The 57,671-nt window shown below is 48.7% G+C and carries 40 protein-coding genes, 4 tRNA genes and 1 other RNA gene; 5 read left to right on the top strand and 40 right to left on the bottom strand.

What is annotated here, in order from left to right; translation table 11 throughout:
- Window positions 1–12: 12 nt before the first annotated feature.
- The 10 genes from BR86_RS0110790 to BR86_RS0110745 form a co-directional block, all read right to left on the bottom strand.
- Entirely contained in the window at window positions 13–1,308 is a 1,296-nt protein-coding gene (locus BR86_RS0110790; protein WP_031473808.1) for a TRAP transporter large permease, read from the bottom strand.
- Complete coding sequence (locus BR86_RS0110785; protein ID WP_161767319.1) at window positions 1,301–1,843, bottom strand: TRAP transporter small permease; 543 nt, start codon at window positions 1,841–1,843, stop codon at window positions 1,301–1,303. Before BR86_RS0110785 ends, BR86_RS0110790 begins: the two co-directional genes overlap by 8 nt.
- 224 nt (window positions 1,844–2,067) lie before the next feature.
- Complete coding sequence (locus BR86_RS0110780; RefSeq protein WP_161767317.1) at window positions 2,068–3,249, bottom strand: MFS transporter; 1,182 nt, start codon at window positions 3,247–3,249, stop codon at window positions 2,068–2,070.
- A 13-nt stretch (window positions 3,250–3,262) separates the two neighbouring features.
- Window positions 3,263–4,390, bottom strand: coding sequence for an exo-alpha-sialidase (locus BR86_RS0110775; RefSeq protein ID WP_051684751.1), 1,128 nt, complete (start codon window positions 4,388–4,390; stop codon window positions 3,263–3,265).
- Between the two features lie 236 nt (window positions 4,391–4,626).
- Window positions 4,627–5,394: an AlkZ-related protein gene (locus BR86_RS0110770; protein WP_051684750.1), complete on the bottom strand. Its 768-nt coding sequence runs from the start codon at window positions 5,392–5,394 to the stop codon at window positions 4,627–4,629.
- A gap of 90 nt (window positions 5,395–5,484) precedes the next feature.
- Window positions 5,485–6,138 (bottom strand): DNA/RNA nuclease SfsA, encoded by a 654-nt coding sequence (gene sfsA / locus BR86_RS0110765; protein ID WP_031473798.1) that lies wholly within the window; start codon window positions 6,136–6,138, stop codon window positions 5,485–5,487.
- Between the two features lie 260 nt (window positions 6,139–6,398).
- Window positions 6,399–6,782: a VOC family protein gene (locus BR86_RS0110760; protein ID WP_031473796.1), complete on the bottom strand. Its 384-nt coding sequence runs from the start codon at window positions 6,780–6,782 to the stop codon at window positions 6,399–6,401.
- Window positions 6,783–7,088: 306 nt separating this feature from the next.
- Window positions 7,089–7,370 carry a hypothetical protein gene (locus tag BR86_RS0110755; RefSeq protein WP_051684749.1) on the bottom strand — a complete coding sequence of 94 codons (282 nt, stop codon included), beginning with the start codon at window positions 7,368–7,370 and terminating at the stop codon, window positions 7,089–7,091.
- 40 nt (window positions 7,371–7,410) lie between these two features.
- Window positions 7,411–8,343, bottom strand: a complete 933-nt coding sequence (locus BR86_RS0110750) for a hypothetical protein (RefSeq protein ID WP_031473792.1) — start codon at window positions 8,341–8,343, stop codon at window positions 7,411–7,413.
- 160 nt (window positions 8,344–8,503) lie between these two features.
- Window positions 8,504–8,965 carry a hypothetical protein gene (locus tag BR86_RS0110745; protein WP_031473790.1) on the bottom strand — a complete coding sequence of 154 codons (462 nt, stop codon included), beginning with the start codon at window positions 8,963–8,965 and terminating at the stop codon, window positions 8,504–8,506.
- Between the two features lie 62 nt (window positions 8,966–9,027).
- On the opposite strand from BR86_RS0110745, the gene BR86_RS0110740 reads away from it, so the two are divergent.
- Both BR86_RS0110740 and BR86_RS0110735 read left to right on the top strand, forming a co-directional pair.
- Window positions 9,028–10,107, top strand: coding sequence for a serine/threonine protein kinase (locus BR86_RS0110740; RefSeq protein ID WP_051684748.1), 1,080 nt, complete (start codon window positions 9,028–9,030; stop codon window positions 10,105–10,107).
- A gap of 655 nt (window positions 10,108–10,762) precedes the next feature.
- A complete protein-coding gene (locus BR86_RS0110735) occupies window positions 10,763–12,313 on the top strand; it encodes an AbgT family transporter (RefSeq protein WP_051684747.1) in 1,551 nt (516 codons plus the stop codon).
- Between the two features lie 225 nt (window positions 12,314–12,538).
- Here BR86_RS0110735 and BR86_RS0110730 read toward each other — a convergent pair whose 3' ends face one another.
- The 16 genes from BR86_RS0110730 to BR86_RS0110645 all read right to left on the bottom strand — a co-directional run bounded on the left by BR86_RS0110730 (window position 12,539) and on the right by BR86_RS0110645 (window position 27,567).
- Entirely contained in the window at window positions 12,539–13,051 is a 513-nt protein-coding gene (locus BR86_RS0110730) for a flavodoxin family protein (protein ID WP_031473784.1), read from the bottom strand.
- A gap of 75 nt (window positions 13,052–13,126) precedes the next feature.
- A complete protein-coding gene (locus BR86_RS0110725) occupies window positions 13,127–14,293 on the bottom strand; it encodes an iron-containing alcohol dehydrogenase (RefSeq protein WP_031473782.1) in 1,167 nt (388 codons plus the stop codon).
- 13 nt (window positions 14,294–14,306) lie between these two features.
- Window positions 14,307–14,681, bottom strand: a complete 375-nt coding sequence (locus BR86_RS0110720) for a MerR family transcriptional regulator (RefSeq protein ID WP_031473780.1) — start codon at window positions 14,679–14,681, stop codon at window positions 14,307–14,309.
- 264 nt (window positions 14,682–14,945) lie between these two features.
- Window positions 14,946–15,557 carry a class I SAM-dependent methyltransferase gene (locus tag BR86_RS0110715; protein WP_031473778.1) on the bottom strand — a complete coding sequence of 204 codons (612 nt, stop codon included), beginning with the start codon at window positions 15,555–15,557 and terminating at the stop codon, window positions 14,946–14,948.
- A 498-nt stretch (window positions 15,558–16,055) separates the two neighbouring features.
- A tRNA-Leu gene (locus BR86_RS0110705) sits at window positions 16,056–16,139 on the bottom strand.
- A 35-nt stretch (window positions 16,140–16,174) separates the two neighbouring features.
- Window positions 16,175–16,258: transfer RNA gene (locus BR86_RS0110700), tRNA-Leu, on the bottom strand.
- A 306-nt stretch (window positions 16,259–16,564) separates the two neighbouring features.
- Window positions 16,565–18,673: a transporter substrate-binding domain-containing diguanylate cyclase gene (locus BR86_RS0110690; RefSeq protein WP_031473776.1), complete on the bottom strand. Its 2,109-nt coding sequence runs from the start codon at window positions 18,671–18,673 to the stop codon at window positions 16,565–16,567.
- A gap of 194 nt (window positions 18,674–18,867) precedes the next feature.
- The gene (locus BR86_RS0110685; protein ID WP_242841603.1) at window positions 18,868–19,182 is read right to left on the bottom strand and encodes a radical SAM protein; all 315 of its coding nucleotides are present in this window, start codon (window positions 19,180–19,182) and stop codon (window positions 18,868–18,870) included.
- A gap of 40 nt (window positions 19,183–19,222) precedes the next feature.
- On the bottom strand, window positions 19,223–19,720 hold the full coding sequence (locus BR86_RS0110680) for a GNAT family N-acetyltransferase (RefSeq protein ID WP_031473772.1): 498 nt from the start codon (window positions 19,718–19,720) through the stop codon (window positions 19,223–19,225).
- 177 nt (window positions 19,721–19,897) lie between these two features.
- Entirely contained in the window at window positions 19,898–20,080 is a 183-nt protein-coding gene (locus tag BR86_RS0110675) for a DUF6440 family protein (protein ID WP_031473770.1), read from the bottom strand.
- An 88-nt stretch (window positions 20,081–20,168) separates the two neighbouring features.
- Window positions 20,169–20,348, bottom strand: a complete 180-nt coding sequence (locus tag BR86_RS16690; RefSeq protein WP_278245605.1) for a DUF4268 domain-containing protein — start codon at window positions 20,346–20,348, stop codon at window positions 20,169–20,171.
- Window positions 20,349–20,624: 276 nt separating this feature from the next.
- Window positions 20,625–22,448 (bottom strand): hypothetical protein, encoded by a 1,824-nt coding sequence (locus BR86_RS0110665; RefSeq protein ID WP_031473768.1) that lies wholly within the window; start codon window positions 22,446–22,448, stop codon window positions 20,625–20,627.
- On the bottom strand, window positions 22,423–25,911 hold the full coding sequence (locus tag BR86_RS0110660; protein ID WP_031473766.1) for a hypothetical protein: 3,489 nt from the start codon (window positions 25,909–25,911) through the stop codon (window positions 22,423–22,425). Before BR86_RS0110660 ends, BR86_RS0110665 begins: the two co-directional genes overlap by 26 nt.
- A gap of 35 nt (window positions 25,912–25,946) precedes the next feature.
- Window positions 25,947–26,498, bottom strand: coding sequence for a GNAT family N-acetyltransferase (locus BR86_RS0110655; RefSeq protein ID WP_031473764.1), 552 nt, complete (start codon window positions 26,496–26,498; stop codon window positions 25,947–25,949).
- Between the two features lie 286 nt (window positions 26,499–26,784).
- Window positions 26,785–27,168, bottom strand: coding sequence for a VOC family protein (locus BR86_RS0110650; protein WP_031473762.1), 384 nt, complete (start codon window positions 27,166–27,168; stop codon window positions 26,785–26,787).
- 21 nt (window positions 27,169–27,189) lie between these two features.
- Window positions 27,190–27,567 carry a hypothetical protein gene (locus BR86_RS0110645; protein WP_031473760.1) on the bottom strand — a complete coding sequence of 126 codons (378 nt, stop codon included), beginning with the start codon at window positions 27,565–27,567 and terminating at the stop codon, window positions 27,190–27,192.
- Between the two features lie 397 nt (window positions 27,568–27,964).
- Here BR86_RS0110645 and BR86_RS0110640 point away from each other — a divergent pair, with 397 nt between their 5' ends.
- Window positions 27,965–28,171 (top strand): hypothetical protein, encoded by a 207-nt coding sequence (locus BR86_RS0110640; RefSeq protein WP_031473758.1) that lies wholly within the window; start codon window positions 27,965–27,967, stop codon window positions 28,169–28,171.
- A 104-nt stretch (window positions 28,172–28,275) separates the two neighbouring features.
- Here the strand turns inward: BR86_RS0110640 and BR86_RS16075 are convergent, their stop codons facing one another.
- The 4 genes from BR86_RS16075 to BR86_RS0110615 all read right to left on the bottom strand — a co-directional run bounded on the left by BR86_RS16075 (window position 28,276) and on the right by BR86_RS0110615 (window position 29,710).
- A complete protein-coding gene (locus tag BR86_RS16075) occupies window positions 28,276–28,533 on the bottom strand; it encodes a hypothetical protein (protein WP_143099360.1) in 258 nt (85 codons plus the stop codon).
- A gap of 185 nt (window positions 28,534–28,718) precedes the next feature.
- Window positions 28,719–28,802 (bottom strand) — tRNA-Leu (locus BR86_RS0110625).
- Window positions 28,803–28,821: 19 nt separating this feature from the next.
- Window positions 28,822–28,905, bottom strand: a tRNA-Leu gene (locus BR86_RS0110620).
- A 136-nt stretch (window positions 28,906–29,041) separates the two neighbouring features.
- A complete protein-coding gene (locus BR86_RS0110615; RefSeq protein WP_038288530.1) occupies window positions 29,042–29,710 on the bottom strand; it encodes an MBL fold metallo-hydrolase in 669 nt (222 codons plus the stop codon).
- A gap of 301 nt (window positions 29,711–30,011) precedes the next feature.
- On the opposite strand from BR86_RS0110615, the gene BR86_RS0110610 reads away from it, so the two are divergent.
- Window positions 30,012–31,733, top strand: coding sequence for an MATE family efflux transporter (locus tag BR86_RS0110610; RefSeq protein ID WP_031473752.1), 1,722 nt, complete (start codon window positions 30,012–30,014; stop codon window positions 31,731–31,733).
- A 2-nt stretch (window positions 31,734–31,735) separates the two neighbouring features.
- Here the strand turns inward: BR86_RS0110610 and BR86_RS0110605 are convergent, their stop codons facing one another.
- From BR86_RS0110605 to BR86_RS15260, 9 genes are all read right to left on the bottom strand, one after another.
- Window positions 31,736–31,954, bottom strand: coding sequence for a DUF6485 family protein (locus tag BR86_RS0110605; protein WP_031473750.1), 219 nt, complete (start codon window positions 31,952–31,954; stop codon window positions 31,736–31,738).
- A gap of 327 nt (window positions 31,955–32,281) precedes the next feature.
- A complete protein-coding gene (locus BR86_RS0110600; protein WP_031473748.1) occupies window positions 32,282–33,208 on the bottom strand; it encodes a ketopantoate reductase family protein in 927 nt (308 codons plus the stop codon).
- Window positions 33,209–33,318: 110 nt separating this feature from the next.
- Window positions 33,319–33,993: a hypothetical protein gene (locus tag BR86_RS15265; RefSeq protein WP_051684745.1), complete on the bottom strand. Its 675-nt coding sequence runs from the start codon at window positions 33,991–33,993 to the stop codon at window positions 33,319–33,321.
- Window positions 33,994–34,286: 293 nt separating this feature from the next.
- Window positions 34,287–34,646, bottom strand: a complete 360-nt coding sequence (rplT, locus tag BR86_RS0110590) for a 50S ribosomal protein L20 (protein WP_031473744.1) — start codon at window positions 34,644–34,646, stop codon at window positions 34,287–34,289.
- A 28-nt stretch (window positions 34,647–34,674) separates the two neighbouring features.
- Complete coding sequence (rpmI, locus tag BR86_RS0110585; protein WP_031473743.1) at window positions 34,675–34,872, bottom strand: 50S ribosomal protein L35; 198 nt, start codon at window positions 34,870–34,872, stop codon at window positions 34,675–34,677.
- A 30-nt stretch (window positions 34,873–34,902) separates the two neighbouring features.
- Window positions 34,903–35,397, bottom strand: a complete 495-nt coding sequence (gene infC / locus BR86_RS0110580; protein WP_031473742.1) for a translation initiation factor IF-3 — start codon at window positions 35,395–35,397, stop codon at window positions 34,903–34,905.
- Window positions 35,398–35,867: 470 nt separating this feature from the next.
- Window positions 35,868–37,253 carry an MATE family efflux transporter gene (locus BR86_RS0110570; protein WP_031473740.1) on the bottom strand — a complete coding sequence of 462 codons (1,386 nt, stop codon included), beginning with the start codon at window positions 37,251–37,253 and terminating at the stop codon, window positions 35,868–35,870.
- Between the two features lie 207 nt (window positions 37,254–37,460).
- Window positions 37,461–39,107: an adenosine deaminase gene (gene add, locus BR86_RS16360; protein ID WP_242841602.1), complete on the bottom strand. Its 1,647-nt coding sequence runs from the start codon at window positions 39,105–39,107 to the stop codon at window positions 37,461–37,463.
- Between the two features lie 86 nt (window positions 39,108–39,193).
- Window positions 39,194–40,219 (bottom strand): NADPH-dependent FMN reductase family protein, encoded by a 1,026-nt coding sequence (locus BR86_RS15260; protein ID WP_051684744.1) that lies wholly within the window; start codon window positions 40,217–40,219, stop codon window positions 39,194–39,196.
- Between the two features lie 301 nt (window positions 40,220–40,520).
- Here BR86_RS15260 and ssrA point away from each other — a divergent pair.
- Window positions 40,521–40,865, top strand: a transfer-messenger RNA (tmRNA) gene (gene ssrA, locus BR86_RS15730).
- Window positions 40,866–41,057: 192 nt separating this feature from the next.
- On the opposite strand, the gene BR86_RS0110545 is transcribed toward ssrA, so the two are convergent.
- On the bottom strand, window positions 41,058–57,278 hold the full coding sequence (locus BR86_RS0110545; RefSeq protein WP_031473735.1) for a Cna B-type domain-containing protein: 16,221 nt from the start codon (window positions 57,276–57,278) through the stop codon (window positions 41,058–41,060).
- Window positions 57,279–57,671: the final 393 nt, after the last annotated feature.

Below are 57,671 nucleotides of genomic sequence, written 5' to 3'. Positions count from 1 at the left end.
TACTGCACCTTGTCACACCGCACCGAGAAGTCTCGGAATGAACATCGTAATCTCCGGAACAAATGCAACCAAAAGAAGGGTTACCACCATCGGTATCAGAAACTGAACTGTATATTTTAATGCTGTGTCGAACTTTCCGCCTGTAGCCTTACAGGTTACAAATAACGCCGGAGCCATCGGTGGCGTAATCAGTCCGATCGTAACGTTAAGGACCGCCATAACACCCATGGTAATGTAACTCATACCAATTGCATTTGCGATATTCATCAGAAGCGGCGCCACCATGATCAGAATCTGCATGGACCCAATGAAACAGCCAAGGAACAACAAGATCACATTAAGAAACAGAATAATGATTACCTTATTTCCAAGAGCCAAAATCGCATTGGACATAACCGTAACCAGTCCGGATGTGACAATAACCCAATCAAAAATCAACCCGGCTGCGCAAAGAGACATTGACATTCCAACACTGGAAACAGTATTCCGAAGAGCCCGGAAGAACATTTTACGATTGAATTTTTTCAGAACCACCGCACAAATGACACAATACATTGCAGCAACGGTTCCGCACTCTGCTGGAGTAAACGCGCCGGAAGATACGCCAAAAATCAAAATGGCGGGTCCACCAAGTGCCGGAAGCGCCTGAAACGTAGCCTCTGCTCTCTCTTTCAAGGTGAACTTTCTGGTTCTTGGACACTGAATCCCCTGTGTTTTTATGGAAATTGTGCTCCACACCATCATAGAGACACCCATCAAAATACCAGGCAAATATCCGGCATCAAACATGGCAAGTGTCGAGCATCCCGACAAAAAAGCCCATACAACAAAGTTAATGGACGGAGGAATGATTGGTCCGATTCCTGAAGATGCTGCCGTAACGGCAATGGAAAAATCCTTGTCATAACCGGCATCGCTCATGGTTTTTACCTCGATGGTTCCTAGTCCTCCTGCATCGGCGAGTGCAGATCCTGACATTCCCGCAAAAATCATGGACGCCAGAATATTTGCGTGTGCAAGGCCTCCTGATAAATGTCCAAGCCACTTCTCACACATATTAAACAGCTGATCGGTTAACCCAACCTCATTCATAAAACATCCCACGAACAGGAACGATGGAAGAGCCAACATATTAAAGTCTGAAAAAGATGCAGCCGTCTTCTGCGCAAACATGACAAACTGCTGATGATTGACAATCAGAAATTCCAGCGCTGACACACACATCGCATAGGTGATAGGCATCTGGAGAAGAATAAGAACAACAAATGTTCCGAAATAAAGGAACAACCACATATCAAGACTAATCAATTGCGTTTCCCTCCTCACTTGGTAGTGGTGCCACGATCAGGTCCGACTTAATGACCGGATACGCAATTAGTTTATATGCCGTGTAAACCGATAGAATCACAGCCATAACAAGAACCGGAAGGGCGTAGTAATATGCTTTGCTAAAAAAAAGCCCTCCTACCGGTGCCTGTTTCTTCTGCAATTCAAAAAGCTTCATGCTTCCCGGAATAAACGTAATATGAAGAATCATAACAATCACGTTTATGCCATTGAATATTACTGTCCTCACCGACTGCGGAAGATTCTTTACAATGAATTCCAGAATTGCGTGGCCGTTCTGCCAATACACCGTGGCCCAAGAAAGACAACAACTCCAAATCATGAGGGCAACAACCAACTCATCAATCCCGTAGATCGGGTTTGAAAAAACATACCGCATCATTACCTGAAAACACAGGAGCGTCATAAATGCAAATAGCAGAAAACCTGTGAGCAATTCCAAGCCATGATTAAACTTTTCCAGTATGTCGCCTGTTTTTATCAGTATTTTTTTCATACGTTCGCTCATGAGAAAAATATTCTCATGTCTTAATCCCTCCTTATCTTCATCATAACTTATATATCGTCATATATCATTATATACTGAATGATAATCTTCCTTTTCTATGAAATCAACACTTTCCTGCATCTTGACAGCGATTTGTATATTATGATGAATATTTATCTGAAAATTTGTGCAACAAGTGCACTTTCTTTGTCTTAATCACGCTGTTCTTAATATCATCCTTCTGTTTTTTTGATCATGAATAAATGAGAATAGACAAGAAAATATAAGATGATAAGAAGGATGGATCCCACAAAGCTCAACCATAGATTTCCTTTGACACCGAAGAGATCGTACAACTTTCCTCCCAATATATTTGCGCTAAGCGTCCCGATTACATTTGATACCATTAACCCCATGGAAACAGTAAAATTGTGTAATCGCTTATCCGCATATAATGAAAACAGTTCAACCGAAACATCAAAGTACATTGCAAAACTGAAGGACTGAAGAATCTGCCCGAAATAAAGACTCCCCTCGGAAGGAAAAACCATTATCATAACAGGTCGAAAAAGATTTAAAAGTAACGCCAAAGTACACTCAGTTCGAAGAGACGTCATCTGCCGTATTCTCTCTGCGCAAAACAACATCAAAAATTCTCCTATCGCCCCGCTTGCACATACATGACCAAATAGAATGTCTCCATTGTCATACTGTCGGCAAAACAATGCCAGAAAACTTCCGATCGGTCGATGACTCATCCAATACAAAATGAACAGAATGGTACAAAGTTTGAATCGCACATTACGAAACAGGATTTTGAAGGACTCCTGCATGGTCAACTGGGACTGGACTATTTTTTCTGATGTGTTTTTTTTGTTTCCGGGCACTATTTCCGGAAGGCATTTCAAAAAAGGGATTATAAGAATAAACAGTGCTGCCTGAATCAAAAAATAGAACTCATATCCATTATTCTCAAAATAGTATCCCGCAACCCACGATATGATGGCAAATCCAATAGAACCGATAGCACGAATTTTACTGTACACGATTCCGGAATTTATCTGCTCGGCAGCATCTGTAACCCATGCGTCCATCAACTGAATAAACGGATATGAAAATCCTGCTGATACCACGATCATGATCACGCAAAGGATTATCTTCGACCGGACTATATGAATAAAAGCGTACCATATCACCAAGAAACCGCTGGCGAAAATCAGATATCTCTTAACCGTCAGAAAGGAATCCGTCAGGAAACCGGAAACCGGCTGCATAATGATATTGGTAAGAAGCATGAAGCTTGTTACGATCCCACATACTGTTGCGCTAAGTCCACAAGTAGTCAAATAGGAAACAATGTAACTGGAGAACAATGCATAGGCTCCATAATAGATAAAATATACGCTGTAAAACACTGCAACTCTCCTATCATATAATCGAGGCTGGAATTGAAAGGAATACAAGGTGTTTATTCAAAATACAGTTTCCTTCTATCCATCCTTGTTCAAAAAAGCAGTACACCGTCTTTCCATCGGTACTCTGGCCCAAATCAGAATACCCGGCCTCTTTCGTAATAAACAATCCCTCATTCCATTCTCCTGGATTTCTTCCACCTCGGCGAATCCGGAGATTTTGCCGAGCATCTTTACTCCAGCTTAAATCTATTCCTCTTCTCCTTGCCTCTAAACACGCAATATCCTCAAATGCACAGTTAGAAAACAGAAGACTTCCATCCTTCATACGCAAAAGACTACCTGCACAAATTGGGTCGGGCAGCGCCTCGTTCAAATATGGTATCCCCCAGCGGTTTATCCTGCCCTGTACAAATGCTCTTTTTCTGTCCTTTTGACTTCCGTGTCGTAGTGTCGCCAACAGTCTCCCGTCTTCACATTCCACGATCGATCCCTCTGTTGGATTCTCAACTCCATTTTCAGATCCAACAATATTACTTCTCGACCAGCTCCTCCCTCCGTCCTGACTGCTTATCGTCGCAAATACTGCTGGTGAATGTGCTGTCTCAGAAGAACTCATCCAAAGTGGAACGATCAATTCTCCATTTTTCGTGCTGATTCCGTGTCCACAAGAAACCGCGAACTGTCTCACATTCCAACCATCCCTCCTCCAGTCAAGAATCACATCTGTGATCTCACATGGTTCTCCCCAGGAATATCCACTATCACCGGAAATCTGATAAAACAAACGCCGATAATCCACGTTCCAAAACAGGAAAACTCTTCCGATTTGATCGCAAAGCATAAGCGGATTATGCAACATATGGATTCCGCTATCCGCTTTAAGTATTTGTATGTCCGACCAGTTTTTTCCGTTATCTTTACTTCGAACCATTAGTAATGATCTTCTTTTCTCATCCCTCTGTCGGCCCTCAAAATACAGCAAAATATCACCGTTTGAAGCTGTAATAATACCTGGTACACGGTACATATCGTATCCACCTTCGTGACAAGTTGTGATTATCCGAACGGCATTTTTATTTAATACATCCTTTGGTTTCGTGATCATTTCCGTAATATTATTTTTCTCTCTTAACTCTCCCATAATGCACCTCCAAAGCTGTAAAAACTTCCAGCTCATCTGTGTATCATTATATAACGTCTTAATAAGTATTATATTTTTCTATTACTAAATTTCAAGATCCCAATTATACTATCCAGATAAAAGGGGCTGGGGCACTAACTAAAGTTAGTGCCCCAGCCCCTTCAGAATACGAACGATATGGTATATGGATTTCCACTTTCTATGACCTTTTTACAGGGGCATCCTTCCGGTGTACCTCAACAGTACTTCTTTTTCAGTACCGGTTTGACTGCCGCACTACAACCGCCAATCAGTTTTCGAGTCAATCGCTCATCGGCATCCGGATAAAGCTCTATAATATGCTGCAAGATTGCTTTTCCGGATTCTGCCGGTTCCTCACAGTATCTGGAGGTCACATGATCATACCCCCAAACAGACTCCGGCTTTGCATATATGGCGATGGGCCAGCCATAGAACCCGCCTTTCCGGTTCACTCTTTGGCGGAATTCTCGGACAATCAGGTAGGTTCTCATCTGAAGGTCTGTCAGTGTCCCTTCAAAGCCTTTTTCCCCGTCTTTTCCGAAGCCTGCCCGGGCTTTTATTTCATTAGAATAGATTTCATCCTCATTCTCGAAGAGATCCATGATTTTCTTTTGCTTTCGGGAAGCCTTCTCATCATCCCAGAGCGCATCAAAGTCATAGCCGTTCCGCCGGAAGTTTGCAAAATACGGCAGCCATTCCTTTGAGATAAATCCCGCCTTCTTCTCAAAGAACTTTCCGTAGGCGACCTCGCCGCTTTTTGCGATCTGTTCACGCCATTCCCACGGATCCACTTCCGGATCTCCGCTCCACCAGTATTCCGGAACCGTCTGCTCTTCCAGCGAAAAACCCGGAATATCATTTTTAAAAAGCGGCAGAAAGCCGATCTCGTTTATGTAGTTTATTGCATCCTGAACCATATGCAGGCATTGGGGATCGTCCCATTTTACGCCATGCATGATCCATTTGCCGTTCTCATTTTCCATATATTTCCTCGCTTAGAATCCGCGGACGCAGCATAATAATACCATTCTGGTGTACATGGTGTACAAAAAACCGCAGATCTATGTCATTCTTCATAACACAGCGGTAAGAGAATCCGGTTCCACGTGGCATTTGAAAAACCAGATCTCTACGCCTGCTTTTTTTGCTTCTTCCAGTGCCTCTCCAAACTCCGGATGGGTATTGACATTTGCTCTCACCTCGGAAACCCCATCCATCTGGATTACGAAAGCAAGGATCGAATGATATCCGTCTTCCCGGGCCTTTATCAGTTCACGGATATGTTTTACCCCGCGCTCTGTCGGCGCATCCGGAAAGAAGCCGATGCCATCTCTTTCCAGCGTGCATCCTTTCACTTCCATCAGATACTTTTCATCCCTACGCTCCATGTAGAAATCGATGCGGGAATCCCCATATGTATACTCCGGCACAACCCTATCATAATCCTGCGATAGCAGCCACTCTTTCACTAGCTTGTTCGGAGCCTGACTGTCTATGTTGAACAGAATCCCGGTGTCTTTTCGAACCGCTATCAGGTCATATTTTGTTTTTCGCCCGGGCGTTCCGGGAGCCGTCAGCCATACCTCACATCCGGGAATCAAAAGTTCCCTGCAGCGTCCCGTGTTCTTAACGTGCACCGTTTCCCTATGCTCGTTTATTTCCACCTCTGCAATAAATCGGTTGGGACGCTCTACAAATACTGCTTTCGTGACATTGTCGTAAATCAATACCGTCTCCTGTGGTGATCATTTGTTTTCTCAAGACATCTCATTTTTTTTGTTTCGCTTATCCATCGCTCAAATCACAATATTGCAGATGGTCACACCTCTCCGTTATCCGGAGACTGAAGAGCTATGTAAGAATCGTAGCATCGGACCACCTTCTGTCCCCAGCTGTGTGCTCACAACAACGGGAACACAGCTGCGACGCGCCGGTTGCAACTCCGGCCAGAATCTGAAATGTCCATTTTTCGGGTTGAACTTCCTCACTATACCGTAATCTCTATCTGATTTCCCTCAATCCCTACTATACAGCTCTCGTAGTACCCGTCACCCGTGGTACGCGGACCGCTTACAACTTCGTATCCGTCCGCCCTAAACCGCGCGGTTAATTCATCCACCCGTTCTTTACTGCCGACCGAAAAAGCAATATGAATGTAACCTGTGCGATTAAGCGATTTTTCCATCTCATCGATATCATTTTTATTCATAAGCTCAAGTCGTGCACCGTCATCAAACGAAATAAAGTAGGATCGAAAATTCGTATTTGGATTATGATATCCATCATTGGGCGTGCCGCCAAGATAATTTGTAAAAAAATCCTTTGCAGCCTCCAGATCTGCCACATACATCGCGATATGTTCAATTCTCATTGCGTCATTTCCTCCTCGGTCAATCCCCAAGCAGCAGATTGTGTCCTCCAGGCTCAGATTCCTTTTTCCATTATACCCCCTCTTTTACTTCACCGCGATACCTGCGCCGCAATTTCCAGACTATATACTATCCTCTTTCCATAGTGATGGACGTGATGTATGCTCACTCCCAAACGAGGATGCTCACACGAAAGTCAACGGGGACGAGATCATCAGACCCCGTCCCCGTTTTCCGTGGAGTTTTGCTGCCTGTCCCAAACTCTATTACGTACAGACTCGCATTCATCCTTCTCTTATTCATTTGCCCTATTCATTTGTTGTATTCTTTTCCGCTGACTCTTTCTGAATTCTCTTCTTGTTTCCGGAAAGATCCATCACCGCGAAAATGGCATTGATCAGACACCATCCGGACCAGATTGCAAGGTCCGAAAACTTTCCATGACACAGGAATCCCATCAGAGCTGCAACCCCAAAAATCACAATCAGCGAGATTGCTGCGCCTTTCCCTTTGGAATTTCTGGTCGCAATCGATACGATACCTCCGGACAGCATCAGAAATGCCACAACAAAACCGGCGGCACCGGACAAACTTTTCGTCTCTCATCTTACAGATCTGTTTTTATACAAATCACTGTGCCTGAAACGTAATTGGTTTTGACTCGGCAATGGTCTTGTAAGAATCCGCGTCGGTAATGCGGAACTTCAGCTCAACATCCTGAATCTCCGTGATATTGTTCTTTTCCAGATCGGACTTCATGAGTGTGATGTCATCGAGCGATTTTTTTCCGTTATATACCGTAGTCGAAAAATACGGTTTCATCATAAAGCCGTTGATGGAGAGATCATCTACATGAATGGTCACATTCTTGCCGGATGTGTTCTCACAGTATACCAGAATGGATTTCCCCCAGAAGCTGTTCTCATCCACGGTCTTACCGACGATCCGGATGCCATTTTCATTGTAGAGTTCTGTGCCCGCCGCATCGATCGTGGTATCCATCTGATCATATGCCGACGTTTTGATCGTCACACAATCCGGATTATATCGGTTGGAAATGTTATCCGACTCATAGATATGGAAATAGATTTCGATCTGCCCGACGGTATCGATTCCTGCAGCCTTCAGTTCCTTGCTGGAAAGATGCATGGTTTCATTCGCCTTCTTTCCCGGCGCGACTTCGCATGCAAACAGGTCCGAGATCATGCAGTCATTCACGATCAGTGCTGAGCACCCCACCATGATCTTTTTATCCGAATGATTCTCAATCAGAAGTTTTACACCATCACCCCAGATCTCGTCTGTTTCATATCCCAGGGCAGTGATTTTGACGCCTTCGTGATCCACCAGAACCTGTTCTTCAATCGTAACCTTCTCCGGCGTTTTTGTATTCTCGCCGGCATCCGAACCCTCCTCCGGGTTTGCAGCCGTACTGTCTACGGTTTCCGTTTTGCCGTCTGACGACACGACAGATTTCTTTTTCGACGATCCGCCGTTTGCCAGAATCACCCCCACCAAAACCAGACCTAATACCGGGATCAGCCACTTCTTACGCTTTTTCAATTACCATTTCCTCCTCTTTGACGTCTTAAATCCATGGGACAGCTGTATTTTTCCGCGCCCTCCGCATGTCTTCTAAAAAACGTTGGCCATTCCGTCTTTTTCTGTATTATAGTCTGTCTTCCGTTTCTCTGTTGCCCCCGCTGCGGTGGGAAACTGATGTTCAGTTTTGGGCTCCGCTGTTCCGAAGAGGCTCAAATCCGTTCTCTTTGAGCATAGTGTTGACATCAATGATGCTTCCGGGGCGTTCGTTAAACGCGATCATGAGAAGAGCGTCCCTCGGATCCTTGGCGTATAATTCCGGCATTTCATATTTTTTCAATGCTCGCTGTGTTTCGGGCAGTGACAGTTCCGCCGCATAGCAGATCCTCAAAATGACATCCCTTCGCTGGGTGTGCTTCTGCCCGGAGAGCAGCTTATATCCATAGCGCTCCGAAATATCCGCATTGAGAAAAACACGCTGGAGCGTCATTTTTTTAGCCGCAATCCTGTCCTTGATCATCACATAAAAGGAATTTGCATCCGACAGCATGCTGTCACTGTTATCCCTCACATAAGCCTGGTAATCGGAAAAATGCGTGTTCTTCAGAACCTTTTCCAGTTCACCGGTATCTTTTTCCTGCATATATGCCTCCTTGCGTGTTAAAATAGCGTTATGAATCAACGAATGAAAGGATGGGTAAAGCCGTGGATCTGAACCAGCGTCTGTCCGTCTCCTACTACAAAACCATCGCCGCAATCAATGAATCTCACAAGATCGATCTGGTCCGGCATCAGGAAACCGGAAAGATCTATGTAAAGAAAACTCTGAACGTCTATTCCATTGATGTATACAAATATTTAAAGGAACACCATATTACCGGCATTCCGGAGATCATCGAGTATTTTGAGGACGACGGCACCCTTATTCTCATTGAAGAGTATGTTTCCGGCACAACCCTTCGCGAAATGATCGAGTCTCACCGTCTTTCCCCTCATAGCATCGTCCGCTATCTCACCGATCTCTGCGGAATTCTGGAGAAGCTCCATTCCCATAAGCCGCCCATGGTCCATCGCGATATCAAACCGTCAAATATTATCATAACGAGTTATGACAATGTGTTCCTTTTGGACTTTAACGCCGCGAAATACCGTTCGGTGGAGCAAAACCGTTCTTCCGATACCGTTCTTTTGGGCACACAGGGGTATGCCGCTCCGGAACAGTACGGTTTTGGAGAATCCTCTCCGCAAACCGACATTTATTCCATCGGTATCGTTCTCCGTGAGATGGTAAATTCCCTTTCAGACCGTGATTCTTCTTTTGATGCGGTCATCTCCAAATGCACCCAAATGGATCCGAAAAAACGCTATCGTTCCGTCCGGGACCTCCAAAACGCGCTCCGGAAGCTGATGGACAAAGAAGCGGATCTCCGTCCGGAATCCAACACCGTAACGACCTTTCTCCCGCCCGGTTTCCGAACCATGACTCCGGGAAAAATGGCCATTGCGATCCCGACATATGCGGTCGTCTTCGCTCTTTGTCTCTCATTTGATGTGAGGAATACGTTCGGTGCCGCGCTGTGGCTCATCCGTATCGGATTTCTCCTGATTGCACTCGGTGACATTTTTATTGGTTACAATTATCTCGGTGTACAGAGGTTCTTTCCGCCATGCCGAAACCGAAATCCGTATCTTCGGATTTTTGGAATTCTTCTCTTCTGCGGAATCTACTCTGTCCTTTCGTTCGTTCTGCTGATATTTATGAGAATGATACTCTTTCCATCTTGAAATATAGCATGAATCGCCGCTCTTCGCTGCCACCGCGGAGGTGGCATTTTTTCATAGGAAATATCTCCGAAATTCCCCCAAAAAAAGGCTCAATCACAAATTTTATGTGATGGCTGATTCCTGACATACTCCTTCCGGCTCATATCCATGATCTTCAAGAGTAAGATATGATGGCAAAACTCAATAAAAAAGACTCCTAAACTTTTTAAAGTATATTGCAAAATTCAATACTTCTTTTCCCATCATCCTATGCGAAGCCAGCGAGGTCTCACTTACCTGCTGGCTTTTGTATAACACAAATCCCTGATATATGGTAAAATATACATAAATGAACCTCAAAAAGGAGCAGCAATTAATATCGTGTTGTGAATAAACTTATAAAGAACGAGAAATTCAGTATCAGCAAAGAGTTCTATTTATAGGCGAACCGATAGAGCCTCAGATAACGGATATCGAGACCGATGCACCGGAAGGAAGCTATGAGATCATCGGTATGAAAAAAATACAAAGCCCGGAAAGGGAATGGTGATACTGCATGGTACCGGTTCTTACGGGGGAGCAAAAAGGTTGAATTTAAGATACTCAGGAGAAGTATTAAGAATTCCAACAGGATCTATTAGCAACGATCAAATTTATGCATAGAGAGGATTCACATTTGAAAACCAAATCATCAAAACTTGAAAACATACTATTGCGTATTGAGAAATTCTGTGACAAGCTGCCGCAGCCGGCGATCCTGTTCATGTGGTTATTCATAATAACTGCTGTGTTGTCGCTGATTTTCAACGTTTTTAATGTGACGGTCATCAATCCGGCCAACATGGCGGAGGTCCATGTGAAAAATTTCTTTTCAAGAGAAGGCCTGTACTGGTTTCTTGCAAATATGATCACCAATTTTACGTCCTTCCCGCCTCTGGGCCTTGTACTTGTGATGACCGTAGCCGTAGGTTTCTGTGAGGAGTCAGGACTCATCAAGGTTTTCCTGAATGCCAAAATGAAGCATACCTCTCAACGGTTTCTTCCCTATCTTGTGGCTTTCATAGGTATCCTCGGCAATATTGCTTCCGATACTTCAGCCATAGTGATTCCGCCATTGGCGGGGCTTCTCTTCTTATCTGCGGGACTTCATCCGGTTGCAGGAGTTTTATGCGCTTATGTCGCCACTCAGTCGGGTTTTTCCGCCAACATTATGATTTCCGGTACAGATGCGCTTTTACAGGGGATTTCTCAAAATGTTGTTGATGATTTTTTCGGAGAGGGAGTTCTTAATGTGGATGTCACATGTAATTGGTATTTCATGGCTGCATCCACCATTTTCTGTACTTTTTTGATAGGCTTTATGTGCAATCACTTCATCAATAAAAGATTAGGTGAATATGTTCCTGCACAGGGGCTTTTGCTCAACACGGAAGATGAGGTTACACCGCAGGAAAGAAAAGCCCTTTCCCGGGCCGGTATTTCCATTCTGCTATTTCTTATAATAGTAGTCTGCGCAACAGTATGGGGTCCTCTCGGAATTGTAGTCGGAAAGGAAAATGTCGATACAAGAGCCTTTATAGGTTCCTATCTTCTGAAGAATCTGATCACTATCCTTGTTTTCTTTTTCAGCGTCCCGGGTATTGTTTACGGACTTTCGGCCGGTACATTTAAAGGGCTTGATGACATATACAGGGCTATGGTCAAGGTCATGGGCAGGATGAGCGGATATTTGGTCTTTTGCTTTTTTACCGCTCAGTTCCAGAAACTGTTTTCATGGACCAACATAGATCAACTTCTTGCCATCAATGGAGCAAATGCTCTTAAAGCCAGTGGATTTACCGGCTTCGGAATGATCGTCAGTTTCATTCTGTTCAGTGCCTTAATAAATATATTTATTACTTCGTCTTCTGCAAAATGGTCGATCTTTGCGCCGGTCTTCATTCCCATGATGCTGCTGGCCGGCAGGTATCACCCTGCCATGACACAGCTCTTTTACAGGATCGGAGATTCAACCACCAACTGCTTCACTCCGGTTATGCCATACCTGTGGGTAACGCTGAAGGCATCACAGGATATGTTTGATCCCAAGCTGAAGATAGGAACGTTTGTCTCAAATCTCTTCCCGATCGGAATGATCCTTCTGGTAATGTGGGTCATTTTCCTGGTGGTATGGATGTCCTTGGGTCTTCCCATCGGGCCGGGGGTAACGACCTTGGTGAACACATGAGGATTCGGATGGAGCCTATAAATATCAGGATGTGAGTTTATGTGCATCCTCTGTCCACAGGTACAAACTCGCTCTTCCTCAGGAAGATCCTTTTTTATGCAACTGTCGATATACTACGCCGCAGGGTCAACGGCCGAGCTATCACATAGAAAAAATGATTGACCCCCAAAAAAACAAGGGCCGCCGCAGCAAAACGGCAGGCCCCTGTGTCACAGAAGCTTTGTGTCAAAGTGCTTTCGCGAACTCTCGGATTTCTTTCAGCTTTGCTTCGGACTGGTTCTCGTCCCCATTCGCAGTGATGACTCCGGCAGCTTCGATTCCCGCATATCCCATGTAAGCCTTAAACTGAGCGATAGCTGCATCATACACTCCTTCCGATCCTGAGGAAAGAAGAAGTGCTGCCTTCTTCGCCTTTAAAGGCTTTCCAATACAGTAAACTCTCTGAATCGCAGCTTCCATCTGCGCCGTCATCGTGAAATAGTAAATCGGAGAAGCAAATACGATCATATCGGCTTCTTTGTATGCCGGAAGGATCTTCTCGAGATCATCCTTCTGAATACAGACGCCGTTCCCCTTTGTATGACAGTACTCACAGCCAAGGCAGCCTGCAATTTTCATCTGGCCGACATGATACACATCCACTTCATGACCGGCATCTTTCGCTCCCTCACAAAAGGCCTCAACCAGTGCAAAGGTATTGACTTTCCTCGGGCTTCCGTTAAAAACCGCAATTTTCATAGGGTGCCTCCTTCTCTCTAAACAGGTATTGACGCTCCTGAACATTTTTTCAGAACATTATAATGAAACTCATCTTTACAGACTCTCTCTGAGAATCTTTACCACTTCATCTCTGGTTAAAACCTTATATCCGCCTTCAAGGATAAAGGTTCCGTCTGCAATCCCTTCAATCATATCCTCTGTGGCGCCAAGTTCCGAAAGGCTCATGGCAACCCCGATCTTTTTCATCCAGTCTTCCATTGCCGAAAGTCCCGCCATGGCAACTTCTTCATCCGACTTTCCGTCTGCCTGAATGCCCCAAACCTCTGTTGCAAATCTCTTAAATTTCGGAAGTCCGTATGGCATAATGAACCGGTAATACGGTAAAGATACCGCAGCGAGTGTCATGCCATGGGTAGCATCCGTGAATCCACCCGCAGACTGTCCCAGCATATGCACCATCCAGTCGGTTCTCTTTCCTCTGGAAATAAGCGTGTTCAGCGCCCATGTCGCCGTCCACATGATATTGGATCTCGCCTCATAATCTTCCGGGTTTTCGATGGCAATCAGAGAGGAATGAATAACCGACTTCATCAGCGCCTCTGCGATATAATCACTGGTGTTGTCATCTTCTCCCGAAAAATACTGCTCACAGATATGATTGAAAATGTCATAGATGCCCGCTACCATCTGTCTCTTTGGAAGACTCATGGTAAACTTCGGATTCAGGATGGAAAACTTCGGCATGACCGCTTCCCCAAAGACATGTCCGATTTTCTGATGCGTCTCATGATTGGTAATAACCGATCCGGCATTCATTTCAGAACCGGTGCCCGCCATCGTAAGGATGCATCCAACCGGAACGATTTCACAGGTCGGCTCCTCAAAACGAATGAAATACTTCTCCCATGGATCTTCGTCGCAGCAGACCGATACCGACACTGCTTTCGCGTAATCGCAGCATGAACCGCCGCCAAGCGCCAGGAGAAGATCGACCTGATTCTCCTTCGCAAGCTTCACTCCTTCACGAAGCTTTTCTACCGTCGGATTCGGCATTACACCGGCATCTTCAATAACGTTTTTGCCATTTGATTTAAGGATCTCAATGACGGCGTCATAGATACCGTTCTTCTTGACAGAACCGCCTCCGTAAATCAGCTGAACATTCTTTCCATATTTCGGAAGTTCCTCATTGAGATATTTTAAGGAATCATCTCCAAAATATAATGTTGTTGCGTTGCGATAGCTGAAATTACCTAACATATTGAATTCCTCCTTATTCCCAGGTCAGTTTGCCTGTTTTCTGTGCAATTTCGTAACGGCCGATCTTATAATTGAGTTTTTCCAGAGCAGTGTCATATTTCTTCTTTGCATCCAGAATCCGTTCTCTGGCCTCTTTTAAAAGATTCGCTCTTGCCTCAATGGTTCCGTCGCCAAGCTGAAACAGTCTTACATACTCGATCAGCATTTCCACCGGAACGCCCGCATCGCGCATACAGACCGCATTTTCAACCCATCCGATATCCTCTTCCTGATAATTCCGGATACCCGCCGCTGTACGATGAACCTCCGGGATAACCCCTACGCGTTCATAATATCTGAGCGTATCCGGGGAAAGATGATATTTCTCGCATACTTCTTTAATTGTCATGACTTTAGGCCCTCTATCCTGTGTTTTCGCTGTTTTTATTTCTGTTTTTCACTGCGTTTTTACTGCATCTCTCACGATCATTGACGCCTCTGATATTTGCACTATACACCTTGGAGTCAGCTCTAAGTCAATACCTTTTTTATGCCGCCCTACCGTCCTGCATCAATATCAGCAGTGTATTGACAGGATTCCGTTTCAGGATTCGGTGTCCCGTAAACATGTTGGTTTCGTGATTCGTATCATGATGAAATCCTGTCCGGAATATCAGGTCGCCTGCATCGTTTTCGTAATAACCGCAATGGCACAGGGCATTCGCCCCTCCACCACATAATACTCTGCTCCGGTGTATCCCATTTCTTCAAAGAAGCATTTGTAGGAATTCAAGTCAAACTGCCTCCTGAAATCCGCACCGAGCAGGGCAATGAACTTTACCGCAGCGCTTGCGGAACCTTTCGTCAAATTGATATACGTCGGGATAATGATCTTTCCTCCCGGTTTCACCACACGCACCAGTTCCTGTAAGGCCTTCTCCGGTTCCGGGAGCAGATGAATCACATTGCCTGCAACCGCCTTGTCAAACCGGCCATCCCGACACCTGATATGGGTAATATCTGCTTTCCGGAAGGTGACATTGGGGTATTTTCGGCATTTCTTTGCGGCCTGTCGAAGCATCCCCGGGGCAAAGTCTGTCGCAATGAGTTTTCTGCACTTCTGCGCAGCATAAATGCTGATCGCACCGGTTCCGCAGGCGCATTCGAGAACTTCGTCTGACGGGTCGATCAGTTCCGCGACCTTCTTTCCGGTTCCGGTATAAACTTTACGGTTATACAGATTTTCAAACAGATCATATATTGGTGAAATCCTGTTCCAAAACATCAAATCAAACCTCTATTCCTTCGTATAAGCTTCCGCATATTTTTCAGTGATTGCCGTCGGAAGCTCAAAATGCTGGTAGTCCTTCCGGTATCATTATACCGACAATCCCTATTCCGAAATATGAGCTCATTTCGATTCCTCTTTTTTCTTCCGCAGCATAGCACTTTTTTTCTACCATCAGGTATTCATTTGACTTCTGGTTCTATTATACGCCGCTTTCTCATCACTTTGATAACCTTTTATTGGACCTTTTTCCCGTCGATCCGACCGACGATGCCGCTATGCGGCGAGGAGACCTTGAATCTGGGTTCATGACTCTCCTCTGCAGAAGATGGGGTGAGACGGTTTCAGAAAAAGGTCCGATGGACCTTTTTCCCGTCGATCCGACCGACGAAGCCGCCATGCGGCGAGGAGACCTTGAATCTGGGTTCAAGGATCTCCTCTGCCGCATAAAGAAACAAGGATAGGCTTAACGCCTATCCTTGTTTCTTTCATTCGTGCAGAAGATGGGACTTGAACCCACAAGATCTTGCGATCACACGGACCTGAACCGTGCGCGTCTGCCAATTCCGCCACTTCTGCATATCACATATTAAAATGAATAAAAAAATAAAAACTGCGGAAGATGGGACTTGAACCCACACGTGTATACGCACACAAGATCCTTAGTCTTGCCTGTCTGCCAATTCCAGCACTTCCGCATCTTTATTCTTTTCGTCGGCGCTCTCGCATCGACTCATATATATTACCATCCCGTTTCAGATAATGCAAGCACTTTTTCCAAAATTTTCAGATCTAAATTTTCTGATCTTCTGATCCAAAATTTTTAATCATTCTAATCACCCGGCCGGAGCGCTCCCCGCCGGGTGATTTCCACATTTTCCAAAGATAGGATCAAATACCGAGTCGAAACACGTTTCGCGAATTTCAAACGTTCAGCGGCAGTCGCCAGGACCTCACCGGGGCGTGGACCTTGTCGAGTTGGCCGTGTCATATAATCGCACATTCTACTTTCTCCGGTCATGGCCGGTCTGCTGATAGTAAGCTGCCTTGTTGTCATACATTCGCTGATCCGCCTCGGAAATAATTTCGTGCAGAGTTAGCTTTCGGATCTCATCCCCTGCCACAACTCCCAGAGACAGCGACACACGCTGTCCGCCAGAACCGGTCCAGTCTTTCTTCACCTGCGAAAGAGCTTCCAGAATCTCCTTTTGCCGTTCCCGCGGAATCCGGACCATCGCCGCAAACTCATCGCCGCCGATCCGATAGACTTTTCCATAGGGGTTTAAAACTTCCTTCAGCCCGTCCGCGGCAGCCCGGATCATCTCATCCCCGGCCTCATGTCCCAACGTGTCATTACAATGTTTTAATTCATTGAGATCAGCAGAAATGTAGACGGCATCCGCCGGAAGGTCTTTCTTCTCAACGCGCTCCATATCCTCATCATACGCCCGTCGATTCCACAGTCCGGTCATGTTATCCGTATGTGCCATCCGGTCATACGCAGCCTTCTCTCTCCTGCTCATGATCAGATACGATATCGATCCGATCACCAGAACCGCAGTCAGAATTGTGACAATGAAAATCGTATAGATATGTTCGTGAATAAAATTATCGATATCAAACGACGAACCGGCACCGATATACTCATAGGTTGATGTGATGACAAAATTCTTCGGGAGCGCGGCAATTCCTCTCTCCAAAAGAGAATACAAAGGGATTTTCCCCCGGTTGACCGCCATGCAGATCGTTCTGTTTTCCGGAATCGGAAACGTATTCAATACGCGATTTCTCACCTTGCTGAAATACGCATCCTTCACGGTCTCATTTACCAGCATCACGTCGGCATCTCCGGCTTCGACAATCCGAAATCCCTCATCCGTACTCTCACATTCAACGGTTTCCGCATCCGGATACAATCTCTCTGAAAGCCTTTTCTGGAAGTTGTTTCCGTTTACCACCGCAATCCGCTTCACCATATCTTCCTGGTATTCTCCGCGGAAAATCATAAACATGGGAACCCGGATCAATTCCGACGTCAGAAATACCTCTTCTTCCTCTGCTATGGTCACATCGTTCTCACACGGAAACATCACCTGGATCTCTCCGTTTTTCAGCGCCTTCAGCATGTCATCCATGGAATCATAGCTGATATAGACCGGTGTGACACGTCGTTCAATCCCGAGAAAATGGAGCATATTGCTGACAATGTCCGTGATCACGCCCTGAACATTTCCGTCCGGGTCTTTTCCGGAAAACGGGAGATAATTTGCGAAGTATCCGATTCGGAGAACCGGATGTTCCGTGATATACCGGTTTTCCTCCCTCGAGAGCGACATACTGACCGCATTGCCCTGAAAATACTTTTCCATGAGCTGGTTCGTAAAATTCGGTTTGATCGCCACAATTTCACCCAACGCAGAGTCCAGTTTTCCCAAGAGATCCGGTCTGTTTTTGGAAACCGCGAGATAATAATCCGATCCACCGATCCATTTGACCGGAATCATGTTCATCCCGTAACTGATATTCAGCGCAGTTGTGACGGTTTCCTGTGTCTCACCGGAGGAAAATGCCTTCTGCCTGGACTCATTCCCGTCAAACAGCCGGATCTGGGCGCCCGGCGCTTCTTCCCGGATCCATTTTTTCAGAAGATCATACTGGTAAGAGTTTCTGTTAATGCCGATCACATGTCCGTCAAAAGACGAACCTCTGAGCTGTACCAGCGGATCATCCGCATGTGCATAGATATAATAACTCTCGACACCCATCGGATATCCCGGAAAGAAAGCTTTTTCCTCCCGCTCCGCTGTCTTGGTCAGTCCGGGCATGAGATCAATTTCCCCGCGGTAAAACTGCTCCAGAAGTTCCGTCCAGGTACCGTATACATATTCATATTTCCAGTCTGTATAGTAGGATATCATCTGGAGATAATCATATGCATAGCCCTGTTTATGGCCGTTGTCGTCTTCTGTTAAAAAATTTTCACCCTCAAAAAAAGCGACCTTTACTGTCTGCTCTGCTGCCCATGAAACACGGCAAAACAGCATAACAAAAATCAGGGTAAAAAAAACGGTACAGGCCATGTAAAATCGCGAAAAATCAATCTTTTTCTTCATGTAATTCTTCAACTCTTTCTGCCGTTCCTGATTGATCTGCGTGTCTTTTTCTATTTTAACATATCATGGCACTTCGCACCATAACATATGTTATTACATGCCGTTTATATGCTGTTTATATGCCGTTTACATACCGTCCGTTTCTCTGTTCAAATATTTCGGAAGTGTGATTATCCATTTAGCTTCCATATTCCCTATACTTCATCGCTCAGCCCGGTTCTATATTTAAAAATCTCGATGTCTTCGATACCCATTTCCGTAAGCAGCCTTTTTGTTTGCTCACAGTCGGCCCGATCATTATACCCCTTGATCATCGGCACTCTTATCCCGATCTTTTCCGGGCATTTGTCCACCAGCAATTGAAGATTCTGAAGGACCTGATCGTTGTCTTTTCCGGTATATTCCCTGTAAATACGGCCGTTCAACGTTTTTACATCAATAAAAAAACGGTCTATCCTGTCCATAACGGCTTCGAGATTTTCACGTGGGACGTTAATTGCAGTCTCCATGGCGATGTTTATCCCGTCACAGTAAGAATCAATGAACATTTCACTTTTTTTCAAAGGCCAGTCGGGGATAATGATCCTCTTCCACATAAATTGTCCCGCAATGTACAAAGCCCAACTTCCTGACAAGATTCTGCATGACAATATTATCGCCATGGGTATCGATTCTCAGATGACCGCACTGCTCATACGCCCAGTTGATGCAGAACGCCCCGATCCCCTTTTCGGAGCCGTCTCCGGCGATTCTATGGATGACACCGTAGGGACTGTTATCAAGCCACGAACCATCTGTGATCCCGCAATAGGTCGGCTCAATGTCCTTCCCATAACGGAAGAAAAATGTTCCCACGACCTTACCGTCATCATTGACGCATACATAACTGTTGCCGTCATGAATATCGTTATGGATCAGAGTTTCCGGCGGCCAGTTGGTCGGTCCCCATTGGTTGGGATTTCCATGCTCTGCCATATACGTTCTCGCATAGCTGTATATCTCCATCATTCGATCGAAATCCTGTTCCGTAGAATGTCTGATCTTCATAAAAAACCATTCTCTCCTTTACCCTGATTATCTCTCAAATCAGAGCGAGTGTGTTCGGCAGGTGCCATTTCATCCGTTACCCGAAGTTCTATAAGTTCCTCACATTTTTTGCTTCGGCGTTTTTGAAGTGAACGCTTCTCGCTCTTATGGTTTTCCCCAAAATACGGTAAAACGTTTTCAACTGTTCAAAACTGTACTGATAATCGGTTTCCCCTCGCGATCCAGAAGCGGTGTAAGGCCACCGGCATTGCCGCTACAGTGATACATATAGTTTATCCCCGTTTCCCTGTCTACCCAGATCTCAGTGATATTAAGTGTCCCCTGAGTGTATACCTTTTCAAATCTTTCGTTCTTAGCCATTCTAATTTCCTCCTAAACACATTTACATCATAATCGTGAATAATCCACGGAATCTGTTTACTTCTTTTATATTGTCTGACTTTACAAGCTATATGTATCTTTTAAAGACTCTGGAAAACAGAACCGCTTTATCGATCATCTCATTCATTAGAACATCATAATTGGAATGATCGTCAAAGTTTAACCCTGGAATACGGTATAGAATTCTTGAAGCCTTTTTTCCATCCAACTTTTGCCAATCAAGGGGCAATGCAAGTTTTTCTTCTATCTCTTGTCCTTTATTTGTTATAGCTTACTTTCATTTTTTCACCTCAAATAAAACAAACAACACATTTTAATATTATCATAGAGGGACCGGAATCGAAATAAATATAGTTTTCTATATTTCTTCTATTTGATTTTGGGATTGCTCAATGAATTGTTTTACAATAACGAACCATCTCCCAAACCGAAGATGCCAACGTCAGCTGAATCCCCTCTTCCGGATCTGATCCTCCTGGCCAAAAAAAGGAGAGCCGCTATTACACGACTCTTCTTGAACTGTTTATTTCGAATTATACTTATCCCTGAGACTTTCGATATATTCTCGCAGATATTTAAACGGGAATGGAAGAACAGTCAGCTGTCCATTGTGGACAAAAGTAACATTCATCGTTGGTAGAAGTTGTTCAAACATCAGTGGCGCTCCATTATATGCCTCGATACACCTTACATTGGCTGCGTGCGGAATTTTCCAGCGCAAACCATCACCGATCGTTCCAACATAATAATACTGCTTACCATCTTCCATGTAAGTTTTAATGTCCAAACACGAAGAAAGCAGATCTTCCCGTCGTTCTTTTCCACGAAGATTCGAATCCCCTGATGCTAATAATTCTTTTATCTCATCCGCCTCTGGCAGTGTAATGATGCCAGTATCTTTTATGATATTGATTCTTCCCTGCTTGTCACGGATAAGCCCTTTGACATTCTCCCCTTTAGTTTTCGCATCCTCAAAAATGTTCACACAATCGGTATACTCATTCATTTCAAACAGATTAAATTCCTGTTCCTGGATAACAAAGGATCCATCCGGATGAATTTTCATAAAGAAATACTTTGTTTCTTCCTCCAGCTTCGCTTCTGCGCCAAAAGATATGTCTTCCTTTAATCCAAGTGTATCCCAATGAAATAATGTGATTCTTCCTTCTTCTAAATCCCTTTTTATCAGAACCTCGTGAACCACCGTAGCAATTGCAAATTGAGCATCTTTCGCAAAATCCTCCAATGTCACATGTTGAAGAGCTACTCTTGGTATTTTTTTATCGTAGGGATCCGAAATACCTTCATAATACTCCCTATTATGGATCACACATATATTGAGCTTATCTTTTTTAATTCTTTTCCCAAAAGATGAAAGAACATCATATTTTTGAAGCAACAATGACTGTAATGTTTCAACAAACTGCTTAGAATACACATCATCAATCTGATCAACGATATGTACGCCAAATGATTTCAGCAGTTCCTGAATCCTTTTAGAATTTTCTTTTGCTGCCCTCTTTTTAAAATCAAGCCTTCCAGACTCCTGTATATCCACGAATTTAATCAAGGCGAGAGATTCGTATTGCAAGTTAAACGCTTCAATCGCTTTCAACAAAACCCCAACCTTACATTTGTCAAATCTCATTTCGCCTTGGAGATCCAAAAAAGAGATATCATGTTTCTTTCCATCGAGCTGGCGCATGATAAACCCCGGTTCGGTTTCTCCGGAAAGACGTCTACGTAATGTATAGTCCTTGGAAATAATGTATTTCGGATAATCTTCAAATTTCCTCTTAGTAAAGGTAATCTTCTTTTTGAGTCGTTCTGAAGTAAAGGTACGAACACTCATTTCAAGGATATTATTTCGCGCAATCCTGACCTCCAAACAGTGGATTTGCCAAACGATATCTTCTTTCTTTTCTTTACCTCGTTTCACCCATCCTGGATGAAAGCAATACAAATGACCGGTCAGGTTATTGAATCTGAGTATGTTCGAATCATAGGAAGAAAGCGCGTTTAGCAATAGCTGTAGCAAAACACTATCCGGAATACCCTGAATGTTTTCTTCGGCAACGGCTAATTTACTTCCTCCTTCAATGATTGAAACCAATTCCTTTATTCGAGTACGGTTCCGATCGTCCCTAAGCATCATTATGACCGCTCTTTTTCCGGACTCAAAAACCAGACTCTTAACACTACGATTAAGTGTAGTTGCATCAAGAATATAGGAACCACCTTTAATATACGGATCACTCGTTTCAATTCTAAAAAAATCATACTTCGATGCAATTGCCTGCTTATCAAGGTTATATGAAATCTTATTCGTTTTTATCCATGTACCCATTTACACACTCCCGAATCAAATCCCATGCTTCTTTGCTCCATGAGAGAACTCCGTTGCTATCTTTCACAAGCGCCGGGATTGAAATAATTCGTACTTCCTCCATCTCGATATCACTTACATTCCACTGCTCTCCTGCAATAATATTGGCAATGATTGCACAACGGCACCCACACTTCCTACCTTTACGCGCGATCTTTTCAAGAATCTGATCTCTTTCTACTGTCGGCCCCTCATGCCAGTTTTTAAAATCAACATATACTGAGGATCCAGGAACTTTGAAATCAAATAATTCAAACGAAGCGGGGTCTTCGATATCCTCCAGGTCAATGTTTATTACTTTTGAGAATAAGTATTTCCCGACCACCTCGCCAAGTGCGCCTTTATAAATATTGTTCCAAAGAGCCGGGGTCATAATGTAATCGTCCTCTCTAAAGCTACAAGCCCATCCATTCTGACTAAAGAGATCCTTTACACCTGGAATGCGGAGTAGCTCCGGCAATTTACTTCCCTGTTCTGATACCATCCGATCATGGTTAGCATCCTTATGAAACGCAACAGATATGTTGTTAAAGTTTGCATCCTGATAATAAAACAGAGTATTTCCTTTTTCAGGCAGCCTTGCGTAGAATTGCTTGATAATAAAGTTACCATCCGCTTCCTCCTTTGAAGCTGTCGGACGGAAAAGGACCAGTTCTCTAAGCTTTTTCCAACGATCCATATTGGACTCTGTCCAATCATCGTTTAAAATTCCATTGATTTCTTTATTCACTCGAACAGCCTTGAGTGAAGCCTCATCCTCAAGTGCGCCCATTTCTGGGGTGTTCGCCCCTCTCTGTTTGATTGCTTCGACCAGCTTTATAAATTCAGGATTAAAAAATCGATTTTCAGCTACGGATACATCGATGTTTTCTGCGATCCGGTCATCTGCAAAAACATAAATATTCTTACTCTTAAGATTCGTTCGGCAAATTCGGCCAATCGCCTGGATCACATATCTCGTACTCAATCGAATCACACTTTGCAGTTTATAAACATACGCCCATTCTTCCATATTGCGCTGTCCATACATAAATGTTTTAAAAGCCTTTTTAACATTCTTCATGGTAGCGTCCGCAGACAGCTCCGAAGATTCCTGCAAAAACTCCATTTGAAACAGATATTTCACAAAATCCGGTTCTTCAAGATTGTCTACCAAATTCACGATCAAATTCGAAGGCTTATCCAGATATATCGCATCGAAATCTTTTTCTTCTCGCATCGTACGATCATTGATTTTTACCAGGTTATCTCTAAGATCCCTGGGTGCCGGATACTGAAGGTTCTGCCCAGCGCCTATCGTCTGATACACCGAAATGACAAAAATTTTCTCACCATACGATAACCTTTTGATCAGAACATCCTTCTTGTCGTCATACTCTTCCCCATCCAGATAGAATAAGGACTTTTGTGCCGAAAAATCTGCATTCTGCTCTTTTGCAATGTAGTCAAATATCTTTTCGATAAGATCCCTGTCCAGATTCTTATCACCTTTTTTAGGATGTTTTGTAAGCACACAAAGGAACGAATAGATATCATCATGAACAACAAACTGCTTATAGGCCAGTGCAATTCTTAAATATCGCGCTTTTTGAAAGTTGTTCGTATCCTCTTTGTCTGAAAACAGCATACCGACGTCATTCGCAATCTTCTTAGCTAATTCTTCATCGTCAAAAACCATTTTCCACGACGAATCCGTATACTTTCCGTTTTCTCCAAGAAGGTCAACATGAATCGCAATATCACCATAGCCATGCTGGTTTTCTTTAAACTCTGTCGCTAACCGATGTCGTTCCTCTCCTGTAAGCGACACAAACAATTTTTGCATCTTATCTTTTAAATAGGATATATCATAGTTTCCAATAACCGACGGAACGGTTGCAGTTGCAGAGATACCGATTACTTTTGCCTTCTCACAGAATCTTAAAAGAATCTTCTCCGGGGTATTCTGAAAAGAACACATCCTTATCTGCGACTGCATATCGTGCGCAGTATCATTCTCAAAAGCGTAATAACGGAAGCCATTTTCGTAAAAGGTAAGATCAAAATCGGAAGGTTCGATATCCCCCTTAATCTTATGCGACGATATCATGATCTGATAGGTAAGATAATCAATTCGGTTCTGGTTCAATCGAAAAAGACTCAGCACAGAACGAATCGCCGCCTCCATTGTAAAAGCGTCTTCGCCTGCTCTTCTTCTCTCCTTTTTGCACTGCATATAATTGTATGCAAGAATATTGACCGCACCCTGAAAATAATTTATAAATCCGCGGATCTGTCCTAACATCACCTGAATATTATTCTTTTTCTTTGCTGGCTTTATTTTCGCAAAGTCAATCGAATTGATTCTTTGTTTGGAATCGCTCCTCATCGTGATATAGGAATTATTCGCATTCAAAATAGCGTGGAACTGATGATCCTGGAACAGATAGTTCTGTCGAATATCCTCCACTTCCCCTGACGTTCGATGATTAAACTGTAAATTATATACTTCGAAAATACGATCCGCTCGATCCTTTAGCCCCTCAATAATTCCATCCAACGATTGTACCTTATACTTACCTGTCATACGTTCTTTCGATGGAGTCGTTAATACCGCTGGAAAGGTATCCATATGAAGAGCTGCGTAGATATCTTTAAAAAGTTCGATATGGTCAATCTTGTTATCAAGTCCATTCTTAATAATCGTCTTTAACATCGTCTCCTTGGTAGCATCAAACTCATCAATAAAAACGATGGCGTCCTTGATTACATCCGAATTATAAAACATATACGACCGCTCTACGATCGTCGCGTTTCGGCTAAGAAACTTATCCATACTCATTAAAAGCACCTGTCTATCCCTGGTAAACACCGCAGGATACAGTTCCCCTACCCATTGCCACTCTTGCTCTGTTTTTATCGCGTATAACTTCTTTTCTACTGTAGAATACTTCTTGTTTAATACTTCTGAAACGATACGCCGAAACGCCGGTTCCGATTTCTCCCTAAGGTTATTTTCTGCATTCTTAAGGTAATCCTGAAGTGATTTATCCTTTTTTTTACGCTGCGTTTGTATAAATTCCAAATCCCTAACAAAGCTTTTGTAGGCATCTGTCTTCTTTATCTCGGTTGAAATGCTTCTTCGAACATCATCACTCCATCCTTCTATTACAGTTTCCATATTCGAATTGATGAGCAATACCTTTTCACGATACAGATCCTCTTTACCAGCTTCCTTAAAAAGTCTTGCTAAATCCTGCTCCGGAAGATTCTTTTTCAGCGTTGTCACAAAGATATATTTCCGTTTTGCATTTTCTTTACGAAGACATGCATCAAATATATACTTCACAGCGGAATATGTTTTTCCGGAACCTGTTGGCATATCAAAAAGCATAAGTCCATTGGGATTCTCATTTTCAGCAAATCGTTTAATCACGTTATACATATATCTATCCTCTATCAGTTCAATTCGTGACTCATCTATTGTTCTGACTTTAAAATCGCATACCAGCAGGCATCACAGACACCCTGATTATTTCGATCGGATTCGCGCAAAGTACCTTCATATTTCATCCCGCATTTTTTCATAACCATACCGGAATGCGGATTTCTTGGGTCATGACGGCTTTCTATGCGATTCGCTCCTACCTCATCAAAAAAGAATTTTATCACTGCCTTCAACGCCTCTGACATTATCCCCTGGTGCCACCAGGCTTTTCCAAGGCAGTAGCCGATATGAACCATATCAATATCGTCATTCAGATTTCCTGCACCAATACTCCCGATTGGATCGTTTCCGTGACTTTTCAGAACAATCGCCCACTGATAATAATCCTTCCGGGAATAGGAGGCCGTCCATTCCTTCAACGCTTCCCTGCTGTCTTCAACAGAGGTATGTGCCGGCCATGTCAGGTATTCCGTCACTTCCGAATCGGAAGCCCAATTTCGATACATCGCCTCTGCATCTTCCGTTGAAAATCTCCTCAATATGATTCGGTCTGTTTCAAGTCTCTTTGTCCCGCAGTGATTCATGCTACTCCCCCATGCCTTCCGTTCAGCTTCTTCCGATCATGGAAGAAACCGAATCGGCGGCTCTCTAAAACACCTCACTACTCTGTCAGAAAATCCCATTCCACTATATGCCGTTTTGCCGTTTCACAATCCCAGTGCCGGTATCATCCAACAAACGCTTGCAAGCCCGGCTTTGGCAGCAACTCCAAAAATAAAGCAACATCGGCAACCACACTGTTCCGGTGCGTTTGCCGATGGTTATTCATGTATTCAGCTTTAAGAAAAATACATCAATCTTTCAAAACTCTCATTCCTCGTCCTTGCGGATATGCTGCGTGAGCTGGATCGAGAAACCGGACGGGGCAATCATCAGGCAGGATCTTGCAGAAGTAGACTCAACCGTATGATCACTTCCTGTCGCATTCTTGAATCCACGGGATTTCAGGAACTCATAAGCCTCATCAAAATCGCGGACATTCATTCGCATCGTGGTCATGTCCTTCTCCATGGACTCCACGCGCGCTACGTCAACATGGAAACCATTCGGATCTGTCATACGGACATTGGAAATATCCTTGCCGTCAATATTGTCCTTCTGATGGCGTCTCTCAAAACCGAGTTCCTCAAAAAGCTTAATAATCTCCTCTGCATTCTTCGAAAGAATCATCGGATTAAATGTTGTGATCTGCATATCTCTCCTCAATCCCAAATATTATTTTTTGATGTGCTCCACAAGTGCGATTCTGAATCCGGACGGTGAAACCATCGTTGCAGCCTTCGCGCTCTTCGTATCGAGAGTCTTGTCGCCTCTCGTATTGGTAAATCCGTGCGCGGTCAGGATGTCGTAGGCCTCCGCGAAATTATCAACATTCATACGGATCAGCGTCACATCTCCCGGAACATCGTTCAGCGCAGCCGCGACATCCACATGATATCCGTTTTCATGTTTCATCCGAACACTGGACACATCGCCTTTCTCTGTTTCTGTCACCGGTGCATGTGTCTTTGCAAATCCAAGATCCTCAAAAACCCGAATGATATCATCGGCTTTGTTTGAATAAATGATCGGGTCAAATGTCGTAATTTTCATTGATATTTCCTCCTAACCTGCGCAAATTGTGTGAAGTTTCAAAAGAATAATGTTCTTTATCTAAAGATACACCATGTTTATGTCATAATTCAAGAAAAGTTCAAAAAAATATCATTTACTGTATTCCCTGTTTTACCTCAAGAAAGAACAGATGTGTGCCTTTGGTATAATTGAATTGCCTATATATTGAGTTTTTCAAGGAACAAGTCCCATTTGGGCTCTGGGAAGTTTTAGAAATGTATTATAACAGATAAAACGAGTTGAAATCCCTTTAATATCAAAAAACGTTAGCGCAAATCAAATTCAGGCTGTCAATTGACAGTTTAGATTTATTATGTCAGAATTAAAGAAAGAAGCAAATAATACATTAAATTATTGGGAGGATAGAAGGAAAGCTATGAAGATCACAAGTTTTAATCCGCTGATATGTACAAGACACGCTGATGAAATTGTTAAAGTGTTCGAAGAACTGGGTTTTGAGACGACTCACGTAAAAGAGAAGCTAAATGACGAGGATATTACAGAATTCCGCCTGAAGGACGCAATGGCTTCCATGTCGATGTCTCTTCGGCCGGCGATAAGCTTCCTATGCCGAATGACCTGACGGTTATTCGCATCAATGTCGATGATTTTGACGAAGCAATGAAATTTTTTACAGACAAAGGATTCTTTAATCCGTTGGGAAACAGAACCATCGACGGTGGATCTTCAAAGGATGCGATTCTGCTTGCACCTTCCGGTTTTGGAATCAGGCTCATTCAACATATCAAGAATCACGATTGAGGAAAAAACATTTGTACCGACGATGCCGCTGTGCGGCGAGGAGACCTTGAATCTCGGTTCATGACGCTCCTCTTCAGAAGATGGGGTGAGACGGTATAAGAAAAAGGTCCAGTGGACCTTTTTCCCGTCGAACCGACCGACGATGCCGCCTTGCGGCGAGGAGACCTCGACCCCTGGGTTCATGATGCTTCTCTGCAGAAGATGGGGTGAGGCGGTTTAAGAAAAAGGTCCAGTGGACCTTTTTCCCGCCGATCCGACCGACGATGCCGCTATGCGGCGAGGAGACCTTGAACCTGGGTTCAAGGATCTCCTCTGCCGCATAAAGAAACAAGGATAGACTTAACGCCTATCCTTGTTTCTTTCCTTCGTGCAGAAGATGGGACTTGAACCCACAAGATCTTGCGATCACACGGACCTGAACCGTGCGCGTCTGCCAATTCCGCCACTTCTGCATCTTTTTAAAAATAAAACTGCGGAAGATGGGACTTGAACCCACACGTGTATACGCACACAAGATCCTTAGTCTTGCCTGTCTGCCAATTCCAGCACTTCCGCATCTTTATTCTTTTCGTCTGCGCTCTCGCGCCGACCTCTGTATAATATCATCTCGTGCGGAATAATGCAAGCACTTTTTTAAATTTTTTATTTTGTTCTAATAAATGGTTCTATTTCAGTGAATTTCTGCCGGCTATCACTCTCTGGAGACATCAATCCCCGAACCGAGATAGCGAAGCATCGCCGTCTGGGGGCTGCCATCCTCCGGAAGTTCCAGCGTCGGTCCGTCATATTCGATCACATCCTCGCAAAGCTTCGTGTACCGCTCTGCTTCCGCGATCGCCGGATATCCGTATTTGCCAAAGCGATAGTGCATCGGAACAACCACGGTCGGCTGAAGCTCATCCACCAGTTTTTTTACATCCTCCGGTTCCATCGTAAAGTATCCGCCAATCGGAACCAGCATCACATCCAAAAAGCGGAGTTTTTCCTTTTGCTCTTCGGTCAGATCGCATCCGAGATCACCCATATGTGCAATGCGGAACTCTCCGTCATCCAATACCCGGATGGTATTCTCCCCGCGGTCGCGTCCCTGATTCCCGTCATGGAAGGAGTGAATCTCGCCAATCTCCCACGGACACTCCTTTTCTGCTGCATTTTTCGTCAGTTCAACAACCCCGGCGCCGTGATCCTTTCCGCCGTGGTCGTTGTGTTCATGGCTGCACAGAACCAGATCGGCCGTCTCGCGAAGCGGCGCATATCCCGGTGCCGAACCGTCGAGATACGGATCAAAAACAATGCGGTAATCATCTTTCTCCAGTGCAAAGCAGCTGTGTCCCAGCCAGGTTAATTTTACATTTCCCATATTGTGATTCCTTTCCGCGCGCCCTTCATTTCCCCGTTCCGGATTACCCGCGCCACCACTTTGTCATGTTCTTCCAATCCGTATTATACTACGAAACATGTGATTCCGGCGAGCACTTGTGCGCATTCCCTGCGGAGCGTTTTTGTCATATTAAAATCCGGAGAACGATCCAAATAACACAGGAAATGGCCGTCTCCCCTTATAATCATTGCTTTCCTGACGTAAAAATGGTATCAGTATTTTTGTCGGTATATTTCTGTTTTACCGGCACATTCTGTATGTTATAAGGCGGGAAATATCTATGAAAGGTTTTTGCGAAAAAAAATTCTGTTCCATGCTGCTGTCCGGCACCTTCACCAAAGCGGTGATGTATCTGATGCTACTCAGCGACAGCATCATTGCCGGCTTCTTTATCGGTGAATCCGGCGTTGCCGGAATCAATGCCATCACGCCGGTGACCGCCATCGTCACCTTCTTTGGTGACCTCGTATCGACCGGTGTCGGGATCGTTTACACCCGCGAGATCGGGGCAATGAAAAAACACCGCGCAGACGAGATCTATTCCCAGGGACTCACCATCAGTATCGGCATCGGACTGATTTCCGCGGCTCTGATCATCGGTTTTCAGAATCTGTATTTCAGTGTGAGCGGCATAACCGGAGATACGCTGGAGAAAGCACTCCAGTATTATCGTTTCATCCCGCTCAACGCCTTCCTGACCATTGTGGTCTTCTATCTTGAACAGATGGTCTACAGTGACGGTGATGAGCTCTGCAACAATATCTGCTACGGTTTTCAGATCGGCGGAAATATCATCTGCTCTGTTGTTCTGGCCGGATTTATGGGAATGACCGGAATTATCTTAGGCTCCGTGATCGGCAATGCTCTTGGTATTCTCACCTGTTTCTGGCACTATTTCCGCAAGAGCAGCACGCTGCACTTTGTATGGCATTTGTCCTTTAAAGATTTTCTTCTGACATCAAAATACAGCATTGTGGACTCTTCGGTATACATCTGCTGGGGACTGATGGACTACGTCATGATCGGGTTTATCTCCCGTCACTACGGGAATTCCGGCCTGATTGCCCTCGCTGTGGTCGTCAGCCTCATCGAATTCGGCGTTGTGATGGATGGTGTGGGAATGGCGATGCAGCCGCTGATCGGAACCTATTTCGGCGAAAAGAATCACAAACTCATCAAAAGGGTGATGCGTTCCGGCATAAAAGCAGCGGTCGCAGAAGGAGCATTGGCAACGCTGCTGATCTGGATCTTCTCCAGGCAGTTCTGCGGCCTGTTCGGCGTTTCGGGCGGTGAATCACTCACCTCGTCCATGACTGCCATCCGAATCGTCTCGCTTGGATTTATATTCTGCAGTTCGGTGTCGCTTACAACCTCCTATTATATGCTGGTTGATCATATCGGCATGGCAACCGGCATCGCATGTATTCAGAACGGTTTTCTGTACATTTGCCTGCCAATCGTAGGATCCGTTCTTATCGGAATCAACGGAATGTGGGCAGGCTTTGTCCTTGCCCCCATCCTGACGCTGATCTGCGCCATGTTCTATGTATATCAGCGATTCGGAAGGGAGAATTTCCCGTTTCTGCTGAAGGAGATGGATTCGGAGATCATTGTCATGGATGAGGTCCTTACCCCGGAAACCGCGTCTGCTCTCTCCGAGCAGACGGAACAGCACCTTCTTTCCCATCAGTATCCCAGTGATACCGCTCATCGCGCGGCGCTGTTTGCCGAGGAGATCGGCCTTTCGATTATCGAACGGAATAAGCAATCGAAGAAACCGCTCTTAATAGAGCTTTCCCTCTTCTTTGAAGACAGTGAGGTTCTTATCATTGAACGCGATTCGGGGGTCCTGTTTGATCTGACCGATCCTGACGCAGAGATCAGGGGCTTGAGTGGATTCATACTCAGCGGGCTCATGGAAGCGCATCGCGAAAAGACTTATCTTGTGACTACCGGATATAACCGGAATATGATACGCTTCCGGCAGACAGCCCAAAACTGATATCACTCCGTTTTCCGGTTTTTCAGATAAAACTTTGCAAAATCCTCAAAGAAGTACGCATCCGGTTTCTCATCCGGATTAACTTTTTTGAAAAAACAGGACGGTATTTCACCCTGCTGCAGATTCTTCGCAACGCAGGGGGAACATCCCCTGTCATGATTGGCCGGATGACACGGACATTTCCGGTCGGTACAGGTGCAAAACGGACTGATGTTGCTCATAAATATCTCTCCTTTCAATGAGGCGAAGCATTTTCCTCTCCAAACCAAAAAAACGTCATTTCCTCTGCCTGCAAAGACCTGACGGCGGGGGAAATGACGTTGATCCCGTTACTCGGCAGCAACGGGCGCCTGCTTGTTTGATTTTCAGATTCTACCAAAAGATTTTCATTCTGTCAATGGCAGCGCTTCTCCAATAGCGCTTTCCAAAGAAATACCCGATAAATATCATTTCCACCCGGCAGTGTAATGACAGCACATGGTTGTCACGAGGATGGTATCCTACTTGCAGCCAGCATCTTCAACCGGTTCGACAGCATTTTGGGCGATTTAACGATAGTCAAAACAGCCGTCGTTCTTTTCCTCTAAAGCCTTTATCATATGAAAAGTGAATTCGTTATACGGTGTCGCGATTCCCAGTTCCCTGCCCATACGAATGAGCGCCCCCGAAAACATATCTATCTCGGTGTGCCGTTTCGCGTCAAGATCCTGAAGGGTCGAGTATCTTGCCCATTTCTGAACCTTGCTTCCCCTGTTCGCCGAGGAATCCGCCAAGGACATATCGATCCCTTTTGCACTGGCAATCGCATCCAGCTCCCTTACAAGTCCTTCCCGGATTGCAGCCACATGGGCGCTGTCCCCGTATGCACCGACACCGACGCCGAGCATTGCCTGCGGAAGATTCTTGCCCACATTCAGCCGGAACTTGCTCCATATTTCCGGCAGTATGACATTGGTCTCCCGGTAATGGAGGCCGGTGCCTTCAAAAAGTTTTTTCAGCGCATCGGTGCGTTCCGTACTCCTGCCATCTTTCTCTCCGTAGACAATTCCAAGGGTAGTTTCCGGATCAAAAAGGATCCGGTTCTGTCTTCGTTCCGAAGCGACCTTAATCAGTGCCGGAACGATATGTTCTTCACCGATGGCAGACGCGATAATCTCCTCACTGTCCACGCCGTTCATCAGACTCAATACCACGGTGTGTTCATCCGTGATTTCCCGGATGTCCGGGATTGCCGCCGGCAGGGCGTTATATTTTACGGCCACAATCACAAGATCTGCGCCATGTGCCTGTTCCGGGGTCTTTACCACCGGCTTGTAAAGTATGTCATTGATGTTTAAACCGTTCGTTTCAAGTCTTATTTTGCGTTCTCCGGAAGCGACAACCGATAACTCGATATTGTTCTTCCGGGAAAGTCCCCAGATAACATAGCTTCCGACAGCGCCCGCTCCGATAATTGCAACTCTTTTAAACTCCATTGGATTGTCCTCCGAATAACATGGTCTGCCAGAACAAAATAGAACGTTCCATACGGAACCGGTCCCGATACTCTTCCGGTCAGGATTGGGATGACAGTATCCGCACCGTTTTATGAACCAATAAAATAGAATCCCTGACCATCCACAACGCAATGTGTCAGCTTAAATGACGGCTTTGACATTTTTTCGGAATAACCGTCGTATTTTCCGTATACCACAACCGTCTTTCCTTCAACCTTGGACTTGAGCTCATCGATCTGCTTGTCCGTCGAAGCGATCAGAAGGAGCCACTGATTTCCATCCACATCGATAAAATCAGCAGTGTATAATTTCAGGAAGGATTCTGCGCTTAAAAACGTGATGTTTGACATCGTTCCCTGAGAATACGCCAGCGTACCCTTTAAGTCCTCCGCTCTGGCAGCGGAATTAAACCGGCCGGGATCGGCCCAGCCGTATCCTGCCGAATCCGGATGTCCGTTTTTGGAAACTTCTGCCGTATTCTTAGTCTGAACGATTCCGTTCACAACCCATGCACCATCCGCATTCACTTCCGATCCATCGATGGTCGTACTGGTCCGGGCATAACCGCTTATATCAAAATAATAGCACTCGGCGATTCCGTCCCCGTTTCCGTCGATCCACTGCCAGGTGCGCGCAGAATAGTTTCCGCCGCCATTATCATACCGCCATCCGTTCGGGTCCTTTTTCCATTCGCCCGCTGAAGCGGAAAAAGCAAAAATCAGAGAAGACAAAAGCGCAATCGGTACAACTTGTGATTTTCTCATAAATACTCTCCTTTGTTGGGGGTAATTCCTCTCCCTGCGTATATTATGCATCTCTCTCCTATAATACACCAATTCCATCGTTTGCAACAAAATTTCGTCTGCGAGAACCTCGCGCAGGCACGTGGAAGAGGAATCTGCCCCGGAGACGAAGTCCGCAGACGGACTCCGGCGGACGCATCCTCCCGGAGCAGCTTCTTTTCAGATATTTCGCGACAAGCTCCTGTAACAGAAAAAGCCCGGTTCCATACGGAACCGGACCCGATGCGTTCATCCATGAACAATGCTCTTATTCATTACTTGTTCAGAGCGTTCTTTGCGCACTCAGCAACCTTGGTGAATCCCTGAGCGTCTGTTACTGCCATATCAGCCAGAACCTTACGGTTCAGGTCAACGCCTGCTACCTTAAGGCCGTGCATCAGCTGGCTGTAGGAAATGCCGTTCATACGAGCTGCAGCGTTGATACGAGCGATCCAGAGCTGTCTGAACTGTCTCTTTCTCTGCTTACGGCCAGCGTATGCAGATGCAAGAGCTCTCATAACAGACTGCTTTGCTACTCTGTACTGCTTGGAACGAGCGCCTCTGTAGCCCTTTGCAAGCTTTAATACTCTGTTGTGCTTCTTTCTGGCATTTAAGCCACCCTTAATTCTTGCCATTGCTTTATATCCTCCTCAATCCTGTCAATTATAAGTACGGTAAGATCTTCTTCATTACCTTGCTGTTTGTGATATCGGTTACGATATCCTTTCTCAGGTTTCTCTTTCTCTTAGAAGTCTTCTTTGTCAGGATGTGGGACTTGTAAGCTTTATTTCTAACAAGCTTTCCTGTTCCGGTTTTCTTGAAGCGCTTTGCAGCTGCACTTTTTGTCTTGAACTTCGGCATGATGTAATTCCTCCTTGAATCAACGATTGATTATTTTTTTGCAGAAAGGAACAGAACCAGGGTTCTGCCTTCAACCTTGGCCGGCTTATCGATCACTGCGATATCCGAAACCTTCTCCGCAAAATCATCAAGAATGTACTTGGACTGTGTCATGTGAGCCATCTCACGGCCACGGAAACGAAGTGTGACTTTGACCTTGTTACCTTTTTCGAGGAACTTTCTTGCGTTGTTCATCTTGGTATTCATGTCATTGTCATCGATGTTCGGGGACATACGAATCTCTTTCACCTCGATTGACTTCTGCTTCTTTCTGGCCTCTTTCTCCTTGCGGAGCATCTCATACTTATATTTGCCGTAATCGATGATTTTGCATACCGGCGGCTTCGCTGTCGGCGCAATCTTTACCAGGTCAAGCTCAGCCTCTCTGGCAAGTTTGTATGCGTCCTTAGAGGACATAATTCCGAGCTGTTCTCCGTTTTCACCAATCAAACGAACCTCCTTATCACGGATCTGTTCGTTAATCATTAAATCGCTAATGGCCGTGTACCTCCCATCAATTAAGCCAAATACATGTTGCGCCCGTCCGTCCGCTCCTCTGCACCGCCGAAAGGATTCCTTTCCCTGCGGAGCGGTCGTGTCCCGCCGGATCATTCCGGCAAAACAAGCAAAACTACTATGCTCGGAAAAACCTCGCCAAGCAGTTTTCCATAGTACGCACTAAGCTCGGAAAAACCTCGCTACGTGCTCCACTAAAAAAAAGAAGCGACCGGACAGTCATCCGCTCACTCTCATAGTCCATGACTGCAAGTTCGGTGTTCAAGTACCGATACCTGCCGCATTTACCATATGAACCCCGTGTCACCTTCTGTGATGGGGTGAGGTGGATAACCTGCTTTCCTGATACTGTGTTATTCACAGCACGACTATCATATCCTATCCACCTCATATTGTCAACCTTATTTTCCGGGAAATCCGTTTGATTTTCCATCCGGATGTTATGTACGGTCCTTTTCTTTCGCCTTCCGCGTCATTTCCGGCCAGATCGTCACAAGCATCGTGCCGTAACATGCCACGCCGCCCAGCACATTGGAGATTGGCTCCGCCGCAAACACGCCATCCGTTCCCATGCCGAAGACGCCCGGGAGAAGAAGGGTGAGCGGAACGACAATCATAACCTTGCGGAACAGTGAGAAAAAGATTGCCTGCCGCGAGCGGCCGAGTCCTACCGCCACACTCTGGCCGGACATCTGCAGTGCCATGAAAATATATCCGAAGAAATACGTCCGGATGGCCGGAATCGCCGCGGAGATCAGTTCCGGCTCCCGGTTGAACAGGCGGATGAAGAAATCGGGGAAAAACCAGACAATCAGCCATACCGCCCCGGCGTAAACCGAGGTGACCGCGGTTGTAAAAAGGATTCCACGCTTGACGCGCCCGTACTCTTCCGCGCCGTAATTGAATCCAAGGACCGGCTGGGCGCTGTGCGTAATACCGTGAACCGCCTGCTGTGCAATCTCGCGGACAGAGGACACAACCGTCATGACGCCGACATAAAGGTCGCCGCCGTACGCCTCCAGGGTGGAGTTGCAGCACATCTGTACAATGCTGTTCGTCGCCAGCATGACAAAACCGGAAAACCCCAGCGTCACAACCTCTTTCGCAATGCCCGGATCAATGGCAAGCACATATTTTTTCCGCAGTTTCAGGATGGTCTTCTCGCCTGTGAGGAATTTCAGAATCCAGACTGTCGAAACAAACTGGGAAAGAATCGTCGCAAGCGCCGCTCCCTGCACGCCCATCTTCATTCCGAAGATAAAAACCGGATCCAGAATAATATTTGTAATGGCACCGAACAGCACCGTCATCATGCCAATGGTTCCGAAGCCCTGCGCGTTGATGAACATATTCATGCCGAGCCCCGTCATGACGAAGACATTGCCCAGCATATAGATCATCAGATATTTCTGCGCAAACGGGAAGGTCTGGTCACTGGCACCGAGCAGAAACAGCATCGGGCGATGTATGAGAAGAAGAACCACCGTAAGAAGAAGTCCCGTTCCCAGAAGCATCCCGAAAGAATTCCCCATGATCTTCTCGGCCTTGTCATTGTTGCCGCTTCCTCTCTCAATGGAGGACAGCGGAGAACCGCCCATGCCGAACAGATTGGCAAATGCGCCGACCAGGGAAATGATCGGAAGACACAGACCGAGTCCGGTCAGCGACAACGTTGCGTCTTCCGGAAGCAGTCCGATATAAACACGGTCTACCACGTTATAGAGAATATTGACCAGCTGTGCCATCGTCATGGGGATCGCAAGGCTGAGAATGTTCTTCGCCATGGACCCCTTCGAAAAGTCATTCTGTCTGTTTTCCTGTTCCATAATTCCCCTCCCGGCTCAGCCGGACAGCCCTGCCTGTCTGAGCTGCCTGACAATATCTGACCGTGCATCCCGCAGAACAAAGAAAACCGGGGAAACGGCAACGTGCATTTCCCCGGTTTCTGCTGAATTGTAATTGTATCCGCGGCTCGTCAGATAAGATAAACTAACTGTCTTTCATGCAGAAGAGAGAATATCACGTTCCGTGGATCACGTCAAGAATTGCCGCCGGAGCTCTTCTCTGCGGGCAGGAGACGCAAATGCCGCCTCTGCCGCATTGACCAGCATGTTCTTTTCCTCATCCGGGGTAATTCCGAACGTCTCTTCCACATAACGAAATTCTTCGGATAGCGTTGTCCGCTCAATCGCCGGATCATCGGTATTAATCGTCACCTTGATTCCATTTTTCAGGAACGTGCGAATCGGATAATCTGCCATATCCTCCACCGCATGGGTCTGCCGGTTGCTGGTCGGCGCCATCTCGAGCGTGATGTTCTTCTCACGGATCAGGCGCATCACATCCGGATCCTGCGCGGCACGGATACCGTGACCGATGCGGACCGCTCCCATCTCGATTGCGCAGCGGACGCTCTCCGGCCCCGCCGCCTCACCGGCATGAATCGTAAACGGAATGCCGTAGTCCCTCGCCTTCGCGAAAAGCTCCCGGTAATCCTCCGTCGGGAAAAGTCCCTCCGCCCCGGCCAGATCCAGCGCTGTCACACCGCCGTCATCCACCAGAAACTCTCTTGCCAGCTCAACCGTCTCCAGATTCTTTTCTACCGAAGCGCCGCGCATGCAGCAGAGGATCAGGTTTGCCGGAATCGGTGCCTCGCGGAGTCCCTCGACCGCTGCCCGGATGACATCCCGCTGTGTAAGTCCCTTCTCTGTGCTCAGCTGCGGGGCAAAACGGATCTCGGCATAGATCACGCCGTCTTCCGCCATGCTCTCCAGAACAAGCCGAACCGCCTCGCGAATGCCGGTCTCTGTCTGGAGATAACGTACCGGAAGTTCAAAACATTTCAGAAAATCATTCAGATCCACACTGTCCGGCGGAAGCGAGATCATCTTCTCCAGATCCCGGTCATCCGATGCCGGCAGCGGAAGATTCTGCAGTTCCGCCAGTTTCTTCAGGATATCCACGGTAATCGCACCGTCCAGATGTGCGTGGATATCAATATACTTTTTCCTGTTTTTCCGGATTTTCATAATCTCATTCTCATACCGGTCTTCCGCATTGAGAAGCTCATTTTCATCGACATCGCAGCCGCCGAGAAAACACCCCCTCATCACATCGGTGACCTGTAGTTTCGCCTCGGTATTGACCGGTTCGGTCATCCGGATGGTGGTGAGGAGATTGCCAAACCCTTCCGCGGCATCTGAGGTCCTCTCCCCTTCAAACGCGATGCAGGCAACCGCATCCGTCTCCTCTTCAAAGATAAAACTTCTCAGATCCGGATATTTCATGAGAAATCCCGTCCGCTCGTACATATCCATCATCCAGTCGGCAAGACGGCTCCAGATCATCAGCCGGACAAAATCCGCCTCTTTTTCGGTCTGCTCTTCCAGATTCAGATATTCCAGCGCGTTTCTCCCGGGGAGGAAGGTATAATAGACCGTCCTCTCTTCCTCGTTGATTTCGAGAATTCTCGCCGCTTTCATATACTTTTCGCGAAGGAGGCGACAGTATCCGACCGCATCCAGCAGTTCTTCCCTTGTCCGGTAAATGCGCCGCACAGCATAGGCAGACGGCTCCATTTTCTCCGGATTCGACAGACCCGGTTCCGTCTCCCGGATCTTTACCAGGACCGCCCGGTGTCTTCCGTTGGCAAGTTCTCTTACTTCTCCCAAAATATCCATCGTCTTATCCTCGCTTCATTCCTGTCTGTCATTCACAGTCATTCCATGTCCTCAGTATAACGCAGGATAATCCGAAATGAAAACCTTTACTCCGAAACTCTCTTTACAAATGCTCTCACCGCTTCGAGATCCGCCTCGTCCGGATGCCCCCGGTGCAGCAGATGGAACGAGCCGCGGCAGTAGAATTCATTGTCCGCGACCTCTACGCCCACCCGCGCTGCCGCCGCTTTGACAGAGACACAGGTTGAGCGTCCGAGAGCAGATGTGCTTACATTGACGATTTTCCCGATCCGCTCCGCATTCTCTTCAATAAACCGGAGCACATGCCGGTCCGCTCCGCCCCAGTACATGGAATTGCACAGAAAAAGAACATCCGTCTTTTCCTCGAGCGGATGATCCACCGTCAGCGCAGGAATATCCAGTTCAAGCGCTATTTCTTCCGCGATCCTCCGTGTATTGCCGGACTGGGTGTAGTACCGAACCGCATATTTCCGCTCTCCGTTCGTTCTCTCTTTCGCCTTTCTCACCGCCTGCTCTGCTGCCGGAACGCGAATTCCCATATTCCGTATGGATGCGACGACCTGCGCTTCCGTTTCGTCTGCCTTTGCCGGATCCATCACAGACTGTGAGATACCGTTCAGGATTACAATATACATCCGAAATTTCCGGCACAGCTCCGGATCCTCTGTGACATCCCTTCGCCCGGAGACATGTTCCTCCGTAATCTCGGGTTCTCCCGTTTCTTCAAGATAAGCGCGGAAAACCGGTGATTTTTCCGCCATTTGCCGAATCATGACATGCTCTTCGAGGAACAGCTCCGACATGACGCGGCCCTTGGTCAGGAGAACTCTGGTATACAATTGCTCCGAAAGGCGGTTGTGATGTTTTTCCACGTATTCGTTGATCGAATTGCTGAAATCCACAACCAGCTCTTCAACGTCATGCATCATTTTCCTGTCCGGCACCATTTTGCCGTGTCCGGAACCATCCATTTTATGCAGAAGGCGCTCCGCGTAATGGCTGTAGGCCGCGAACCGCTCATCATTGATATTCAAACCGATTGCAGAAGCCATCTTTTTCAGCTCCAGCAACAGTTCTCTATAATTTTCCATATATATCCTCCCGCCTGCTCTCCAAAAAATCCTCAGCGCGGTATCCTTCCGATTATATCCTTTTTTTATTATAGTGATTCACATTCACAGAAGTTTCACACAATAAAGCAATAAAACCGATTATTTTTTTGACAGTATTTCACGTTTTTCTCCTTCCCTGCAGCATTTGATTCCATCTGCCGGACCGGTTCGAACTGCGGCAGCAAACATCAAAGCACAAAAAGGAAATTTGACATTCTGCCGGAAATTGCGTTATACTAAGAAACGGACTATGTGTCCACGGGAATAATCTCGTAGATAAGGGGCAGTAACGGTTTCGACAGGGACTTCGAAGCTGGTGAAGCTATCCGCATGCAATGCGTTAAATGGCAAAATTAAAATTAAACGCTAACAGAAATACTGTAGCTCTCGCTGCCTAATCGCAGCGTGTGTCAGCCTTAGAGCACTCACACTTTAAGAATCTGGCATCGAATATGTGAGAAACGACGATGAGAAGGTTCCGCATCATCGGGCGTATCAGGAACTACTGAAACTCTGAGGGTGTCTATCCCCGCGGGGCAGAGGGAATGTCAAAGGACAGACTATGATAGTAGAAGAACAGGGGACAGGTTTTTGGACACGGGTTCGACCCCCGTCTGCTCCACGCAAAAGAAGGTATCCGGCCATCGCGGCCCGGATACCTTCTTTTTTTCATTGATATTTTCTGCATCCATTTCAGCATCGTGCACATCCTCGCGGAGCGTATTTTGCGGCATATGGGATTTTCAGAGAAATATCCTGACATTGCAAAACAGGGCGGGCACCTTTTCCTTTCGGAATCGGCACCCGCCCTGTTTTTTTAGTCTTTCCGTTCAAAACGTTTCCGGTAGATCGTCCAACCGGTCAGACCGAAGATCGCAAGCGCTGCCGTTGCAGCCTCACGCTTCATCTGCCGGTCATCGCCGGTGCGCGGCACCTGGTGCGTCCCCGGAGTCCGGTGATTCGTTCTCCAACTGTCCGAAGGAATGCCGTTAGCCACTGCGGATAAGGAATCCTTCGTCTCCTCATCCGACTGACGGATCGCCTTCTCGACCATCGGCTCCGGCATGAGGGTCTCGGTAATGATCTTACCTTCCGTCTGGATTTTCTCCTCAATCTCCTTCGCCGGTCCCTCCGGTATTCCGGAAGAACGTTTTCCGCTTCCGCCGGAATGTTTTCCGCCGGAACCCGAACCGCCTGTGCCTGAACCGCCGCCGTTCAGAACACGGCTGTTGATAAAGGTAACTTCGACATTGTCGCCGGTGATGAACTTCGCAGCACTTCCGTCGCCGGAATGCGGCATGCCTTCCTGCATCTGCGCTGCTTCGCTCACCTCATAGGTCGCCTTGTAATTGCTTCTTCCGCTCTCGCGGATTGTGTATGTCACCGGATATCCTTCCACCGTCTCGTCCGGAAGATTCTCCACCACTGCGGACCAGCCGTTCTCTTTCGAGAGCGTCACCGTCCGGGTCAGTTCCTCCAGATCCACCGCCGTGTTCTGTGCGGAAGCCGAAATTGTGACATCGACCGAATCGGTTCCGATCTCGGTCTTTCCGGCCTCATCGGTCCATTTCTTGGAGAGCGCAATCTTCACCGCATGGCTGGTATTCTTCCAGTCAGACCGGTATCTGCGCACGCCGAGAACCGAACCTTCCTTCAGCTCCGAGCCGTCTTTTCCGACTGCCTGATAGCTTCCGACAAAGTCTCCCTCTTCGTAATTCCGGAGCCGGACTTCCGCCCGGTTGTTCAGGACCATACGGTCCTCGACCGCACGGTACTCAAACATGCTGTTCTGCAGCTTACTGCCGCCTCTGGGGGCAAAGAAGAGAAATGTCTCATATCCCGGATCATATAACGGCAGGCCGTCCACGCGGACCTCCGCTCTCCTCGATGCGCCGAGAACTTTCGGCATCTCTGCCTCAAATTCCACGGGTTTGGACGATTTCTCATCCGTAACCCAGACATACTGCCAGCTCTCATCCGAGCCCGCATGGCGTCTCTGGAGCCGGAACACGACTTTGTCGATGCTCCTTGCAATCACCGGGATTTCATTGTCCCAGTCCACCGAGATGGTAAGGTCGGTAGTGTCCGGCGTATTCACAGCGGTCAGCTGAACCGGAATGATTGTCCTTCCGTCTGCGTCCTGCGTCATCTTCCGGATGTCGGAAGAGGTAACCGCGGAGGATGCTTTCTTCTCATAAGAAGTCTTATATCCCTCCACCGGCCGCTCCGTGATCTCATAGGTCACCGGAACGCCGGAAAGCCCCTGCCGGAATGCCGGCAGTTTCTCTATTGTGCGGGACCACACCGTCTTCTGATCGCGCTCCTCGTCGCCTTCGCCGACATGGAACCAGTAGTGATCCCCGTCATCGTCGCTCTCTTTCAAAGCGCCGTCCCTGACAGCCTCGCTGCGCTCCGCTCCGTCTTCGGTCCAGTGCGCGGTGAGTTCAAACTCCGCGTAATCCGGCCGCGCACCGTGGAATATGGTGTTCCACTGCTTCCGGATCTCCACCTTCGTCTCCGCCGGAATATGGCGGTTGATGATGGTAAGCTGAATCTCCCCGTCTGCAGTCAGTGCAAATGCCGCCGGCTCTTTGACTTCTCCGGCAAACAGCGCATCAAGTTTCTGATACGGCACATAGCCCGGCATTTCATCCACTTCTTCTTTCACGGTATACCGGAATTCCGTGCCGTCCGCATCGCGAACCGGAAGGTTTTCCCAGGAGACAGAGGTCCAGTCGCCCTCGCCCCTTGCCTTCTGGTCTTCCAGTCTCCGGTCAAATGCCGCCGGCAACTGTTCCGACCGTCCGCCGGCTTCTCTTATCAGATGAAGCGTCACGGCATCCGGACGGATTCCGTCCCGGTCGCGGTCATCATCCCAGACTTTCGTCGCGGTGATGCTTCCCGTGATCAGCCGGTTCGCAATCGTTCCGGCTTTCGCGCCTTCCGACTGCGCCCCGGTATCTTCCTCGTCATAGGTTGTGCGGTACCGGTACGGGTTCAGACTGCCCTGATCGGTCAGTGTGCCCGCTTCGGCAATGAGATTAGCGCCGTCATTCTTCTGACGGGTCAGTTCCAGACCGGCCTCCACTGCCCGGTATCGGAGCTCTTTTCCGTCTGCCGTGTGCGTCGGAAGCTTCGTCCAGGTATGAGACCAGTTCCGCGCCGCGTCCTCATCCGGAAGAAGCGAAATCTCTTCCGCCTTCTCCGTGGACCCGAACTTCACGGTCTGCCACTCGTCCGAACCTTCTTCCTGCTTCTGCAGAACCGCAAGAACGCTCTTCACATGGCGGTTCACGCCGGTAGGATCGTCGTATCCGTCCTCCCAGACTTTTGTCACCTTAAAGGAGGTGGTCTTTAACCGGTTGGTAAATGTCACCGCAGCGTTTTCCGGTCCGCTGCCGTCCGCGTTCAGGCATCTCACCGCCTGCTGCAGGTGATCGGACGGACTTCCGGCCGCGTCGACTGCCTGGTAGCCGGCCAGCGAATCGCCCTCCGCTCCGCTTTCCGAAACAACATAGGTGATGATCTCTCCGTCCGGAGTCTTCGCCGGAAGGTTCTTCCAGGTGTAACTCCATTTGTCTCCGCTCTCATCCGCGGAAGTGCTGTCCAGAAGGAACTCTCCGTCTTCGGCATTTGCCCCGAAGAGTCCCGCCCACAGGGACGCGCTTTCAAATCCGGCATCGCGAACGCCGGTTTTCTTTGCGTTCAGTCCGTCGATGGCAATCTCCTCGCCGCCGTTTCCGTCCGCATCCGCTCCGATCTTCGGAATCACCGTGATCTTCAGCTTCTTCGGCCGCGTACCGTAGCGGTCATGGTCGTCCTCCCAGACTTTCGTCACAGTCAGATCGCCGCGCATAAAGCCGTTTTCCAGCGCTGTCTCTTCTCCCTGTCCGATGGATACGCCGTCGGACTCCGGATAGGAGACATGCGGCTCATAGCCGCTGGTTTCGGTTTCCCTTACGCGGTAGAGATAGGTATCTCCGTCCGCATCCGCCATCGGAAGACCGCTGAACTCTACGGTCACGCGCTCCGGGCCGGAGACGGTCCGGACGACCACGCTGCCGATCGTCTTGCTCTCTTCCGTTTCGGTACTGCTTCTTGCAAGAAGGATCGTGCCGTCTCCGTCCGTGTCCGCTTTCAGCGGTACATCCTTCCAGTCGGCATTTTCCCATCCGGCGCTTCCCGGCACGAGTCCGGTATCCGCCGTCCGCTGAAGCATCAGGGACGCCGAAGCCGGGCCTTTTGTCCGGTCAATGTTACCATAGCGGAATTTCTCCGCATCCGTCCGGTTTTCACTGTTCTCATCCGTCCACGTCTTGGTCACCCGGATCCCGGATGTCTTCATACGGTTCGTGAGAACATAGTTTCCGGATTCCGCCTGCAGAACGCCGACACCGTAAGAATAGGAGTCGGCCTTTCCGGTATCGGTCACCGCCGGCACATATCCTCCGGTTTCCGGATCAATGAAACGGTTGTCCGAAATCTCCTCACGGACACTGTAGATGATCGGCGTTCCGGCACTGGTCGGGTCACTTCCGACTCTCTTCTTGAGCGGAATCGCCTCGGTCCAGCCGCCTTTCCAGCCGTTCTCTTTGGTGAGAATCACCGGTGCCACGGTGACTCCGTTGGTGTCGACGGCAGGTGCCGGCTCCGTAAGTTTCCCGTCCGCTCCCATCCAGGAGGCATAGAGACGGGCCTTCACCTGTGCCGGGCGATCGCCCAGCAGGTTTTCGCCGTCGCCTTCCCAGCGTTTTTCCACATGGATCTCCACCACGTTCTGTCCGTGGTTGTTCGTGAATACCACCGTGGTCGGCGCTGCTCCCTCGCCGGCTTCATTCAGCTCGGCAAGCGCAAAGTAGCCGTTTCCTTTTTCCGGTTTCTTCCGGTCAGTTCCGTAGAATACCTTCCCGGAAGCGGTATATTTCTCGATGGTTTCCGGCTCGCTGACCGTGTAGCGGATTTTGTTTCCGTTCAGGTCGTAGACCGGAAGTCCCGTGAGCGTGCGCGTCCAGGAACCGTCTTCTGCAGCATCGGCAGCGGTCAGCGTCAGGGTAATCTCACCGTTTTTCACAGTGATCCTTCCGTCATCCGACGCAGCCGCGGCAGCTAAGACCGCCGAAGCCGGAATGGAGATCGTCTCATAATCGTCCGCTCCGCTCTTTGTGACCGCCGCTTTTACAGTGACCGTCACGTGATCCGGGCGATGCCGATCGAGGTCATCCTGATCTTCCCAGATCTTCCGGATCGCAAGCGGCGCCGTAATCGCGGTGTTGGTCAGGGTGGAACGGAAGCTTCCGTCGTCCGCCTTCACGGACTCCGTGTCCGCATCGGACGTGATGACATAGTTTCCGATCCTTGCACGCTCTGCCGGCTCCGTCTCTCCGTTTACCTCCGGAGTCTCGCGATTCGCCGAAACCTCCGTGCCGTCATTCAGGCGGTAAGAGATCTCGCGGATCCGGTATTCAACGCGGTTTCCGTCTGTGTCAAACATCGGAAGCGCGTCTTCGCCGGACCATGAAACACTGTCCTCCATTCCGGTATGCGCGGCAGTCTTCTGAAGGAGCGTTTCTCCGGAGGTGCCCGATGTTTTCACATCTTTCCAGTCCGAATCTTCTCCTGCTCTGCTCTGCACACCGTAGGTCACCGAAGCGATCGTCTTTCCGAAATTCCAGTCATCCGTCAGTGCGCCGCCTTTCCAGATCTTCGTTCCGGTCAGCGTCACACTGGACAAGGTATTCCGAAGTTCCTGCTCCAGTACGGTCTTCCCGTTCACTGTCTTCTTCTCCGCAAAACGGTCCGCCGGATCACCGGCATCCGAAGCTTCCGTGTAATAGATCGACTCCCCGTTCTGTGTTCCCACCGGAATCTCCTGTCCGGAAGCCGTATCCCCCTCTGACGCATAGAGGAGCTTTCGCTCGACCGCGCGGTAGCGGAGTTCTGTTCCTGCCGGCGAGATCTCCGGAAGGCCGGAGAGCTGAATTGTATAATCCGCATCCTTCTCTCCTCTTGCCAGAGAAATGCCGTCTTCGGTGACGATCGTTCCCGCAAAACCGAAGGTTTTCAGTTCCGCGGCCGTGAGGGCCCGCGTGTTCTGACTGGTTTCCAGTTCCGCGGCCGTGAGGGCCCGCGCGTTCTGACTGTCTTCTTTCACCTGAATCTCATAGAGAACCGCAGCCGGTCTTGTTCCGTAGCGGTTTTCCTGATCGTCCCAGGTCTTCTTTACCGAAAGGGACGCAGACTTAAACTCGTTGGTTACCGTGAGTTTATAAGCCGCATCGTCCTCTGCTTTCTCCTGCTCTTTCCGGACCTCAGCCGCGGAAACCGGATCGGAGAAGACCTCCTTTGCGGTAAAAGCGTCCGCCCCGAGTTTTACCGACTCGCGGAGCCGGAACTCAAAGGCCGGCGTGCCCGCAAGGTCATGATCATCGGCGTGAACCGGAACTCTGATCCACTGAAGTCCCTTCGGATCGGCCGTGTTCAGGGCTCCGCTGTCTGAAACCGCAGGGCTGACCGAGAGGGCATTGTCCTGGGTGAATCCGGTCTTCTTCGTGCCGTCTTCATCCTGAACCACATCCTTCCAATCCCCGGTCCCTGCCTCACGGTACTGAAGGCTGAAGATCATTTTCAGCGAATTGCCCTCAAAGTATTTCTTCAGCGCAGCCGGTACGGCGTTTTCTGTTCCGTCGTAGTCTTTTCCGGCAAATCTCCAGAGTTTCCGGATTGAGAGCGCGATGGTGTCAGCGTCCCTTCCGTTCTTAAACCAGACCGTATCGCCCTTCACTTCGCCGGCGGAAGCGCTCTTCTCCCCGGCTGTATACGCCGGAAGCGCTATTTCCGTCTGATCGGTATCCGCGGTATAAGCACCTTCATTCCGCTTCACCTGATGTCTTGTATAAGAAGCGGCACCGTCTCCGGAAACATCCTCCCGGATCCGGTAAGAAGCCGCCTCGGCGGTTCCCTCCCGGAAGACCGGAAGAAGATATGCCGGAAGATCGGCATTTTCTGTCTTTGTGCTCTTCCAGAGATTCGCTTCTGCGTTTCCTGCCTCTTTGGTGGAGACATTGTCCCCGGTCAGCTCGACATCCGCATAGACAGCCGACGCTTCCGCGGAGCCATCTTCCTGCGCGATCCGGAATGTCATCTTCTCCGGACGCACACCGTCGCGGTCAAACTGGTCATCCCATTCTTTGAAGATCTCCAGACTCCGCACCGGAATGCGGTTGACGCAGACAGCGGAATCGGTTGTCGAATCCGAGTAGAAGCCATTGACCTCCGCCGAAGCAAAGAAACTCTCCTCTCCAAAACCGGAAGTGACCGAACCGATTTCAGTTTCTGCCAGAAGGCCGTCCACCGTTCCGTCCGCCTTTACACCGGAGCGGAGAATCGGCGCGGCGACACCGCCCGCTCCATCCGGATACGCCATCGCGTACTCGAAGAAACGGTAATGGACCTCGCGGTATTCCTTGCGGTATTCACCGTCCACCGGGATAAACCGCGGAAGACCGGTCATGGTCAGCGAAGTCTTCGTCCTGTCGGCTCCGTCTCCGTAATACTTCCAGTCTGTCCGGCTGAGAGTCATTTTCCGCTCAACCGGATATCCGGCACCGGAAGCGGTATCTTCCGTCAGAACCTTCCAGGCTGCAGACGCTTTTTTCGAGTCATCCGACAGGTCATCCGTCGTATAGGCGATCCGGAAAGTCAGTTCCTCCGGAATGCCGCGGAAGCGGTCCGCAAATGCGATCTGCTCCGCCGTCAGCTCCGTGCCTGCCTGATCCGTCAGTTTCTTTCCGGAAAGTGTCACAGTCGCAAGACGGAACTCATTGTTCAGTGTCAGAACCGTATCGGTCTGCGCGGCCGCTCCGTCTGCGCGGTAAACATCGCCGGAAACGTGCCGCTTCGTATAAACCCCGCTCCACTCAACCGGAAGAGCAAGTTTTCCGATATTCTCTGCCTCCGCGGTATCCTCGGCATCCGCCGGCATGTGGAACGCGCACTCCGCATCCGCAGAGAGGTTTTCTGCCGCGTGATAGGTATAAACCGCGCCGTCCGGTGCATACTTCGGAAGTCCGGAAAGCCTTGAATCGGTCTCTGCTGCCGGGGTTTCTGTCGCCGAACCTTCTGCCGCTGTTTCGCCGCTGACAGTCCAGCCGTGTTCTTTCGTCAATGTGAGGTTCGCCACCGTCTCCGGCTCATATCCGTCCGCCGTGCGGTAAACCGTCACATGAAGCTCACCCGGCATATGGTCCGCGCCGGCGCTTCCCGAAACGCCGTCCTTCCACTCTTTCTTTACGATGAGGGTAAGGTCATTGCTGTAGTGGTTGATCAGTGCCGCCGTTCCCGATCCGTTTCCGGAAGCGGTCGCGTCTGTGCCGTCGGCATTTGCGTCCGGCGCTTTGACATTGACAATCGGAACCGTGTTTTTGGCGGTCTTCACCGTCGTCTTCTGTCCGTCCTGCTCCGTCTCGGTCAGCACGGCATAGGCGGTTCCGACCACCTTCTTAGCGGTATCCGGGTCTTCCTCCGCAATCTTATAGAGATACGGGGCCCCGTCCGGTCCGTAATACGGGAGCTGATCGAAGGTGATCTCCGACCGGTATCCCGCCTCCGCAAGACCGGAAAAATCCTCCGGATTCAGCGTGACGGTCTGTTCCGCCGCTTTCAGCCAGGTTTTGGCCGTATCATAGGTCAGCGCGGTTCCGTCCATTCCCATGCCGACGCTGCGGTAGAGAACAAATTTAACGCTGACCGGTTTGGACTTCTGCACCGCGGTCAGCCGGTCAAAACCTTCCCAGTTTTTCTCCGCCGTGATGCGGTAGTTGAGCGGCGGATCATAGGTATTCGTCAGCGCGATGCTGTTGGTCTTCTCGCTGATGGTGCCGTCGCCCTCTCTGTAAAGCTTTCCGACCATGTCTGCCTGAGCTTTTCGCTCATCGGAGAGAAGATTCGGCCACTCTGCCTTGCGGGCGGCAAACGCTCCGTCGGTTCCGCCCTCTTCCTCTTTTGCATCCGGCTCATCCAGCTTGTACAGACGGGAGAGCTCGATCACCCGATACCTGTACAGACGGCCGTTCCCGTCATAGGCAGGCAGCGGGCCGAAACTGTAGCTGTCCTTCTTCGAAGTCAGCTCCACGAACATCGGCTCCACGTGGCCGTCCACCATGTTGGAGATCAGATTTCTGTTCTCATCATACTTTTCGGTGCACGGCTCATACGGCCCGTAAGAAACATTGCCGCTCGCGTCCGTGCCGCGGTACTCCGCCCTTGTGAGGACGATCGTGATGGTCGGAAGGTGTACCTCGCTGAGGGATACGGTTCCCTCCGGGAGATTCCAGATCTTCTTTCCGAAGATGGTCCTGTCTTTCACCGGACGGTTCACAATGGTGGAAGAAATCTTCTTCTCACTGTCAAAGACCGCCGCGATCCGGTTATCCTCTTCTCCGTTTTCGGAAACATTCACCAGCGAAAGACGCTTTTCCTCGTCGATGGCAAAGCCGTTGTCCTCTTCCGTCGGCTCTCCGGAGAACGCTCCGACGATCTCATAGTCGCCCTGCGCATCCTGGAACTGCTCGACAAAGTAATAAGTATATTCGTCACCGGCTGCAGTGTAACGCGGAACATTCTTAAAGGTGTTCACCCACCAGTGGCTGGATTTGATCACCCAGTCATTGTCAAAATATCCCGCCTCCTCGGTCACGTCCTTTCTGTCTTTGCTGTTATAGTATTTCCGGTAAACCTTCATATAGATATCCGGTCTCCGGTTAACGGTCTCGGCATCTCCGAGATCCATCCAGTACTTGTTGACGCTCAGGCTGAAGGTCTCCGTCAGAACATTGTCAAAGGTCACATTCTGAACATCACCGGTGTGGTGCGGACCGATTACGTATTTGCTCTTATCTTCCTCCGGCTGATTGGAATACGTCAGGTCTCTTCCGTCATTCGTCTTCGTTGTAAAAGAACCGCCGGTCACCTGGGTCTCAGTTGTCGTTCCGTCCTTCTCCGTGGTGACATGATCGGCACGGACATTGTAATGGTAAATATCTCCGTCCTTGACGTCGTATTTCGGAAGTTCCACAGAGACGGCATGCCATGTATCGCCGGTTTTTCCTTCCTCCGCCTTCACTTCCAGATCGATCGAAGACTTGCCGTCGCCGTTGATATGGTAGACAAGCGTCGCCGGGCGGGCGCCCTGATGGTCGGAACCGTCCACCCATTTGTTGGTCAGGTCAATGGTAAGAAGACCGATACGACGGTTAGTAAGCGCAAAGTCATACTCCGTATCACGATCCGCCACCGGAAGGACCGCATAGTTCTGATCCGGCGTGACGGCGAAGTCCATTTCCCTGGCCTTATTGCCATCCAGATAGTACTCCGGATAGGGGTTCTTCGGGTCCGCCTCCTCCTGCGCCATGGAATCCTTTGTGATATAGCGATAATTCACATTGTTCGGATCGGTCTCACTGTCGTAACCGATGCCGGTCTCCACGACGCGGAAATAGGAATCTTTTCCGGTTTTCCACGCAGCCTGCAGATCGATCTCCGTTCCGCCGACCGTCGCTTTGTCCGGCACGCTTCGGCGGACATACTGCTGGTTCGGCTGGATAGTCCCCTTATCCACGGTCCTCCAGTCCTTCTCACCGTCTGCGTTGTACTGAAGGGCAAAATGTACCGTCTTGTGATAAATGGAATCGCCGCCGTCGATCCACCGGTTGGTCACTGTGTAGCTGGCTTTTCCGGTGATTCTCTTCGAGTTGGTGAACACCGCCCGGTCCAGACTGTGTTTTTCTTTGATCTCCGTGCCGGTCACAGCCTGTTCATTTGTACCCTCATCCGCGGTGTTGGAATAATCCAGATAATACAGTTTCTTAACGTCCGTGCCGTCCTCCAGTTTTACTTCTGCCTCGCTCACGGTGTAGTGGTACTGTTTTCCTTTGTCGTCATAGCGCGGAAGGGCGCCCTCCGACGGAATATCGTCCTTGCGTGTTGTCAAATCCGCATAGGAGTCGATCAGAAGCGTATCATCATAGGTGACGCTGTAAACTCTCGCTGCAGCATTATCGCCGGAAGATGAGTCCGCTGGCACCTCATATTCGGTCTTACCCTTGTAGGCCGGATCTCCGGTGAACATCCTGCTTTCATTCGGATTTCCGGAGTCGTCCTTTTTGTATTCCGCGGTGTAGTCCACGGTTCCGATCTTCTTGCCGTCCCGGTAGACGGTAAAGGTGATCACGTTTTTGGTTCCCTGACCGTCCGCCGCATACGGAAGTACGCCGTTGGGAAAACGCTTGGTGATATAAACCTTCGCGTCACCCTCCAGCTTGTTGGTGATGTTAATGAAGTTGTTCCCGTCATCGGACACGGTATGAAGGTAGCGGTAACCGGTGTGGGAGATGACATACTGTTTGCCGTGTTTGTCTATCTCTGTGATCACCGCCGCCGGCTGATCGCCGTCCTCCTCAAAACGGATCTCCGCTTCCTCCGCGTAGTACTTGTATTCTTTGCCGTTCTCGTCATAGCGGGAAAGCCCCGTAAATGCCGTACTTGTAATGCTCTTGGTCTCTGCATTGAACGGTCCGAGTTTTTCCGTCTTTGCCTCGTTTCCGTTGTTATAGGCATCATCATCCTCATAGAGAGAGTCCACGTTCGCGTCGTCGGAAACCTTAAGTTTTTTCCTCTTCAGTTTTAACGTCACCCAGGACTTCTTGTCGGCTCTCGCCGCATCGATCCATGTCTCCTTCACGGTGACATCCGTGGTTCCGGTGAGCACAAAATGGAGCTCATTTCCGTTATAGATAAAGTTTGATCCGGATTTTTCGTCAAACCATCCGTTTTCCGAAGAAGCAGCATTATCATTTGAGTTACCGATCTGTTCCTTCTTTCCGGCGTGGCGCTCCAGTTTGATGGCATCGCCGCTTTCCAGCGTTCCCGCTGAGGTTGTCGCCAGCTTCAGGAAATAGACATACGGATTTCCGTTTTCATCAAACGCGTTCAGATATTTCTGTTCCGTCCCGGAACCGTCCTCCGGAACGCGGATATTCTGAATCTCATTTGCGGCCGAATCATTTGCCAGACTGACCGCATCCACGTTCGGGACCGGAGACGCCGTCTGGAAGCTCTTTCCCTCCACGTCGATGTAGCGGTAGAGAACGCCCTGATATTTCGGACGACGGTTCCCGTTATTCTCGTCGTTATACTTGTTCGCATCGTTCCAGACGTAATTCATCGTGAAGGACGTCTTTCCGGTCAGCGCCAGATGAAGTTTTCCGCCGCTGTACAGCTCTTTTTCATTCATGCTGTCATTGGACTCGTCCGTGTTCTCACAGTACGCGCCATAATATGCGCCGGAGACATTCTTGAAAAGCTTCAGGCCGTCCGCGGTCTTCAGCTCGAACCGGGAAACCGCCCGTGATCCGATCAGCTTATCCTCCTCCGCGAGTTCCGGGAATTTCAGCGTGTAGACATACGGATGGTTATTCGCGTCAAAGCCCGGCGCATCCGGAAGTGTGATCACATCCTCTCCGGCTTCGGTCCGCTCGCAGGAAACCGTCACCTGCATGCCGTCTTCAAACGCAGCGGTATTGGAAGCGCTATCCACCGCCGCCTCTTCCGTCTTCTGATCCAGGGTTCTGGTCAGCACCGTCCCTTCCGGGAAATGATCCAGTTTCGGCCTGGTTCCGTACTTATCACCGTTATCTCCCCACTCCGCGACAGCCCGGTAATCGGATTTCAGGGTGTGAACGAGAATCTGATTGTTCTCCGTCCGCTCTTTGTTCGTGTCATACCGGCTCGTATAATCAAGCTTCCGGCCGTCTTCCAGCGTGAGGTAAGCGTTATCTCCGTCCACGGCAAGGCGGTATTCCACCTTCTTTACCTGACCGCTTCCATAGAAATATCCGTAGAGCTTCTGGACAAATTTGTACTCCCAGCTCATGTTATTGGATTTTTGGAGACCGATTCCGCTGTCGGAAAGAGGATGTTCCGCAGTGAGAATCTCCGCATTTGAGAGATCCAGTCCCTTGCGGCTTCCGGCTCCGGCGTCGAAGTAACAGTCGCCGTTTTCGTCTTCTTTCACATCTTTCCACGCGTCATCGTCATTTTTACCCTGAATCCGATACTGAAGCTTCAGTTTCGGAAGCGTCAGATTCGTCTTCGGGTTGTTATTGTCATTCCAGCGCATATCCAGAAGAACGCCTTCCTGCGACGGCATCTGGACCGTATACTCCATGGTCTTCGAAGCGTCATCCAAAACCTTCTCCAACTCGGACCCAAGAGCCTGATAGCGGAATCCCTCCGCCTCTGCCGCGTCATTATCGACGGACAGCTTCAGTTCTTTGGAATCGGAATAGGTCTTAATGGTCAGCGTTTTCGGAGTTTCCAGATTGACACGGAAAGACAGCGCCCCGTTGCCGAAGGAATATCCTTCCTGTGTACTGTCAGCCTCCCCGTCGCCGGTTACGGAAAAACCATCGACCTGTGCGCTCTCCCCTTCCGCAAAACCGGTCACCCGGAAAGGAACCGTAACATTCATGTTCTGCGGATAAAGCGAAAGCTGAACGGTATATGTGATCTCTTCTTTCTTATTATAGTTAAGGACGAGCACCGAATCTCCGGTAAGAGCGGACGACTCCGCCGCACTTTCCGCACGGTATCCGGTCCGGCTCACTGCTGCCACCGGAATCTCTTCGCCGTCCATCCGGAGAACCGCCCCGTCGAAATCATATTTGTAGATCTTCGGCGCGTTCTCTTTGTCGAGGATTCCGTCTTCCAGACGATCCGCGATCTCATACGAGATGTTTTCCAGATCTTCCGCCGGAATCTCCTCGCCTTCGCACAGGTATTTCACCTCCACGCGGACGTCGCTCTTTTCCCAGCGAAGGGATGCGTACATGTTTTCGAAATGATCCGAATTCAGTTCTGCCGCAACGTCTGCCCGGTAATCCTCATCTCCGGTTTTTGACTCATAGTGGACAGTGCAGTCATCATTTCCGATGCGGACGCTGTCGATTCCGAGTCCAAACGATACGGAGAACGTCTTGTTTTCCGCCGCAGTCTCGTCCGTCACGGCGCGGGCGATCACCGTAAAGTCGGTAATTGCGGCCGGAAGCGTAAAGCTTCCGTCTTTCACTTCCACGATCTCAGGATCTCCGTCTTCCGGCAGGACTTTTACGCCGAATTCCACGGATACATTTTCTCCGTCTGTTCCGGTTTCCGACTCCGAGATAAGCTTTGCCTTCACATCGCGAATCACATAGTTGATCCGCGCGTCATCCGGAACCGTGTTTTCCGCCTCTCCGGAACCGGAATTTTCTTCACTGTGTATTTTAAACTCATGGCTGAGGCCGTTCTCTACCGCCGTCATGAACGCGACTGCAAATTCGGAGAAATGATCCGCCTTGACCTCCACGCTCTTCTGCGCGGTATCGACAGCTGCCGGAAGCATTTCCGCATCTTTCTCTTCGCCGAGATGGAAGACGGCAATGCGCTCCTCGCCCTTTCTGATCGTGGTCATATCGAGGCGGGAGAAGCGGACGCTGACCTCGCCGTTGGACGTATCCGGCTGAATCTCATTTCCATCCTTGTCAAGAATGGTGAGATCGAATACATAGCTGCGGACCAGGGACGGTTTTTCCTCGTTCCCGGTCTCATCGTTCTCCTCTTCCGCCGCGTCGTTTTCGCCGATGGTATCGCGAAGCACACGGTCAATGGTCTTTTTCCGGTAATCCGCCACCTTTACAGCTTTCAGAGAGCTTCCTGCCGGAAATACCCCCGCCGGGGCGCTCACCTGAATGCGAACGCCGTCAATGGTGATATGCTTGTTGAATTCCGTGGACTGCGCTTCTTCGCGGCTGATTCTGACCGCAGCAAACACGCCGGTCTCTTCCGTCCGGAAGGAAACCGTCTTATTCTCTTCGTCCGTCTCGGCGTCGTCTTCCGGGATCATCTCCGCCACGGGATAATCCGACGACTCCGGGAAGATGTCGTTCACGGCGTCGATGACCGGTCTTACCACCGCATCGCCAATCCGGTCGAAGCCGTCTTTTACGCTGCCAACAATACCCTCGCGGGCTTCGTCCCGGATCGGTGCTTTCTCCGCCGTCTCCGGTTCAGACCTGTCTTCTGTGTCATCTTCCGCGTCATCTTCCGCTTTGGCCTCTCCGGCACTCAGGGCGTCATTCTCCGCCGGCATTTCATTTTCCTCATCTGAAATTGCCCCCTGCTTCTGCTCCGGATCCGACAGGCCGTTGTTCTCCTCCGCATCGGATAATCCCAGCTCGGACGGATCGATGCGGAACACATGATAGCTGCTCTCGCCTTCCGCCACGCCGTCCATGTTCACCGGCTCCACGCTCACGCGAAGTTCACCCTCGGACGTATCCGGGGTAACGGTTTCTCCGTCCCGGTCCGTCAGGAGAACTTCGAAAGAATACAATTTCTCGATCTCCGGAAGTTCGATATACTGTTCTTCCGCATACCGGCTGACGCCTTCCTCCACGGAACCGCGGACCGTCTTTTTCGCCGCTTTTCCCCTGATCGGACGCACGTTCAGTGTTGTGCCGGCAGGAATCACTCCGGCCTCGGCATCCACCGTCACATTCACCGGACCGCTCTCGCCGCCGATATGGCGGACCGTCTTATGAAACGGAATTGAACCGTCATCTACCGTCACGGTGATCTCCGGCATTTCTGCCCCGTCTCCCGGAACAAGTCGGGAGCTTTTCACTTCCGCGCGGAACACATACGTTCCCGGCACCTCCGGGTCGTAGACATCGGACACGGACTGATCCGGGTCAATATTCCAGCGAACCGTCACCGGGCGGAGCTTCATGCCCTTCGGAGCCTCGGAGGAGGAAATGCTTCCGTCCAGCAGTCCGTCAAAATATTCATTCAGTTCATCCTGATCCCAGTACGCGTTTTTCTTTGCTTCGGCTTTCTTTGCTTCCTCTTTCTTTTTTTCCGCTTCTTTTTCTTCCGCCTTCTTCTGTCTCTCTTCCTTCTCTTTGTCCGTCACATCCTCTGCTTTGGTTTCCGATTCCGAAGCGTTTTCCGATATTGTCTCCGCTGCGGCATCGGTCTCCTTTGCGGCTGTGGATTCGCTTTCGGTGTCCGCACCCCTTGCAGATTCAGCCTCTTTTTCGGTCTCCGCTTCTTTTGCGGATCCGTTATTGTTCCCGTTCTCCGCTTCCTTTGCGGACTTGTTGTCTTCTTCGATATCCTCAGCGGCATCCCCGGACTTTTCCGTCTCCGCGTTCGCGTCTTTCTCCGCCTTGTCGCTCTTTCCGGCTTCGTCCGTGTTCGCTTCCTTCGCGGACCCGTTTTCTTTCCCGACTCCCGTTTCCTTTGCGGCTCCGTTTTCTTTCCCGATCTCCGCTTCCTTTGCGGACCTGTTATCCTCTTCGCTAATCTCAGCGGCATCCCCGGACTTCTCCGAGTCCGCATTCGCGTCTTTCTCCGCCTTATCGCTCTTTCCGGCTTCGTCCGTGTCCGCTTCCTTCGCGGACCTGTTATCCGCTTCGATGGCCTCAGCGGCATCCCCGGACTTCACTGTTTCCGCTTTCGTCTCCTTCTCCGCCTTGTCAGCCGCCTCCGTTACTTCCTTATCGGCCTTCCCGGATTCCGTCGCATTTCCGTCCTTCTCTGCCTTTGCGGATTTTGTCTCCTCACCGGCTTCCTCCGTTTTGGCAGCCTTCGTCTCTTTCTCTGTCTCTTCTTCCTCATCGGAAGCGTCCGCTCTCCGGTCTTTGGTCTCATCTCCGGTCGGAGCGATCGCATTGTAGACCTCATAGGCTTTGTCCGTTTCATAGAACGAGTGATCCACCACCACCGCTCGGATGGTCTTTGGGAGATTCAGTTCGTAGAGTTTGGTTCCGAGCGGAACCGTCTGTTCCCGCACCGCATCATCCAGTTCCTGAATCCGCTCAATCACATCGCTGGGTGCATCCTCCCCGCCGGTTGCCGCCAGAACGGTCGACGCGCTTGTATTGACAAACATCAGAACACTCAGCATCAGAGCGGACGCTCTGTTTAAAAAAGATCGTTTCATGAAAAAATCTATCCTCCATCCGGATTATTCGGATATGCAAAGAAAATTCGGCTGCATATTATTAATTTTCAATCCGGTTTATTCTTAATTTCATTTTTCTTCTGAAAACACTCAGAAATTCAATTATACCCGCTTTTTCAGACGCTCGCCAGCGTTTTTCTTAGTCTGAGCAGTCCCGTATTATTGATTTTTTTGAATACTATTCTATAAATCCATACTTATATATCCGTCGATGGAACTATGGTTATCATTTTTTGCAGAGCGTTTTTTTCATAGGGAATTTCGGAGAAATTTCCTCTCCAATTGAGTAGGAGGGAGTGATTAGCTCCCGTCCTCTCACAGCACCGTACGTACCGTTCGGTATACGGCGCTTTCAATAGTTGACGTGCACAG

Source organism: [Clostridium] aminophilum DSM 10710 (assembly GCF_000711825.1).
GTDB classification, from domain to species: Bacteria; Bacillota; Clostridia; order Lachnospirales; family Lachnospiraceae; genus Clostridium_R; species Clostridium_R aminophilum.
This window is presented reverse-complemented; position numbering and strand designations above follow the sequence as displayed.

Excerpts from the sequence above, each read along its gene's own strand:
- BR86_RS0110645 (WP_031473760.1), bottom strand. The coding sequence starts at position 27,567 with ATGAAAATTACGACATTTGACCCGATCATTTATTCAAACAAAGCCGAT.
- BR86_RS15260 (WP_051684744.1), bottom strand. The coding sequence starts at position 40,219 with ATGGAAAATTATAGAGAACTGTTGCTGGAGCTGAAAAAGATGGCTTCT.
- add (WP_242841602.1), bottom strand. The coding sequence starts at position 39,107 with ATGGATATTTTGGGAGAAGTAAGAGAACTTGCCAACGGAAGACACCGG.
- BR86_RS15265 (WP_051684745.1), bottom strand. The coding sequence starts at position 33,993 with ATGAGAAAATCACAAGTTGTACCGATTGCGCTTTTGTCTTCTCTGATT.
- BR86_RS0110660 (WP_031473766.1), bottom strand. The coding sequence starts at position 25,911 with ATGTATAACGTGATTAAACGATTTGCTGAAAATGAGAATCCCAATGGA.
- BR86_RS0110675 (WP_031473770.1), bottom strand. The coding sequence starts at position 20,080 with ATGGCTAAGAACGAAAGATTTGAAAAGGTATACACTCAGGGGACACTT.
- infC (WP_031473742.1), bottom strand. The coding sequence starts at position 35,397 with ATGATTAACGAACAGATCCGTGATAAGGAGGTTCGTTTGATTGGTGAA.
- BR86_RS0110745 (WP_031473790.1), bottom strand. The coding sequence starts at position 8,965 with ATGCAGGAAAAAGATACCGGTGAACTGGAAAAGGTTCTGAAGAACACG.
- BR86_RS0110650 (WP_031473762.1), bottom strand. The coding sequence starts at position 27,168 with ATGCAGATCACAACATTTAATCCGATGATTCTTTCGAAGAATGCAGAG.
- BR86_RS0110760 (WP_031473796.1), bottom strand. The coding sequence starts at position 6,782 with ATGAGAATTGAACATATCGCGATGTATGTGGCAGATCTGGAGGCTGCA.
- BR86_RS0110725 (WP_031473782.1), bottom strand. The coding sequence starts at position 14,293 with ATGTTAGGTAATTTCAGCTATCGCAACGCAACAACATTATATTTTGGA.
- BR86_RS0110640 (WP_031473758.1), top strand. The coding sequence starts at position 27,965 with ATGAAGATCACAAGTTTTAATCCGCTGATATGTACAAGACACGCTGAT.
- BR86_RS0110680 (WP_031473772.1), bottom strand. The coding sequence starts at position 19,720 with ATGAAGATCAGACATTCTACGGAACAGGATTTCGATCGAATGATGGAG.
- BR86_RS0110715 (WP_031473778.1), bottom strand. The coding sequence starts at position 15,557 with ATGTTTTGGAACAGGATTTCACCAATATATGATCTGTTTGAAAATCTG.
- BR86_RS0110775 (WP_051684751.1), bottom strand. The coding sequence starts at position 4,390 with ATGGGAGAGTTAAGAGAGAAAAATAATATTACGGAAATGATCACGAAA.
- BR86_RS0110730 (WP_031473784.1), bottom strand. The coding sequence starts at position 13,051 with ATGAAAATTGCGGTTTTTAACGGAAGCCCGAGGAAAGTCAATACCTTT.
- BR86_RS0110605 (WP_031473750.1), bottom strand. The coding sequence starts at position 31,954 with ATGAGCAACATCAGTCCGTTTTGCACCTGTACCGACCGGAAATGTCCG.
- BR86_RS0110665 (WP_031473768.1), bottom strand. The coding sequence starts at position 22,448 with ATGGGTACATGGATAAAAACGAATAAGATTTCATATAACCTTGATAAG.
- BR86_RS0110615 (WP_038288530.1), bottom strand. The coding sequence starts at position 29,710 with ATGGGAAATGTAAAATTAACCTGGCTGGGACACAGCTGCTTTGCACTG.
- BR86_RS0110770 (WP_051684750.1), bottom strand. The coding sequence starts at position 5,394 with ATGGAAAATGAGAACGGCAAATGGATCATGCATGGCGTAAAATGGGAC.
- BR86_RS0110545 (WP_031473735.1), bottom strand. The coding sequence starts at position 57,278 with ATGAAACGATCTTTTTTAAACAGAGCGTCCGCTCTGATGCTGAGTGTT.
- rplT (WP_031473744.1), bottom strand. The coding sequence starts at position 34,646 with ATGGCAAGAATTAAGGGTGGCTTAAATGCCAGAAAGAAGCACAACAGA.
- BR86_RS0110685 (WP_242841603.1), bottom strand. The coding sequence starts at position 19,182 with ATGGAGACTGCAATTAACGTCCCACGTGAAAATCTCGAAGCCGTTATG.
- BR86_RS0110690 (WP_031473776.1), bottom strand. The coding sequence starts at position 18,673 with ATGAAGAAAAAGATTGATTTTTCGCGATTTTACATGGCCTGTACCGTT.
- BR86_RS0110655 (WP_031473764.1), bottom strand. The coding sequence starts at position 26,498 with ATGAATCACTGCGGGACAAAGAGACTTGAAACAGACCGAATCATATTG.
- BR86_RS0110785 (WP_161767319.1), bottom strand. The coding sequence starts at position 1,843 with ATGAAAAAAATACTGATAAAAACAGGCGACATACTGGAAAAGTTTAAT.
- BR86_RS0110610 (WP_031473752.1), top strand. The coding sequence starts at position 30,012 with ATGAAAGGTTTTTGCGAAAAAAAATTCTGTTCCATGCTGCTGTCCGGC.
- BR86_RS0110570 (WP_031473740.1), bottom strand. The coding sequence starts at position 37,253 with ATGGAACAGGAAAACAGACAGAATGACTTTTCGAAGGGGTCCATGGCG.
- BR86_RS16075 (WP_143099360.1), bottom strand. The coding sequence starts at position 28,533 with ATGAACCCAGGGGTCGAGGTCTCCTCGCCGCAAGGCGGCATCGTCGGT.
- BR86_RS0110720 (WP_031473780.1), bottom strand. The coding sequence starts at position 14,681 with ATGACAATTAAAGAAGTATGCGAGAAATATCATCTTTCCCCGGATACG.
- BR86_RS0110600 (WP_031473748.1), bottom strand. The coding sequence starts at position 33,208 with ATGGAGTTTAAAAGAGTTGCAATTATCGGAGCGGGCGCTGTCGGAAGC.
- rpmI (WP_031473743.1), bottom strand. The coding sequence starts at position 34,872 with ATGCCGAAGTTCAAGACAAAAAGTGCAGCTGCAAAGCGCTTCAAGAAA.